The sequence below is a fragment of the Eggerthella lenta DSM 2243 genome (assembly GCF_000024265.1).
Lineage (GTDB): Bacteria > Actinomycetota > Coriobacteriia > Coriobacteriales > Eggerthellaceae > Eggerthella > Eggerthella lenta.
On sequence record NC_013204.1, the window covers coordinates 1,609,795 to 1,666,950 of the forward strand.

Annotated in this window: 53 protein-coding genes (2 of these 53 cut by a window edge); 42 read left to right on the forward strand and 11 right to left on the reverse strand. The window is 64.8% G+C overall.

Going from position 1 to position 57,156, the window contains the following annotated elements; translation table 11 throughout:
• The 3 genes in view from ELEN_RS06715 to ELEN_RS06725 are tightly spaced (at most 4 nt apart) and all read right to left on the reverse strand, a layout consistent with a single transcriptional unit that may run on beyond the window.
• Nucleotides 1-1,087, reverse strand: partial view of a hybrid sensor histidine kinase/response regulator gene (locus ELEN_RS06715; RefSeq protein ID WP_015760538.1) — the 5' portion only. It extends 1,055 nt beyond the left edge of the window; the window shows 1,087 of its 2,142 coding nt (coding positions 1-1,087); the start codon lies at nt 1,085-1,087; the stop codon falls past the left edge of the window.
• Complete coding sequence (locus tag ELEN_RS06720; RefSeq protein WP_015760539.1) at nt 1,084-3,189, reverse strand: GGDEF/HDGYP domain-containing response regulator; 2,106 nt, start codon at nt 3,187-3,189, stop codon at nt 1,084-1,086. Before ELEN_RS06720 ends, ELEN_RS06715 begins: the two co-directional genes overlap by 4 nt.
• A 4-nt stretch (nt 3,190-3,193) precedes the next feature.
• Nucleotides 3,194-3,535: an Hpt domain-containing protein gene (locus tag ELEN_RS06725; RefSeq protein ID WP_227110112.1), complete on the reverse strand. Its 342-nt coding sequence runs from the start codon at nt 3,533-3,535 to the stop codon at nt 3,194-3,196.
• A gap of 234 nt (nt 3,536-3,769) precedes the next feature.
• On the opposite strand from ELEN_RS06725, the gene rpe reads away from it, so the two are divergent.
• Genes rpe through ELEN_RS06750 form a run of 5 tightly spaced genes read left to right on the forward strand, consistent with a single transcriptional unit; the run spans nt 3,770 to nt 8,275 of the window.
• On the forward strand, nt 3,770-4,477 hold the full coding sequence (rpe, locus tag ELEN_RS06730) for a ribulose-phosphate 3-epimerase (protein WP_009304525.1): 708 nt from the start codon (nt 3,770-3,772) through the stop codon (nt 4,475-4,477).
• Nucleotides 4,478-4,482: 5 nt separating this feature from the next.
• A complete protein-coding gene (locus tag ELEN_RS06735; RefSeq protein WP_009304524.1) occupies nt 4,483-5,688 on the forward strand; it encodes a cysteine desulfurase family protein in 1,206 nt (401 codons plus the stop codon).
• Between the two features lie 56 nt (nt 5,689-5,744).
• Complete coding sequence (locus ELEN_RS06740) at nt 5,745-6,554, forward strand: histidinol-phosphatase HisJ family protein (RefSeq protein WP_009304523.1); 810 nt, start codon at nt 5,745-5,747, stop codon at nt 6,552-6,554.
• A 46-nt stretch (nt 6,555-6,600) separates the two neighbouring features.
• Complete coding sequence (locus ELEN_RS06745) at nt 6,601-7,506, forward strand: Nif3-like dinuclear metal center hexameric protein (RefSeq protein WP_009304522.1); 906 nt, start codon at nt 6,601-6,603, stop codon at nt 7,504-7,506.
• A gap of 49 nt (nt 7,507-7,555) precedes the next feature.
• Nucleotides 7,556-8,275 carry a zinc ribbon domain-containing protein gene (locus ELEN_RS06750; RefSeq protein ID WP_009608302.1) on the forward strand — a complete coding sequence of 240 codons (720 nt, stop codon included), beginning with the start codon at nt 7,556-7,558 and terminating at the stop codon, nt 8,273-8,275.
• A gap of 110 nt (nt 8,276-8,385) precedes the next feature.
• Here ELEN_RS06750 and rpmB read toward each other — a convergent pair whose 3' ends face one another.
• Nucleotides 8,386-8,577: a 50S ribosomal protein L28 gene (gene rpmB, locus ELEN_RS06755; RefSeq protein WP_009304520.1), complete on the reverse strand. Its 192-nt coding sequence runs from the start codon at nt 8,575-8,577 to the stop codon at nt 8,386-8,388.
• Nucleotides 8,578-8,798: 221 nt separating this feature from the next.
• Here rpmB and ELEN_RS06760 point away from each other — a divergent pair, with 221 nt between their 5' ends.
• The 16 genes from ELEN_RS06760 (at nt 8,799) to smc (ending at nt 27,154) form a co-directional block, all read left to right on the forward strand.
• Nucleotides 8,799-9,146, forward strand: a complete 348-nt coding sequence (locus ELEN_RS06760) for an Asp23/Gls24 family envelope stress response protein (RefSeq protein ID WP_009304519.1) — start codon at nt 8,799-8,801, stop codon at nt 9,144-9,146.
• 90 nt (nt 9,147-9,236) lie between these two features.
• Complete coding sequence (locus ELEN_RS06765) at nt 9,237-10,871, forward strand: DAK2 domain-containing protein (protein WP_009304518.1); 1,635 nt, start codon at nt 9,237-9,239, stop codon at nt 10,869-10,871.
• Nucleotides 10,864-13,068 carry an ATP-dependent DNA helicase RecG gene (locus tag ELEN_RS06770; protein WP_009304517.1) on the forward strand — a complete coding sequence of 735 codons (2,205 nt, stop codon included), beginning with the start codon at nt 10,864-10,866 and terminating at the stop codon, nt 13,066-13,068. Before ELEN_RS06765 ends, ELEN_RS06770 begins: the two co-directional genes overlap by 8 nt.
• A 6-nt stretch (nt 13,069-13,074) precedes the next feature.
• A complete protein-coding gene (gene rsmD / locus ELEN_RS06775; protein ID WP_009608378.1) occupies nt 13,075-13,668 on the forward strand; it encodes a 16S rRNA (guanine(966)-N(2))-methyltransferase RsmD in 594 nt (197 codons plus the stop codon).
• Nucleotides 13,669-13,694: 26 nt separating this feature from the next.
• On the forward strand, nt 13,695-14,177 hold the full coding sequence (gene coaD, locus ELEN_RS06780) for a pantetheine-phosphate adenylyltransferase (RefSeq protein ID WP_009304514.1): 483 nt from the start codon (nt 13,695-13,697) through the stop codon (nt 14,175-14,177).
• Between the two features lie 186 nt (nt 14,178-14,363).
• A complete protein-coding gene (locus ELEN_RS06785) occupies nt 14,364-14,837 on the forward strand; it encodes an ATP synthase subunit B family protein (RefSeq protein WP_009304513.1) in 474 nt (157 codons plus the stop codon).
• Nucleotides 14,838-15,395: a YceD family protein gene (locus tag ELEN_RS06790; protein WP_015760540.1), complete on the forward strand. Its 558-nt coding sequence runs from the start codon at nt 14,838-14,840 to the stop codon at nt 15,393-15,395.
• Nucleotides 15,396-15,527: 132 nt separating this feature from the next.
• Nucleotides 15,528-15,899, forward strand: coding sequence for a GntR family transcriptional regulator (locus tag ELEN_RS06795; RefSeq protein WP_009304511.1), 372 nt, complete (start codon nt 15,528-15,530; stop codon nt 15,897-15,899).
• A complete protein-coding gene (locus ELEN_RS06800) occupies nt 15,892-16,755 on the forward strand; it encodes an ATP-binding cassette domain-containing protein (RefSeq protein WP_009304510.1) in 864 nt (287 codons plus the stop codon). Before ELEN_RS06795 ends, ELEN_RS06800 begins: the two co-directional genes overlap by 8 nt.
• Nucleotides 16,752-17,459, forward strand: a complete 708-nt coding sequence (locus ELEN_RS06805) for a hypothetical protein (protein WP_009304509.1) — start codon at nt 16,752-16,754, stop codon at nt 17,457-17,459. Before ELEN_RS06800 ends, ELEN_RS06805 begins: the two co-directional genes overlap by 4 nt.
• A gap of 363 nt (nt 17,460-17,822) precedes the next feature.
• Nucleotides 17,823-19,004 carry a chloride channel protein gene (locus ELEN_RS06810; RefSeq protein ID WP_009608393.1) on the forward strand — a complete coding sequence of 394 codons (1,182 nt, stop codon included), beginning with the start codon at nt 17,823-17,825 and terminating at the stop codon, nt 19,002-19,004.
• A gap of 116 nt (nt 19,005-19,120) precedes the next feature.
• Nucleotides 19,121-21,031, forward strand: a complete 1,911-nt coding sequence (locus ELEN_RS06815; RefSeq protein ID WP_015760541.1) for an ABC transporter ATP-binding protein — start codon at nt 19,121-19,123, stop codon at nt 21,029-21,031.
• 140 nt (nt 21,032-21,171) lie between these two features.
• Nucleotides 21,172-21,351 (forward strand): 50S ribosomal protein L32, encoded by a 180-nt coding sequence (rpmF, locus tag ELEN_RS06820; protein WP_009304505.1) that lies wholly within the window; start codon nt 21,172-21,174, stop codon nt 21,349-21,351.
• 294 nt (nt 21,352-21,645) lie between these two features.
• Nucleotides 21,646-22,668, forward strand: coding sequence for a phosphate acyltransferase PlsX (gene plsX, locus ELEN_RS06825; RefSeq protein ID WP_009608356.1), 1,023 nt, complete (start codon nt 21,646-21,648; stop codon nt 22,666-22,668).
• 72 nt (nt 22,669-22,740) lie between these two features.
• Complete coding sequence (rnc, locus tag ELEN_RS06830; RefSeq protein WP_009304503.1) at nt 22,741-23,586, forward strand: ribonuclease III; 846 nt, start codon at nt 22,741-22,743, stop codon at nt 23,584-23,586.
• Nucleotides 23,587-23,593: 7 nt separating this feature from the next.
• A complete protein-coding gene (gene smc / locus ELEN_RS06835) occupies nt 23,594-27,154 on the forward strand; it encodes a chromosome segregation protein SMC (RefSeq protein ID WP_015760542.1) in 3,561 nt (1,186 codons plus the stop codon).
• A gap of 240 nt (nt 27,155-27,394) precedes the next feature.
• On the opposite strand, the gene ELEN_RS06840 is transcribed toward smc, so the two are convergent.
• Nucleotides 27,395-27,748, reverse strand: coding sequence for a hypothetical protein (locus tag ELEN_RS06840; RefSeq protein ID WP_009609139.1), 354 nt, complete (start codon nt 27,746-27,748; stop codon nt 27,395-27,397).
• 111 nt (nt 27,749-27,859) lie between these two features.
• Between ELEN_RS06840 and ELEN_RS06845 the strand changes: the two genes are divergently transcribed.
• The 5 genes from ELEN_RS06845 to ELEN_RS06865 all read left to right on the forward strand — a co-directional run bounded on the left by ELEN_RS06845 (nt 27,860) and on the right by ELEN_RS06865 (nt 31,946).
• The gene (locus ELEN_RS06845) at nt 27,860-28,201 is read left to right on the forward strand and encodes a PadR family transcriptional regulator (RefSeq protein ID WP_009304499.1); all 342 of its coding nucleotides are present in this window, start codon (nt 27,860-27,862) and stop codon (nt 28,199-28,201) included.
• A complete protein-coding gene (locus tag ELEN_RS06850; RefSeq protein WP_009304498.1) occupies nt 28,194-28,745 on the forward strand; it encodes a DUF2812 domain-containing protein in 552 nt (183 codons plus the stop codon). The genes ELEN_RS06845 and ELEN_RS06850 overlap by 8 nt, the downstream gene beginning before the upstream one ends.
• Nucleotides 28,746-28,798: 53 nt before the next feature.
• Nucleotides 28,799-29,719: a signal recognition particle-docking protein FtsY gene (gene ftsY / locus ELEN_RS06855; protein WP_009304497.1), complete on the forward strand. Its 921-nt coding sequence runs from the start codon at nt 28,799-28,801 to the stop codon at nt 29,717-29,719.
• 1 nt (nt 29,720) lies between these two features.
• Nucleotides 29,721-30,707 carry an MBL fold metallo-hydrolase gene (locus ELEN_RS06860; protein ID WP_009304496.1) on the forward strand — a complete coding sequence of 329 codons (987 nt, stop codon included), beginning with the start codon at nt 29,721-29,723 and terminating at the stop codon, nt 30,705-30,707.
• A gap of 93 nt (nt 30,708-30,800) precedes the next feature.
• Entirely contained in the window at nt 30,801-31,946 is a 1,146-nt protein-coding gene (locus ELEN_RS06865) for a HipA family kinase (protein ID WP_009304495.1), read from the forward strand.
• Between the two features lie 56 nt (nt 31,947-32,002).
• Here the strand turns inward: ELEN_RS06865 and ELEN_RS06870 are convergent, their stop codons facing one another.
• The gene (locus ELEN_RS06870; RefSeq protein WP_009304494.1) at nt 32,003-32,218 is read right to left on the reverse strand and encodes a helix-turn-helix domain-containing protein; all 216 of its coding nucleotides are present in this window, start codon (nt 32,216-32,218) and stop codon (nt 32,003-32,005) included.
• A 142-nt stretch (nt 32,219-32,360) separates the two neighbouring features.
• On the opposite strand from ELEN_RS06870, the gene ELEN_RS15910 reads away from it, so the two are divergent.
• The 13 genes from ELEN_RS15910 (at nt 32,361) to ppdK (ending at nt 46,473) form a co-directional block, all read left to right on the forward strand.
• Complete coding sequence (locus ELEN_RS15910) at nt 32,361-33,230, forward strand: hypothetical protein (protein ID WP_157011139.1); 870 nt, start codon at nt 32,361-32,363, stop codon at nt 33,228-33,230.
• 1,054 nt (nt 33,231-34,284) lie between these two features.
• On the forward strand, nt 34,285-35,703 hold the full coding sequence (gene ffh / locus ELEN_RS06880; protein ID WP_009304492.1) for a signal recognition particle protein: 1,419 nt from the start codon (nt 34,285-34,287) through the stop codon (nt 35,701-35,703).
• 80 nt (nt 35,704-35,783) lie between these two features.
• Nucleotides 35,784-36,290 (forward strand): GNAT family N-acetyltransferase, encoded by a 507-nt coding sequence (locus tag ELEN_RS06885; protein ID WP_009304491.1) that lies wholly within the window; start codon nt 35,784-35,786, stop codon nt 36,288-36,290.
• 318 nt (nt 36,291-36,608) lie between these two features.
• Nucleotides 36,609-36,854 (forward strand): 30S ribosomal protein S16, encoded by a 246-nt coding sequence (gene rpsP, locus ELEN_RS06890; RefSeq protein ID WP_009304490.1) that lies wholly within the window; start codon nt 36,609-36,611, stop codon nt 36,852-36,854.
• 5 nt (nt 36,855-36,859) lie between these two features.
• Nucleotides 36,860-37,114, forward strand: coding sequence for a KH domain-containing protein (locus ELEN_RS06895; RefSeq protein ID WP_009304489.1), 255 nt, complete (start codon nt 36,860-36,862; stop codon nt 37,112-37,114).
• A 45-nt stretch (nt 37,115-37,159) separates the two neighbouring features.
• A complete protein-coding gene (locus ELEN_RS06900; RefSeq protein WP_227100872.1) occupies nt 37,160-37,636 on the forward strand; it encodes a ribosome maturation factor RimM in 477 nt (158 codons plus the stop codon).
• A gap of 40 nt (nt 37,637-37,676) precedes the next feature.
• Entirely contained in the window at nt 37,677-38,399 is a 723-nt protein-coding gene (trmD, locus tag ELEN_RS06905; RefSeq protein WP_009304487.1) for a tRNA (guanosine(37)-N1)-methyltransferase TrmD, read from the forward strand.
• Nucleotides 38,396-38,962, forward strand: a complete 567-nt coding sequence (gene lepB, locus ELEN_RS06910; protein ID WP_009304486.1) for a signal peptidase I — start codon at nt 38,396-38,398, stop codon at nt 38,960-38,962. The genes trmD and lepB (ELEN_RS06910) overlap by 4 nt, the downstream gene beginning before the upstream one ends.
• Before the next feature lie 157 nt (nt 38,963-39,119).
• Entirely contained in the window at nt 39,120-39,686 is a 567-nt protein-coding gene (gene lepB, locus ELEN_RS06915) for a signal peptidase I (protein ID WP_009304485.1), read from the forward strand.
• A 45-nt stretch (nt 39,687-39,731) separates the two neighbouring features.
• Nucleotides 39,732-40,694, forward strand: coding sequence for a glycine--tRNA ligase subunit alpha (locus ELEN_RS06920; protein WP_009304484.1), 963 nt, complete (start codon nt 39,732-39,734; stop codon nt 40,692-40,694).
• Nucleotides 40,691-42,781, forward strand: coding sequence for a glycine--tRNA ligase subunit beta (gene glyS / locus ELEN_RS06925; protein ID WP_009304483.1), 2,091 nt, complete (start codon nt 40,691-40,693; stop codon nt 42,779-42,781). The genes ELEN_RS06920 and glyS overlap by 4 nt, the downstream gene beginning before the upstream one ends.
• Before the next feature lie 3 nt (nt 42,782-42,784).
• The gene (locus ELEN_RS06930) at nt 42,785-43,675 is read left to right on the forward strand and encodes a pyruvate, water dikinase regulatory protein (RefSeq protein WP_009304482.1); all 891 of its coding nucleotides are present in this window, start codon (nt 42,785-42,787) and stop codon (nt 43,673-43,675) included.
• A gap of 59 nt (nt 43,676-43,734) precedes the next feature.
• The gene (ppdK, locus tag ELEN_RS06935; protein WP_009609124.1) at nt 43,735-46,473 is read left to right on the forward strand and encodes a pyruvate, phosphate dikinase; all 2,739 of its coding nucleotides are present in this window, start codon (nt 43,735-43,737) and stop codon (nt 46,471-46,473) included.
• Between the two features lie 226 nt (nt 46,474-46,699).
• Here ppdK and ELEN_RS06940 read toward each other — a convergent pair whose 3' ends face one another.
• The 5 genes from ELEN_RS06940 to ELEN_RS06960 all read right to left on the reverse strand — a co-directional run bounded on the left by ELEN_RS06940 (nt 46,700) and on the right by ELEN_RS06960 (nt 54,456).
• Complete coding sequence (locus tag ELEN_RS06940; RefSeq protein ID WP_009304480.1) at nt 46,700-48,511, reverse strand: FAD-dependent oxidoreductase; 1,812 nt, start codon at nt 48,509-48,511, stop codon at nt 46,700-46,702.
• 258 nt (nt 48,512-48,769) lie between these two features.
• Entirely contained in the window at nt 48,770-50,266 is a 1,497-nt protein-coding gene (locus tag ELEN_RS06945) for a response regulator transcription factor (protein ID WP_227111331.1), read from the reverse strand.
• Nucleotides 50,263-52,611 carry a cation:proton antiporter gene (locus ELEN_RS06950; RefSeq protein ID WP_009304478.1) on the reverse strand — a complete coding sequence of 783 codons (2,349 nt, stop codon included), beginning with the start codon at nt 52,609-52,611 and terminating at the stop codon, nt 50,263-50,265. Before ELEN_RS06950 ends, ELEN_RS06945 begins: the two co-directional genes overlap by 4 nt.
• 121 nt (nt 52,612-52,732) lie before the next feature.
• Nucleotides 52,733-53,731: a DUF5692 family protein gene (locus tag ELEN_RS06955; protein WP_009304477.1), complete on the reverse strand. Its 999-nt coding sequence runs from the start codon at nt 53,729-53,731 to the stop codon at nt 52,733-52,735.
• Between the two features lie 107 nt (nt 53,732-53,838).
• Nucleotides 53,839-54,456 carry a TetR/AcrR family transcriptional regulator gene (locus ELEN_RS06960; RefSeq protein WP_009304476.1) on the reverse strand — a complete coding sequence of 206 codons (618 nt, stop codon included), beginning with the start codon at nt 54,454-54,456 and terminating at the stop codon, nt 53,839-53,841.
• Nucleotides 54,457-54,859: 403 nt separating this feature from the next.
• On the opposite strand from ELEN_RS06960, the gene ELEN_RS06965 reads away from it, so the two are divergent.
• The 3 genes in view from ELEN_RS06965 to ELEN_RS06975 are tightly spaced (at most 21 nt apart) and all read left to right on the forward strand, a layout consistent with a single transcriptional unit that may run on beyond the window.
• Nucleotides 54,860-55,420, forward strand: a complete 561-nt coding sequence (locus tag ELEN_RS06965; RefSeq protein ID WP_009609114.1) for a cytochrome c3 family protein — start codon at nt 54,860-54,862, stop codon at nt 55,418-55,420.
• A 21-nt stretch (nt 55,421-55,441) separates the two neighbouring features.
• Nucleotides 55,442-55,939 carry an FMN-binding protein gene (locus tag ELEN_RS06970; protein WP_009609146.1) on the forward strand — a complete coding sequence of 166 codons (498 nt, stop codon included), beginning with the start codon at nt 55,442-55,444 and terminating at the stop codon, nt 55,937-55,939.
• Nucleotides 55,936-57,156, forward strand: the 5' portion of a protein-coding gene (locus ELEN_RS06975) for an FAD-binding protein (protein WP_009609150.1). 639 nt of this gene lie beyond the right edge of the window; 1,221 of the gene's 1,860 nt are visible here — the first part of the coding sequence; its start codon is at nt 55,936-55,938; its stop codon lies beyond the right edge, outside the window. The genes ELEN_RS06970 and ELEN_RS06975 overlap by 4 nt, the downstream gene beginning before the upstream one ends.

The following is a 57,156-nucleotide window of genomic DNA, read 5'->3' on the forward strand; positions in this document are numbered from 1 at the left end:
CGTCTATGGAACGCAGGGCCAATTCGTTGGATCCCATGATGGCGTTGAGCGGCGTGCGTATGTCATGCGACATCTTGGTCAAGAAGTCGCTCTTCAGGTTCACGCGCGCGCTCTCTATCTTGACTTTCTGGTTCCTGCTTACGAAGTAGTACATCCAGCTGATCGAAAGCATCGCGACTATCAGCACGATGACCGCAACCAGCCCGATGACGCTCTGCATGCCCTCGAAGGTCTTTTGAGCGGTTCTCGAAACGGGGATGGCCATGACGATGTTGCGGCCCTCGCCGTCGGGGAAGCTTTGCAGAAGCCACGTGTCGCCTTGGAAGCTCATGAGGAATTGAGCTTCCGTGCAGTTTTTCAGGGAAGATCTCAGCGTGTCCACCACAGCTTGATCAACGTGCTCCTTTTCGAGGATCTGCACGATGTTGTGGCTTTCGAAGCTCTTGTTGGCTTGGGAATCCGAAGGCCTCAGCAGGATCACGCCGTTCTCGTCCACGACATACGATGCGCCCTGGCCGTTGAAGATGGGGAGGATGGCCACGTCGGCGTATTGCTGGGCATCCACCACCTTGAGAAGGCCTGCGATGGGCATGCCGTCGACGACGACGCCTTCGACGGGTGCCGCGAACACCCAGAAATCGCCTTTGCTTTGCACGGTGCAGAACTCGGATTTCACGTCTTCCCAGGTATGGATGTTCTCGGTGAGCATGGTGCTCGATATGACGATGGCCTGCCCTTCAAGCGACAAGCACCTCCCGTCCTCGGCAAGCAGGTACGTCTCGTTCGAGTCGCCGAGGAGGCTCTTCACCTCCTCCATGGTGATCGCGCCGGAGTGCGTGAGGAAACGCGCCGACATTTCGGCGTCCTCCTCGTGACCTTGCTTGAGCAGCTTGAGCTTCTTCGAGATCAGGCTGCCGATCTGCTGCACGGACTCGACGCGCTCCTCGTTGATCGACTGGTTGAGGTTGCTGTACGTTCCCGCGAAGGCGAAAACCGAGACCAGCAGCATCGCCAAGAGCAGCCCGCTTACCGCTTTGAGCCAGACGGGGGCCTCCGCCAGAGACGACCCATCTATGCGCTTCGTCATCTGCGGGATCCTTCAAGGTTTTCCGGCTCCGGTTCCGGCTCCTGATCCTGGCGGCAGATCTCCGAAAGCACGGACAGGAGCCCGGCCATCGAGTCCTCGTAGAAGCAGCAGCGGTCCCGTCCGAGCTGCTTGGCCGCGTAGAGCGCCTGGTCCGCGCGGTGGAACAAGTCGTCGTAGCAGGTCGCGTGCGCGGGGAACAGGGCGACGCCCATGCTGACGGTCATGGGGTATTCGTCGCTCGAGCTTGCAAGCGATTCGAAAACCCGCTTGCAAGCCGCGCAGGGGTCGTCCTCGTATTCGATGAAGACGAGGAACTCGTCTCCGCCGATGCGGGCGGTGACGTCCGATTCGCGGACGCTGCGCTGCACGCGCAGAGCCATCTGCTTCAGGATTTTGTCGCCGAACAGGTGACCGTAGCTGTCGTTAGCCGTCTTGAACTGATCCAAGTCGAACAGCATGAGCGCGAATCGCTTTTCGTCGTGCTCATGCCGTTCGAGCTGCGGCAGGATGGCCTGCCGGGCGGCTTCCCGATGGAACATGCCCGTGAGCGGGTCGGTGCTCGCTTGGCGCACAAGGCGGTCGAGCTTCAGCTGCTCTTCATGCACGTCCACGCATTTGCCGATGAAGCCGGTCAGGGCCTCTTCGTCGTTTCCCAGCCAAAGAGGGCGCGCGAGGATCTTATGCCAACGCTTTTGGTTGTTGACGTGGAGCAGGTAGCTCGAGCTCACGTTGGGGTTGTCGGGGGTCGCGGAAAGGATGAGGTCGCGCAAGCTGAGCAAATCTTCCCGCATGATGATCTGGTGAAGGCGCACGTGCCCGAGCGGGTTCGGGACGATGCTGGACAGCCCCAACATTTCCGCACCCCATTCGGACAGCATCAATAGGTCGGTTTTCACGTTGTATTCGAACTGAATTTCCTGAGACAAATGGGCGAAGAACTGGTATTTTGTTCGCTCTTGTTCCAAAAGGGCCAGCGTTCGGTTGGAGACGTCGCCTGTTTGCATCATGCTGCGCGTGATGTCGAGCATGTCCTCCTTCGTGATGCGGCCGAGCGATTTCATATCCATTTCGCTCTTCAGCTGAGGGGCGATGTCCACCAAGCACTGCAAAAGCAGCGGATTGAACGCCCCGCATTCGCCGTAGAGGATCATGCGCATCGATTCTTCGTGCGAGATGGCTTCTTTGTACACCCGCTTGTGGGTCAAGGCGTCGTACACGTCCGCCAGCGCAACCACCTGGGCCTCGATAGGGATCTGCTCTCCTACCAGAGCGTCGGGGTATCCGCCTCCGTCGTAGCGCTCGTGGTGCCATCGGCAAATGTCGCGCGCCACCCGCACCAGCTCCTCGTCTGGGTAGTAGCGGGTGCTCTCCAAGATGTTGGCGCCTGCCATGCTGTGGGCCTTCATGACGACCCACTCGTCGGCCGAGAGGGAACCGGGATTGTTCAGGATATGCTCGGGCACCGAGATCTTGCCGATGTCGTGCAAGGAGGAGGCGTTGGCGATCAGCGATATCTTCGATCGGATGGATGCGTAGCGGTCGGACGTGCGGCACAGCTGGGTGAGCAGCATCTTGGTGATGGAGCGGATGTTGAGCACGTGCATGCCGCTTTCGCCGTTGCGGAACTCGACGATATGGCTCAGCAGCTCCACCATGATAAGGTTGCTCTTCTCCTTATCGAGCATCTGCTCGGTCACCATGTTCTCCAGCATGTTCTGCTTGGAGTACAGCATCACGGTGTTCGACGCGCGCCGTTGCACGGTCTTGGGGTCGAAGGGTCGGCTGATGAATTCGGTGGCGCCTAGGTCGTAGGCGTTGTCTATGTACGAGGAAGAGCTTTCCGCGGAGATGATGATGACGGGGACGCGTTCGATCCACTTGTTCTTGCTCATGATGGCGAGCACTTCGAAGCCATCCATTTCGGGCATCACGATGTCGAGCAGCACGAGGGAGATATCGAACTGGTGCTTTTCAAACTGCGAGATGGCCTCCAGTCCGTTTTCGGCTTCTATGATGTCGTACTCGTCGGACAGGATGTCGGCCAGCATGGAGCGGTTCAGTTCGGAATCGTCCACGATCAGAGCAAGGTTGCGGTCCTTCATGGCCCTATCTTTCCTCGGCGTCGTCCGGCAGGGCGTCGATGCGGGCGATCGCCTCTTGATAAACTTGCTTGGTTTCCTTGAACAAAGGCGCGATAGCTTCGTTGGGCTCCTGCGAGCGCAAGGCTTCCGTGAGTTTGGACGAGCAGTCTGCAAGCTTTGTCAGCCCTAAGTTGAGCGATGCCCCTTTGATGGCGTGCGCCGCGCGAAAGGCGGCTTGGTAGTCTTGGTTTTCGACGGCTTCGCACAGATCGTCGAAAGAAGGGTCCCGTCTCATGATGCGCAGGTATTTCACCATGCGCTCGTTCCCGCCGATCCTGCGAAGCGCTTCGGAGTAGTCGGCGTCCATGTGAGCGTAAAGGCTTTCCGACGTCATTTCGCTCGCTCGCCCCGCCTTCGTATTGATTGGATAACGTGCTGATTATTTTACTGTAAAACAAAACGGGCTTCATCTGAAATCTTGAGTGGATTGGATTCAAATACCTTTAAATACGTTGTTTTCCTCCATCGCTCGGGGCAACGTCGCGGCGGGAGCGGACCTTGCGCTAGAATGGGCGCAACGACGATGAGGAAGGACACGAGCATGTTCGAACCGGTGAAAATAGCGCCATCCATTCTGTCGGCCGATTTCATGCATCTCGGTCGCGACATCGAGCTGATCGAGAAAGCGGGCGCAGGATACGTCCACGTCGACGTCATGGACGGCCATTTCGTGCCGAACCTCACGATGGGCGTGCCCGTCGTCAAGCAGCTGAAGAAGGCCACGAGCCTGCCGCTCGACGTGCATCTCATGATAGCGAACCCGCTGGAGCAGCTGCCTTGGTTCCTCGATGCAGGAGCGGACTCGGTGACCGTGCATGCCGAGGCGCTCGACGCCGACGGGCTGGCGCGCGCCGTCGCGGCCATTCATGCGGCGGGGGCGAAGGCGGCCGTCAGCGTCAAGCCCCGCACGGCGGTCGGCGCGCTGGCGCCGGTGCTTGCCGATCTGGACATGGTGCTGGTCATGAGCGTAGAGCCGGGATTCTCCGGGCAGAGCTACATCGAGGGCAGCGAGGCTAAGGTGACGCGCATCACCGAGATGGCGCGTGCGGTGGGCGCCTCTCCGCTCATCCAGGTGGACGGCGGCATCGGGGAGGTCACGGCTCCTATCGTGGCCGCAGCCGGAGCCGACGTGCTCGTGTGCGGAAACGCCGTTTTCGCGGCCGAGGATCCTGCCGCCGCGCTCGCGGCGGTGCAGGCGGCGGCCGAGGAGGCGCGCCTGGCGGCGCTGGCCGTGTCGAAGGAGGCGTAAGCGCAATGGCGTCCGTGCCGAACGACTACGTGTACCTCGACTACGCCGCGACGGCGCCCTTATGCGAGGAGGCCGCCGAGGCCATGGCCCCTTATCAGGTGCCCGGCCGCGCGAACCTCGCGGTCGGCGGCAACGCGAATTCGCTCCACGGGCCCGGCCGTGCCGCGTTCGCCGCGCTCGAGGAAGCGCGCCGATCCATCGCGCGCGACCTCGGCGCGCGTCGTCCCGACGAGATCGTGTTCACCAGCGGCGCCACCGAGGCCGACGACGCGGCCCTGCTGGGCATCGCGCAGGCCGCCGCGGACGAGCGCCGTCGGCGCGGAGCAGGGGATTTCGTCCCGCACGTCGTGGTCACCGCGGTCGAGCACGACGCTGTGCTGGCGCCCGCGAAGCGTCTGGAATCGCAGGGTTTCCGCGTCACGCGGCTCGCCCCGAACCGTCAGGGCTTCATCGAGGAGCGCGCGTTGGAGGCGGCGCTCGACGCCGATACGGTGCTCGTGTCGGTGCAGGCCGCCAACAGCGAAGTCGGCAGCATCCAGCCCATCGCCGATCTCGCCCGTGTCGCGCACGATCATGCCGCGCTGTTCCACACCGATGCCGTGCAGGCGCTGGGGAAAGCTCGCGTGAACCTGCAGGAGCTCGACGTGGACGCCGCGTCCTTCTCGGCTCATAAGGTGGGCGGCCCCAAAGGCGCCGGCGCGCTGTATCTGCGCGCCCGCACGCCGTTTCATGCCTACGCTATTGGCGGCGGCCAGGAAGGAGGCCGGCGCAGCGGCACGCAGAACGTGGCCGGCATCGTCGGGTTCGCGGCAGCCGTGCATGCGGCGACCGCGATGCAGGAGGCGGAGGCGGCTCGCCTGCGGGTTCTGCGCGACAGGCTGTACGAGCGGCTGGGCGCCATCGACGCGGTGGAGGCCACCGTGGACGTTGCGCCGGGCAGCGAGGATTTCCTTCCGAACATCGTGCATGTGCTGGTGGACGGTTTGGAAAGCGAAACGCTCATCCTTCGCTTCGACATGCAGGGCTTCGGCGTGTCGGGCGGGTCTGCCTGCTCGTCGCACTCGCTGGAACCCAGCCACGTGCTGCGTTCCCTCGGCATCGACGCCGACCGCGCGCACGGCGCCCTGCGCATCTCGATGGGGCGCTACACCGACGAAGCCGATGTCGAAGCCTTCGCGGTCGCCATGGAGAAGAGCCTGAACTGGAACTGAGGATCGAGGACGCGCGAGCTTGGTCGCGTCGATGAGCGTCGAGGAGCGCTGAGCCTATGGAATTGATCACCACGCACACCCACACCTGCTTCACCAACCACGGTGAGGGCACGGTGGAAGAGCTCGTGTCCGCCGCCGTCGCGGCGGGCGTCTCCACCATCGCGGTCACCGAGCACTATCCGATGACCGCGACGTTCGACCCCGACCGCTACCTGTCGATGCCGGCCGAGCGGATGGGGGAGTACCTGGCCGCCGTCGAGGCCGCGCGCGAGGCGCATCCCGAGATCGAGGTGCTGGTCGGCTGCGAGATGGACTGGCTGGGAGACGACGAGGACCGCGTCATCACGGCGGAGGACGTCGCGCCGTTCCAGCTGATCTTGGGCTCGGTGCATCTCGTCGACCGCTGGCCTTTCGACGACCCCGCCCAGCGCGGCCGCTGGGACGAGGTGGGCGCCGATCTTATCTGGCGGCGCTACTTCGAAGTGTGGTGCGAGGCCGTGTCCTCCGACGCGCCCTTCCACGTGATGTCGCATCCCGATCTGGCGAAGAAGTTCGGGTTCTACCCCAGCTTCGACCCGCAGCCGTTGTACGAGCAGGCTGCCGAGGCGTGCGCCGCGGCCGGACGCATGGTGGAGGTGAACACGTCGGGATCCTACTACGCCTGCAAGGAGATGTTCCCCGCGCCGGCGCTGCTGGCCGCGTTCTGCCGCGCCGGCGTGCCCTGCACGGTGGGCACCGACGCGCACGTGCCCGCCAACGTCGCGCGCGACATCGAGAAAGCCTATCGCCTTATGTACGAGGCGGGTTATAGAACGGTAACGGTCCCGACAGCCGACGGCGACCGTCGGGCCATCGCTATCGAGTAACGTGGGATCGAAAGTCTAGTTCGAACACGAGCGAAGGAGCCGCGCCATGGTTGCAGCGAAGAAGAACCAGAAGGATTCCAAGGGTCGGGAAGGTTTGGCGCGCCGTGCGTCGGGGTTGCTTTCCAAGCCTGTCACGGCGGTCACCACCGGCGCGCTCGAGCGCGCGCTGCTGGCCGAGTTTCCGGCTGCCGACGCCGAGCCGTGGGATCGCACCGGCATGTCGGTGGGCGATCCGGCGCGCCTGATCACGGGTGTGGCCGTCGCGCTCGACCCGACGGTCGAAGCTATCGAGGCGGCTGCGAACATGGGTGCGAACGTGCTGGTCACTCATCATCCGGCGTTCCTCGCGCCGCCCGCCTCCTTCATGCCGGCCTCCTCGGTGGCGGCCAATCCGGGCGCGGGCGTGTGGCGCGCGGTCGAGCGCGGCGTATCCATCCTGTCGTACCATACGGCGCTCGACGTGAGCGTGCGGGCGCAACGCGTGCTGCCCGGCATGCTGAGCCTGACGTTTCAGCAGGTGCTCGATCCCATTCCCGGGTCGCGCGAGAAGGGCTACGGTCAGCTGTGCACCCTCGGCGAGGACGACGGGCTCACGCTGGGACAGCTGGCCGCGCGCTGCACCTCGGTGTTCGGCCGGGCGCCGCGCGTATGGGGCGACTTCCCTCGCGAGCTCGACCGCGTGGTCACCTGCACGGGGTCGGCCGGCGATCTGGGCCGCGCGTGTCTGCGGGCGCAGGTGGACTGCCTCGTGTGCGGCGAGATCAAGTACCATGATGCGCTCGAGCTCTCCCAGGCGGGCTTGGCCGTCGTCGATCTCGGTCATGACACCAGCGAGCTGCCGCTCGCAGCCGTGCTGGCTGCTGCGGTGGAAAACGCAGGAATTCCCGGTGATCTGGTGACGGTGCTCGATCAGGGAGATAACTGGTCGTACCCTGAAACGGTACGGGTATAATGCTAAGGAGCGTCGCAGCGGCGGCGCTCCGTTCGAACAAAGGATGCGCATGCACGTAGACACCGACGATCTTGCCACGCTGCTGAAGATGCAGCATCTCGACCTGGAAGCCATGCGCGACAAGAAGAAGCTCGAAGAGCTTCCCCAGCGCGCCGTCATCCTGGAAGCGCGCTCGAAGAAGAAGGCGATCGAGCAGAAGCGAGCCCAGCTCGACGCGCTCCATGCGAAAGCCGACGCGCAGCTTTCGCGTATCGACGACGAGGATCGCTCGCTTTCCGAGAAGCAGCGTCAGGTGCAGAGCGAGATCGACGCGGTGCGCGGCGACTACCGCGGCGTGGAGGCGCGCACGAAGGAGCTCAACGGCTTCGCGAAGCGCCGCAACACGCTGGAAGCCGACCTGACCGCCGTCGGCGACGAGCTGGCGAAGATCGAAGGCGTGCAGGCGCAGGTGGCATCGGCGTTAGAGAGCTTGGAGCGCCAGGAGGCCGAGGCCACGGCGGCGTTCGTGAAGGAAGGCGGCGCGCTCAAAGACGCGCTCGCGCGCATCGAGGCCGAACGAGCGATGCTGGCGTCCTCGTTGCCCGCCGACCTGCTTGACGCCTATAAGAAAACGGCCGCGCGCACGGGCGGCGTGGCCGTGGGACGCTTGCAAGGCTCGAATTGCGGCGTGTGCCGCATGGCCATCGAGGGCGGCCGCCTCATCGACATGAAGGGCCAGGGCAACGTGGCTCCGTGCCCTCAGTGCGGAAGGCTGCTCATCCTGGAGTAGGGGATACGGCGCGGGCCCTGCTCGCGCCCATCGAGAGAACGACAAAAAGCCCGCGCGAGCGGGCTTTTCAATGTCGGCTTGTTGGCCGGCCTCATCGGCCGGCGGACGTGCTATGCGCGCTCGACCTTGCCGGCCTTCATGCACTTCGTGCAGACGTTGGCCTTGCGGACGTGACCCTCTTTGTCCTTGATGGTCACGCGCTGAATGTTCGGACGGAACCAGCGGTTCGTCACGCGGTGCGAGTGGCTGACGTTGCGTCCTGCGCTCGGCGCCTTACCGCAAACTTCACAAATCTTCGACATCGTTCATCACTCCATGTACGTTGGGTACTCATCGGCAAAAACCGTTGATGACAAAAAAGCCCTCACACTATAGCACATAAACGAAAAGGGTTACAAGAATTTTTCGTGTAGTATACTTTCGCCTGCTACCAGGCGCGCCGCACAGCGGCAAGCCCTTGCGCTATACTGCGTTAGCAGGTTTTTTGTCGTGCGCGGCACCCCCGCGCCGTGAAAGGAATGCCATGAACGATACGATAGCGGGCAACCTCCACGTTGCCAATGACGTACTGGCCGACATGGTCGGCAATGCAGCGCTCGAGTGCTACGGCGTCGTGGGCATGGCCGCCCCGAACGCCGCCGACGGCATCGCGAAGATCCTCCCCGCGTCCCGCCTGCGCCGCGGCGTGGTGGTCACCACTACGGAGGTCGGCGTGCACGTGGAGCTGTACGTCGTCATCGAGTACGGCACGAACATCAACACGGTGTCGCAGAACCTCGTCGACCAAGTGACGTTCGCGTTGAGCGAGTACGCTCGCGTTCCGCTCGACGGCGTCGAGGTGCACGTGCAGGGCGTGAAGGTGCGCAAGTAGCGCGTCCTCCCTGCCATGATGAGCCGCTGCCCGCCCGGAGAGAGGGGCGAAGGCGCTCTGCGGCATAACGTTTAAGGAGAATAGATCAGCATGCCAGAACCCTATACCGCGAACGACCTGCTCAACGCCATCGCCGTCGCGAGCAAGACCCTGAGCGAGCGCAAGGACGAGATCAACCGTCTGAACGTGTTCCCGGTGCCCGACGGCGACACGGGCACGAACATGTCGCTGACGCTGGAGACGGTCGTCGAGAACCTGGCCAACCTGCCCATCGGGGCGGCCGGCGCGGAAATTCGCAAGGCGATCACGACCGGCGCGCTCATGGGCGCACGCGGAAACTCCGGTGTCATTACCTCGCAAATTTTGCGCGGCCTGTGCGAGGGCAGCGTAGGCCATGACGAGCTGAACGCCGACAGCATCGACGCGGCGTTCGCGAAATCGCAGGAAGTGGCGTTCCAGGCCGTCCGCAAGCCGGTCGAGGGCACCATCCTCACCGTGCTGCGCGACAGCGCCGCCGCCGCGAAGCACGCCCGTAAGAAGAAGATGGGCTGCGACGAGGCGCTGGCCTACGTGGTGGAGGAGGCCTACGCCTCCGTGCAGCGCACGCCCGACCTGCTGCCCGTGCTCAAGGAGAATGGCGTGGTGGACGCGGGCGGCTTCGGCCTGGCCATCTTCTTCGACGCGTTCGTCTCAGCGCTGCTGGGCAAGGAAGGCCCCATGGTGGACGAGCTGGCGTTCGCGCGCGGCACGGCGCCGAAGGTGGAGATCGAGCAGATCAACGACTGGGAGGGGTCGGCGTACCGCTACTGCACCGAGTTCCTCGTGCATTCCGACACGGTGGACGTGGACGCGGCCAAGGACTTCCTGCCCACGATGGGCGACTGCGACCTCATGGTGGGCATGCACCCCAACTTCAAGGTGCACGTGCACTCGAACCGCCCCGACCAGGTGCTGGGCTGGTTCCTCACGCACGATGCGCAGATCTCCGAGGTGCACATCCACAACATGCAGCAGCAGAGCGCCGCGCGCACCGACGCGCTGGCCGCCGAGCAGGGGGAGGCGCCCAAGCCGCTCGGATTCGTGGCCGTGGCCGCGGGCGAGGGCAACGCGAAGATCCTCAAGAGCCTGGGCGTGGACGTGGTGGTGTCCGGCGGGCAGACCATGAACCCGTCCACGAAGGACCTGCTTGATGCGGCGGGTCAGGTGAACGCCGACGCCGTCATCATCCTGCCCAACAACAAGAACATCATCATGGCCGCCCAGAGCGCCTGCGAGCTGGCCGAGACGCCGTGCGCCGTGGTTCCCACGAGAAGCGTGCCCGAGGCGTTCGCCGCCCTGTTCGGTTTCGACGAGGGCGCCAGCCTCGAAGAGAACGTCGAGTCGATGACCGAGGCCTACGCCGACGTGAAGACCGGCGAGGTGACCGTGGCAATCAAGGATTCCAAGGACGCGCACGACAACCCCATCAAGGAGGGCGACGTCATCGGCATCGCCGACGGGGCCATCGAGGCCGTGGGCTCCACGACCGAGGACGTGGTCATGGCGCTGCTCGGCACGATGGAGGCCGAAGACGCCGACACGCTCACCATCCTGGCGGGCGAGGATATGGGGGATGACGCCTTCGACGCGCTGATCGCGCGCATCGAGGATGCCTACGACGACCTCGAGATCGACGCCCACCGCGGCGACCAGCCCTTGTACCCGGTGGTCATGTCCGTTGAATAACGACCGGCCCGACAGACTTGCAGCAACGCTCGCGCTCGACGAATCGGTCGGGCGCGTTCGTTTGGTGAGCCCGGCGCGCGCTCGCGCGCTCGACGGGCTCGGCATCCGCACGGTGCGCGACCTGGCCACGCACTTCCCGCGGCGCTACATCGACCTCTCGCGCAAGGCAACCGTGGCCGCTGGGGTCATCGGCGAGCAGTGCACCGTCGAAGGCGCGGTGCACGAGATCAAGCTCAAGAAGCCCAAGCCGCGCCTCACGCTCGTTGAGCTGTCGCTCGTGGACGGCACGGGCGTGCTCATGGTGACGTGCTTTCGTCAGCCATGGCTCATGGACCAGGTGAAGCCCGGCATGCGCATCGCGGTGGCGGGCAAGCTGGAATTCAACTACGGCTTCAAGCGCATGACGAACCCGTATCTGGAAGTCCTCGACGGCGAAGGGGCGGCCGAGGGCATGATCATCCCCGTGCATCCCGCTTGCGAGAAGATATCCGCTGCGTGGATGCGACGGCTCGTGGGAAACGCGTTGGAGGCCGTATGCGGGCTGCATGATCCGCTGCCGCTCGAGCTGCGTGCGAAGTACCGCCTGATGAGCCGCGGCGCGGCGCTGTCGTGCATCCACTTCCCGCATGCGATGGACGAAGTGGCCGAGGCGCGCCGCCGCCTCGTGTACGAGGAGCTGCTGCTGCTCGAGCTGATGCTCATGCGCGAGTCGCGCGAGCGCACGGACGGGTGCGAACCGGTCGTCCACGCGGTGGACGGGCCGCGCATGGCGGCGCTCGCCGAGGCGGTGCCCTTCCGGCTTACCGACGAGCAGGAGGAGGCCAAGCGCGACATCCTCGCCGCCCTCGCTGCGCCGCAAACGGCGAACCACCTGCTGCTGGGCGACGTGGGCACCGGCAAGACCGTCGTCGCCGCCTTCGCGCTCGCGGCGGCCGCGGACACGGGTGCGCAGGCTCTGCTCATGGCTCCCACCGAGGTGCTCGCGCGCCAGCACGGCAAGAGTCTGGGGCCGCTGTTCGATGCCGCCGGCATCTCCTGGGCGGTGCTGACCGGCTCCACGCCCTCGGCCGAACGCGAGGCCGTCCTCGCGCGCGTGGCGGAGGGCTCGGTGGACGTGCTCATCGGCACGCACGCGCTGCTCGAGGACGATGTGGCGCCCAGGCGGCTCAGCCTCGTGGTCATCGACGAGCAGCAGCGCTTCGGCGTGGAGCAGCGCGCCAAGCTGCTGGCGAAGGGCGATGCGCCCGACGCGCTGTACCTCACGGCCACGCCCATCCCGCGCTCGCTGGCGCTGGCGCTGTTCGGCAACCTGACCTTGTCCTACCTCAAGCACCGACCGCACGACGCGGCGCAGCGCGCCACGTTCGTGCATCAGAAGGCCGACCGCGGCCATGCCTACGACGCCGCCCGCGCGGCGCTCGCGCGCGGCGAGCAGGTGTACGTGGTGTGCCCCCTCATCGGCCAGGATAGCGGCGAGCGCGACGCGAAGGCGGCGGACGGCGGAAGCGGCGGACGGCGGCGCGAGGCGGACGAGGAGGCCTACGAGTACGCCGCCATCAGCATCGAGACCGATGACGACCTGGAGGGCGACGACGTGGCGGCCGCCGCGAAAGAGGCGTCCTACTTGCAGGGAACCGTGTTCGCCGATTATCGGGTCGAGCTTTTGCACGGGCGCATGCCCGCTTCCGAGAAGCAGGCCGTCATGCAGCGCTTCCGCGACAACGAGACGCAAGTGCTCGTGGCCACGACGGTTATCGAGGTGGGTGTGGACGTGCCCAACGCCACGGTCATGATCGTTGAAGACGCCGACCGCTTCGGATTGTCGCAGCTGCACCAGCTGCGCGGCCGCGTCGGCCGCGGCGAGAAAGCCGCCGAGGTGCATCTCGTGTCGGCCTCGAAGTCCGACGCCGCCCTTACGCGCCTGTCCGCGATGGTCGACACCGACGACGGCTTCGAGCTGGCCAGCTACGACTTGTCGCTGCGCCGCGAGGGCGATATCCTGGGCAACCGGCAGCACGGCGCGTCGGGCCTCAAGCTGGTGAACGTCATGCGCGACGGCGCGGTGATCGAGGCCGCGCACGCCGACGCGGCGGCCATCCTGGAAGAGGATCCGAACCTGGAACTGCCCGCGCACCGCGCGCTTGCGCGCGAGGTGCGCATCGTGTACGCCAACGACCACGTGGCGCAAGGAGGCTGATACGCAATGAGGATCATCGCAGGCGAGTTTCGCGGGCGCACGCTCAAGGCGCCGAAGGGGGAGGGCACCCGCCCCACCACCGACCGCGTGCGCGAGGCCATGATGAGCACGGTGCACAGCGCGCGCGGCGGATTCGACGACGCGGTGGTGCTCGACGCGTTCGCAGGGTCGGGCGCGCTCGGCCTGGAGGCGCTCAGCCGCGGGGCGCGCAGCGTCCAGTTCTGCGAGCGCGGGGGCGAGGCGCTGCGGGCGCTCAACGCGAACGTGAGGCTGCTCGGGCTCGACGCGCGCCGCGCGCGCGTGCGCAAGGGCGACGTGCTGAAGGACGTGCCCTACGCGCGTCCACCGTTCGACCTCGTGTTCCTCGACCCGCCGTACGCATGCGCCGCCGCCGAGGTGCTCGGGCTCGTCGTCGCGTTGCGCACGCGCGCGGCGCTGTCCGACGATGCCATCGTGGTGTACGAGCATGCCTCGGCGGCGAACGACGAGGTGGAGGAAGCGGCAAAAGCGCGCGATTTGTCTATTGCGCAGCGCAAGAAGTACGGGGATACTGTCGTGGACGTGCTGCGCGCTACAGCGCTGCACGATGCGATCGACTGAAACCAAGAAGGAACGGAAAGCCTTACATGAAACGTGCACTGACGCCCGGAACGTTCGATCCTATCACGAGCGGACACCTCGATGTCATCACCCGAGCAGCGCAGCTGGTGGACGAGGTCGTCGTCGCCGTGGCGGCCTCGCCGAAGAAGAAGCCCCTGTTCTCCCTCGAAGAACGTGCCGAGCTGGTACGTCGGGCGACGAGCCATCTGCCCAACGTCCGCGTCGAACCGTTCGACGAGCTGCTCGTCGACCTTGCGGCGAAGCTCGACGCCACCGTGGTCATCAAGGGCCTGCGCGCAATCACCGACTTCGAGTACGAGTTTCAAATGACCGCGCTCAACTACCAGCTGAACCAGGAGCTGGAGACGTTGTTCATCATGTCGCCGCCGCAGTACATGTATCTGTCGTCGTCTATCGTGCGCGAGATCGCGAGCCTGCACGGCGACGTGGCGCAGTTCGTTCCCGCATGCGTGAACGAGGCGTTGCTGAAGAAGTTCGGCGACGCGTAGAAACTGCCCGTTAGCAGGTCACGGTTTCGCGTCGGCGCGGTTCCGACCGGGTAAAATGTGCGCGCTTTGTGCATTGGAGGTTGGCTTTCCCAACAGACATGCTAGAATATTGCGACGCATGCACGCGAGGATACCCGTGCGCGCCAATGCAGATGAAACGCAGCACGCCTGGGTGGAAGGACAATCATGGACGAAACAGGAGTCTTGGGGCTGTTGGAAGAGCTCTCGATTCTGCTTGAGGACTCTAAGCCGGTTTTCGGCAAGGGCAACATGCGCCAGGTCGACATCGCCGCGGCGTTCGAGATCATGGATGAGATCCGCGACACGTTCCCCAGCGAGTTCGCTCAGGCCCGTCAGATCGTTCGCGAGCGCCAGAGCTTGCTCGACGATGCCGAGGCCGAGGCCAACCGCATGATCGAGGATGCACGCAGCCAGGCCATGACCATCGCCAGCGAGCAGGAGATCGTCCGCATCTCCCAGCAGCAGGCCGACCAGGTGCTCTCCGACGCCCGCGAGCTGGAGCGCCAGACCCGTGCCGGCGCCGAGGACTACGCCGACGAGGTGTTCGGCCATGTCGAGCAGAGCCTCGATACGCTGCTCAACAACGTGCGGCGCTGCCGTGATCGCTTGAACGCCAATTCTTTGGCCTCGGGGCGCTAAATGGACGCGCTCCGCATCCAGGTACCCCACGAGCTCTTCGCTCCGGCGGAGAGTTCTCATTTTGAAGGCTCGATCGCCATCCCCGTTATGAAGGCCGGCCCGGATCTGTACGATTTCGCGGGGCCGCTTGCCTGGCAAGCGGACATCTCCAACACCGGCGACGCGCTCCTGGTCACCGGCACGGTTGAAGGCGAGGCCAAAACGGCTTGCGCGCGCTGCCTCGACGAGGTTTCGTTCCCGGTGACGGGCGAGATCGAAGGCTATTTTCTGCTCGACGAGACGAAGGCTGCGCCCGAGGATATGGACGAGGACGAGTTCGACGTGCTGCCCGCCGACAAAGTCATTGACCTGGAACCGCTCATCACCGCGGCGCTGCTGCTGGAGTTTCCTCTGATCCCGTTGTGCGACGAGGAGTGCAAGGGCCTCTGCCCCCAGTGCGGCGCGAACCTGAACGAGGGTCCCTGCGGCTGCGAGCCCGCCGCAGACGACGATGACGACATGCCGCCGAACCCCTTCGCCGCGCTCAAGGACTTTCCCTTCGACGAGCCGCAGAACTAGCTTCGCACGACCGAACGCCCGCCCTTCACGGCGGGCGTTCTTTTTTTTTCTCTCCTTGACAACCCGTCGTGCGCTCTCTAGAATGCTAGTTAGTTACTCAAGTAACTAACTAGCAGAGAGGAGGCGCGCCGCATGAACATCGACCCGGGAAGCGACGTCCCCTTGTTCGTCCAGATCGCCGAGGGTATCGAGGAGGATATCTTCACCGGCTCGTACGCCGAGGGAGACCGCATCCCGTCGACCAACGAGCTGTCCGCGCTTTTGGGCATCAATCCGCACACCGTCCTCAAAGGCATGAACATCCTCGTGGACGAGGGCATCATCTACAAGAGAAGGGGGATGGGCATGTACGTGCAGACGGGAGCCGGCGAGAAGGTGCGCGCCAAGCGCCGAAACGCGTTCGACGAGCGGTTCGTGCAAGCGCTTGTCGCCGAGGCGAAGAAGCTCGGCCTGACGAAACAGCAGGTCGTCGACCTGGTGGAGAAAGGATACGACCATGCGTGAGATACGCGTCGACCATGTGTCGAAGTCGTTCGGCAAGGCGAAGGCGCTCGACGACGTGTCGCTGTCCTTCGAGCACGGGAAGATCCATGCGCTGCTCGGACGCAACGGGGCGGGAAAGTCGACGCTGCTCGGCCTCATCGCGAACCGCCTGGTTCCCACGAGCGGCCGCATCTTCGTGGACGGCGAGCCCGCCGCCGACAACGCGCGAGCCTTGGCCAAGCTGTACTGCATGAACGACAAGAAGATGTATCCCGAGAACCTGCGCCTCGACAACCTGTTCAAGGAGATGGGGCGCTTCTACGAGGGATTCGACCGGACGGCCGCTGCGGGCTTTGCCGAGGCGTTCGGGCTGGACCTGCGCAAGAAGATCGGATCGCTGTCCACGGGCTACCGCTCCATCTACCAGCTGGTCGTCGGGCTGTCGCTGGACGTGGACTACCTGCTGCTCGACGAGCCGGTGCTGGGCTTGGACGCCAATCATCGCGAGCTGTTCTACAAGCTGCTGCTGGACGATTACCTGGAGAAGCAGCGCACGGTGATCATCGCCACGCACCTCATCGAGGAGGTGGCGAACCTCGTGGAGCAGGTGACCATCGTCGACCGCGGACGGGTGCTGCTGGCCTCGTCGGCCGAGGAGCTGCGCGCGAGCGGCTACAGCGTGTCGGGGCGCACGGCGGACGTGGCCGCCTACTGCGCGGGGATGGAGGTGCTCGACGTGGAGGAGCTGGGCGGCTTGAGCGTGGCGTACGTGCAGGGCAAGCCCGACGCGGCGCGCCTGAACGAGCGGCTGGACGTCGCGCCGCTCAACCTGCAGAAGCTGTTCGTGAAACTGACCGAGAAGGAGGAAGCGCGATGAGGAAGTTCAAGGCGATCGTCCGCTATCAGATGGCCGACATCCTGTTCTCGATGAGCGTGTTCTTCATCGTGTTCGCGGTCTGCTTCGGGCTCGGGTGGGCGATCATCGCATTCGCCGGCGAAGGGGGCACGCCGTTCAAGGGCATGTACCTGTGGATGTGCGTGTTTCTGGGTCTGTGCGGCGGCATATCGTATTCCATCGACTTCAAGTTCGCGCTGCAATGCGGCGTGACCCGCGCCCAGGCGTATCTGAGCACCGCGCTGTCGTTCGGCGTGGTGGCGCTCGTCTTCGCCCTGGTCGACCAGCTGCTTTTGGCGGTGCTGCCCCTGTGGGGCGAGCAGTCGATAGTCGCGCTGTACGGCGAGGGCTACGGGCCGGGGCTTCTCGGCTTCGCCTGGACGCTCGCGTTCAACCTGGCCATCGTGTTTCTGTCCTACGCGCTGGTGGTGCTGCACGGACGCGTGGGGAAGGCTCCGTTCTTGCTGGGGCTTCTGGCGTTCGGCCTCCTGGCGTTCGTGCTGGTGCCCACCGTCTTCCAGGTGGTGCCGGGCGCGGCCGACGCTGCAGGGGCGGTTCTTCTCCCTGCGCTCGGGTTCACGGCTCAGGGGATCGTCCTGGCGAACCCCATCGTGCTGTTCGCCGTCGTCGCCGTGCTGTCGGCGCTCGCCGCCTACCTGCTGACGCGCCGCGCGGAAGTGCGCTGACGCCTGCTTCCGACGCTCCCGATAACGCATCTTCGCTCCGAAAACACGCTCCAGACGCTGAGGCGTGTTTTTCGGGCGAAGATGCGCTTCCCGACCCGCCGCGGCGCGCCGGCAACGCAGCGGCTAACGGAGCGCGACGGTGCGGCAACCTCCTCCCGCCGCGCCCGTCCTTCCACACGACGGCTCCGTACCATGGAGCGGATGTGCAAGCATTCGGAGCATGACGGGAGGCGAGGCGCGCGTGGATGCACGCAACGATCGGCGGGAGGGACCTTCGCGCGACGGCCGTACGGCCCTCGGGCGGCTCTCGCGGCGCGCGTCGTTCGTCCTCGTTGCGGGCGCAGCGGGCGCCCCTCGTCCATCGTGCTCACTCTGTCCACGGGGTTCGCGCAAAGCCTTCCGGCCCGTTTTCCCTGGCTGCTGCTGGCGCTGCCGGTCCTCGGCGCGCTGTCCGTGGGGCTGTATCGTCTGCTGCGCCTGCCCGCGGCCCTGACCACCGAAGGCGTCGTCGACGAGCTGCGCGCGGGCCGTCGCGTCCCGGGAAGCCTTACGGTCGGGATACTGGGCGGCAGCTGCCTTACGCTGCTGGGCGGCGGCTCGGTCGGCATGGAGGCGGGCGCGCTGCAGATGGGCGCGTCGACGGGCTCCGTGCTGGGCCGCGCGTTCAAGCTGCCGCCCGCGCGCGGCCGCGACGGCGCTTCCGACGGCTATCCGGGCGCCATCGGCATGGCCGCGGCGTTCAGCGCCCTGTTCTTCGCCCCGTTGGGGTCGTGCATGTTCGTGCTGGAGCTCGTGCGCTTCGACCGCGCGGTGCTGCGGCATGCGCCCGCCATGCTGGCAGCCGCCCTCGTCGCCTACGCCATCGCCCGCGCCGTCGGCATCGGCGACCATATCCCGCGGGTGGCGCTGCCCGGCCTTTCGTGGGCCGTCGCCGCGCACTGCCTGCTGGTGGGCCTGTGCTGCGCCGTGGGCGGCGCGCTGTTCGCCGCCTGTCTGCGCGCGCTGCGCCGCGCGTGGCGCCGCCGGGCAAAGGCTCGTCCGTTCGCGCTGGTGGCCGTGGGCGGCCTTGCGTTCGCGGGTATCGTGCTGGCATGCGGCTGGCAGGCGTTCCAGGGCACGGGCATGGGCCTTCTGCGCGGGGCGCTTGCGGGAAGCGCCGCTCCGGCCGACTTCGCCGTGAAGGCGGGGCTCACCGTGCTCGTGCTCGGCTTCGGCTTCAAGGGCGGCGAGATCATGCCCATGTTCTCCATCGGAGCGCTGCTGGGCTGCTCGCTGGGGCTGGCCACGGGCGCGCCGGCGGGATTCTCGGCCGCGCTCGGCATGGCGGCGTTCTTCGCGGCCGCCGGCCGCTGCCCGCTGACGGCGCTGCTCATGGGCGCCGAGATATTCGGCTGGGCGTCGCTTCCGTTTCTGCTGATAGCGGTGGCTGCGGCGTACGCCGGCAGCTACGACGTGGGCGTGTTCGGCCGCGGCGCGGCAAGCGAGCTCGCGCGCGTGCGCCGGCGTGCGCGGCGCGACGAGCCGTCGCTCGAGGAGGATCGATGAGGATGCGCGAGAACGAGCGGCAACCGCGGCGCCGCGTTTACGCGAAGCCCGTGAAGCGCCGGGCCCCGCGCCGATTCGAGGCGCTCGGGGCTCGAAGGAGCGGTACAATGTGGGGCATGGAAACCCTGAAAAAGCTCAAGCAGAAGGCGGGCTCGCGCGAAACCGAGCCGTCCGCCGGCGCGGCGCCTGCGCAAGGCGCCGCGTCCTCGACCGCCCCGGACGCGAGCCCGGTCTCGGCGCGTCAGGTGCTCGCGAAGTTCGCGAGCTATTATAGACCCTATACCTTCCTGTTCGTGTTCGATCTCGTGTGCGCGACGGTGCTGGCCTGCGTCGACTTGGCGTTCCCCCAGTTCCTGAGCTTCTTCACGAAGGACTTCTTCCAAAGTTCGCCTGAGGCTATCATCGGCTCGCTTTGGTGGATCGCGCTCTTGTTCGTCGTGCTGTACGGCGTGCGCACGGCCTGCCAGTACTTCATCACCAGCTGGGGTCACATCATGGGCGCGCGCATGGAGGCCGACATGCGTATGGACCTGTTCAAGCAGTACCAGCGCCTGAGCTTCTCCTATTACGATCGCAACAACACCGGCGAGATGATGAGCAAGCTGGTCACCGACCTGTTCGACATCTCGGAGCTGGCCCATCACGGGCCGGAGAACCTGTTCATCTGCATCCTCAAGATCGTGGGCTCGTTCGCGCTGCTGTTCCTGATCAACGTGCCGCTGACCGCCATCATGCTGGTGGCGACGCTGCTTCTGGCCGCGTACTCGTTCTGGCGCAACTACCAGAAGCGCGTCATCTTCACCGAGAACCGCAAGAAGATGGCCGACATCAACGCGCGCCTGCAGGACTCGCTCGGCGGCATCCGCGTGGTGAAGTCGTTCGGCAACGAGCCGGTGGAGATCAAGAAGTTCGACCGCACGAACGCCCGCTTCGTGGCCACGAAGGAGAGCTCGTACAGGTTCATGGGGTCGTTTCATGCGGTGAACTCGCTGTTCATCGGCGTGCTGTACACGGTTACCATCGTGGGCGGCGGCTACTTCGTGGCCACGGGCGGCCTTGCGGTGTCGGATCTGGCCATCTACGCGCTGTACATCGGCATCTTCATCTCGCCCATCGAGCAGCTCATCAACTTCGTCGAGACGTTCCAGAAGGGCTACGCCGGGTTCCGCCGCTTCATGGAGGTGCTGGCCGTGCGACCCGACATCGCCGACGCGCCCGACGCGGTGGACCTGGGCGCCGCCGAGCGCGCCCGCTGCGGCGGCCCGGATGGGCACGTGGCCGGCGAGGTGCGCTACCGCGACGTGCATTTCAGCTACGACGGCGTCCACGAGGTGCTGCGCGGGCTGGACCTGGCCATCCCGGCGGGCGCGACGGTGGCGCTCGTGGGGCCGTCGGGAGGCGGCAAGACCACCACGTGCTCGCTCTTGCCCCGCTTCTACGATCCGGAGCGCGGCTCGGTGGAGATCGACGGCATCGATATCCGCGCCGTCACCGTGGAGTCGCTGCGCGACGCCATCGGCATCGTGCAGCAGGACGTGTACCTGTTCGGCGGCACCATCCGCGACAACATCGCCTACGGGCGCCCCGACGCCACGACGGCCGAGATCGTGGAGGCGGCGAAGCGCGCCAACATCGACGCATTCGTGCGCGGGCTGTCCGACGGCTACGACACCTACGTGGGCGAGCGCGGGGCTCGCCTGTCCGGCGGGCAGAAGCAGCGCATCGCCATCGCGCGCGTGTTCCTGAAGGACCCGCGCATCCTCATCCTCGACGAGGCCACGAGCGCGCTGGACAACGAGAGCGAGCGGGCCATCCAGAAGTCGCTCGAGGAGCTGTCCGCCGGGCGCACGACGCTCGTCATCGCGCACCGCCTGTCCACCATACGCGGCGCCGACCTCATCGCGGTGGTGGAGGACGGGCGCGTGGCCGAGCGCGGCACGCACGAGCAACTGTTGGCCCTCGGCGGCACCTACGCCCACTATTATGAAATGCAGTTCGGCCCGGTGGAGCAGGGCGCGGTTTTGTGAAACCTGGGTGCGGATTGGATTTTGCGGGTGATCGGGGCTTGCGGCGCGGGTTCTCGTTTGGTACTATACCGTTTCGCGTGTTTACTTAAGCGAGAACGAGCGATCGTGATCGCTCGGCTTAAAGAAGGAGATAGAGAATCATGGCAGTACCTAAGCGCAAAATGGGCCGTGCCCGCACCCACGCCCGTCGCAGCACCAACGACAAGATCGCGGCGCCCTCGCGTTCCGTGTGCCCGCAGTGCGGCGAGGTCAAGCTTCCGCATCGCGTGTGCCCGAACTGCGGCTTCTACAAGAACCGCGAAGTTATCGAGACGGAGTAGCGTACCGCTCATGCGCGCGCGTTCTGCCGCCGCGCATTGACAAGCCTCCTCGCACATCGCGCTTCGCGTGCGATGCGCCGGGAGGCTTTTCTTGCATTCCGCCGTTCTGCGAACGGTGGAACCGCTCGACACTGCGAGGCTTTGATGCACCTGATCTTGCCCTTGCGCGTTTCCTCTTCGCGTATCGAAGCATGCTTCCTCGAAGGGGTCGGCGCTGCGCCGCGTCTGCGCTGGCGCAATATCAGGTACCTCAAAGCCTCTCGCTGACCGATACGCGAGAGTGAGGTTTTCGATATGTCTGACGAAAAGGTCGTTGTTGCCGTCGATGCCATGGGGGGCGACGATGCTCCCGGCGTGGTGCTCGACGGCGTCGCCCAGGCGCTTGCCTCCGACCCTGCCCTCGAGATCGTCCTGTGCGGGCCTGCCGACGTGGTGGAGCCGTTCGCCGCCGCCCACGAGCGCTGCACGCCGCAGGCATGCAGCGAGGTCATCGCCATGGCGGAGCATCCGGCGAACGCCGTGCGCAAGAAGAAGGACTCGTCCATCGTCGTGGGCTGCCGCCTCGTGAAGGAGGGCGCGGCGCAAGGCTTCTTCTCTGCCGGGTCAACCGGTGCCTGCCTGGCCGCAGGCACGTTGGTGATGGGTCGCATCAAGGGCGTCGCCCGCCCTGCGCTGGCCACGGTCATCCCGTCGCCCGTGCGACCCGTCGTCATGTGCGACATCGGGGCGAACGCCGACTGCAAACCCGAGTACCTCGTACAGTTCGGCCAGATGGCGTCGATCTACGCGGAGAAGGTTATCGGCATCGAGCATCCTCGCGCCGCGCTGCTCAACATCGGCGAGGAGGACACGAAGGGCTCGCAGTTCGCGCAAGAAGCGCACGGCCTGCTGAGGGAGCGGCTGTCGAACTTCGCAGGCAACGCGGAGGGCTCCGATATCCTTCCTGCGAACTTCGACGTCATCATCACCGACGGCTTCACGGGCAACGTATGCCTGAAGACCATCGAGGGCACGTCGAAGACCCTGTTCAAGACGCTCAAGAGCATCATGATGTCCACGCCGCTCACGAAGCTGGGCGCTCTGGCCATAAAAGGAGGCTTGAAGCAGCTCATGGCGCAGGTGAGCCCCGATACGTACGGCGGCGCCCCTCTTCTGGGCGTGAAGGGCGCGCTTCTGGTGGGGCACGGCTCGTCCAACGCGCTGGCGGTGAAGAACGGCGTGCTGACCACGGCTCGCATCGCGCGAACCGGCGTATCTGATATAATCGCGCAAACAGTGGCAACGCCCTGCGCCGCCGAAGCGACGGAGGGCGAGTAGGCCATGCCCGATCAATCGTGGAGCCCTTCCCCTGCACCTCGTCAGCAGCCTGAACGAAAGCCCGAGCATGCCATGACCTTCACCGATGAACAGCAGAGAAAACTGGCGGTAGCGCAGGAGATCCTCGGCTACCGTTTCGCGGACGAGCAGCTGCTGCTTTCGGCTATCACGCATCCTTCCGCCACCGAGGGCAAATCGGTCAAGTACTCCTATGAACGCCTCGAGTTCCTGGGCGACAGCATTCTGGGCGCCATCGTGGCCACCATCGCGTTCGATCGGTTCCATGATCTGGACGAAGGCGGCCTGACTCGCATCAAGGTTGCGCTCGTGTCGGGCGCGAGCCTCTCCGACGTCGCCGAGCGACTGGGCTTCGCCGACGTCATCGTGTTCGGCTCTTCCGAGACGGGCACGGGGCGGCGCGGGCTGCATTCCGCGCTGGAGAACGTGTACGAGGCCGTGGTGGCCGCGTTGTTCTTGGACGGCGGCATCGAGGCTGCGGAGGGTTTCGTGCGCGCCACGTTGATCCCCCGCATGTCGGCCGACATGGCGCGCGAGCCCGAGAATCCCAAGAGCGCCCTGCAGGAGAAGCTGCAGGAAGACGGCATCACGCCCACGTACAAACTGGTGGAGACCCAAGGCCCGCCGCACGACCGCACGTTCGTCGCTCAGGTGTTCGCCGGCAGCCAGGGGCTTGCCCGCGGCACGGGCCGTACGAAGAAGGAAGCCGAGAGCCAGGCTGCCAAGAGCACGCTCGCCCGTCTGGGCGAATTCTTCGGCCTAGGAGTGGACGGCGAGGCCCGCGCCGAGAAGGCCGAGGCCGCCAAGCAGGCCAAGGCGGAGAAGGCTGCCGCGCGCGCCGAGGAGAAGGCCCGCAAGAAGTCCGAGCGCGAGCGCGCGAAGCAGCGCAAGCAGGGGTAGCCGTTCCATGTATCTGAAATCGCTGGTCCTCAAGGGTTTCAAATCGTTCGCCGATCGCAGCGTGCTGGCGCTCGAGCCGGGCATCATCGCCGTGGTGGGGCCGAACGGCTCGGGCAAGTCGAACATCTCGGACGCCGTGCTGTGGGTGCTGGGCGAACGCAACGCGAAGCACCTGCGCGGCCAGGCGATGGAGGACGTCATCTTCGCCGGATCGTCTGCGCGCAAGAGCGTGGGCATCGCGGAGGTGGATCTCGTGCTGGACAACTCGGACGGCACGCTGCCGGTGGACTTCGACGAGGTGGCCGTCACCAGGCGCATGTACCGCTCGGGCGAGAGCGAGTACTTGATCAACGGCGTGGTGGCGCGCCGCATGGACGTGCTCGACATCCTGCACGACTCGGGGCTGGGCACGGGGACGCACTCTATCATCTCGCAGGGCAGCTTGGACTCCATCCTGCAGTCGAAGCCGGAGGACCGCCGGGCTCTTATCGAGGAGGCCGCCGGCGTGCTGAAGCACAAGCAGCGCAAGGCGAAAAGCGAGCGCAAGCTGGCGGCCATGGACGCGCACCTGGCCCGCGTGAAGGACGTGGCCGCCGAGGTGGAGCGTCAGCTGGGGCCGCTGGAGCGCAAGGCGAAGCGCGCCCGCACCTACCAGGGGCTGGCCGACGAGCTGGCGGATCTGAGCCTGTCCCTCGCAGTGGACGACCTGCGCACGCTGCGCCGCGGGTGGGACGACGCGCTCGCGCGCGAGCGGGCGCTGGAAGCGGAGCTGGAGGAGAAGCGCGCCGCCATCGCCCAGGCCGAGGCCGCGGCCGAGGAGCTGCAGGAGAAGATCCGCCGCGAGAGCGTGGACGCGGGAGAGCTGGCCCGCCGGCACCGCCGCGCCTCTTCGGCCGTCGAGCGTTTCGACGGTGCGACGCTGCTGCTGCACGAGAAGCGCCGTGCCGCCCAGAGCTACGAGGCCGAGCTGCGCGTGACGCTTGAGGCCAATGCTGCGAAGCGCGCGCAGGCCGAAGCCGATCGCGCGCAGGCCGTCGAGCAGCTGGCCGAGGTGCAGCGCGACCGCGAGCAGGCCGATGCGAACGTGGCGCGCCTGGCCTCCGAGCAGTCCGAAAACGCGCAGAAGCGCCGCTCGCTCGAGCGCGAGGCCGAGGAGCTGGAGCGCGCGAAGCGCGACGGCGAGCGTGCGCAGGAGCAGGCGCGCCGCGAGCTGGCCGAAACGCAGGAGGCGCTGACCAGCGGCCTTGCGCATGTGAAGCTGATCGAGGGTCATGGCAAGGAGCTGGAGCTGCAGCTGGAGCGCGCGAAGACGGAGGCCGTGTCGCTCGCGGAGGCCGCGACGCAGGCCGGGCAGGCGCTCGAGGCGCTCGTCGAGGCCGAGGGCGCCGCGCGCGCCCGCGTGGGCGAGGCGCTGGGCGCGCGCGAGACGGCGCGCGGCGCGCTGGACGAGGCGCGCGACGCGGCATCGCTTCTGGCATCCGAGATCAAGGGGCTCGAAGAGATCGAGCGCGCGAGCGCGGCCGCGGGCCCGGCGCGCGCTTGGCTTATGGATCATGCCGTCGACCTGGACGTGAACCTTGCTCCCATCGCGCACGTCGTGCGCGCCTCGGCGGGCTTCGAGGCGCTCGTGGAGCGGCTGCTGGGGGCGGACGTGTCGGCGCTGTTGGTGGACGACGCCGCGCGGGCGAACGCCGTGGCGGCGGCGCTGGCGGCGCGCGACGAGCAGGGCGAGGTGGTGCTCGTGCCGCGCGCGGGCGAGGCGCGCCGCGCGTGCCCTGCGCGCGAGGCGGCCGCTGCCGGCCTCGGGCGCGCGCTCGTCGACGAGCTGGCGTACGCGGACGAGGACGCCGCGGCGGTGGAAGCGCTGCTGGGAGACGTGGCGGTATGCGACGACGTCGACGCGGCGTTCGCCGCGCATGCGCGCGGGGCGGAAGGCGTGCGTTTCGTGACGCGCGGCGGATGCGTCGTGTGGCCGAACGGCAAGGTGACCTTGGGCGCCGCGGCGGTTGACGACGAGGAAGGCGTGCTCGCGCGCGCTCGCCGCCTGGAGGAGCTGCGCGCGCAGCTGCGCGCCGCGGAGAGCGAGCGGGCGAGCGCGGAGGAGCGTGCGGCGGCAGCCGAGGAGGCCCTGCGCGCAGCGCAAGGCGAGAGCCTGCGCCTGTCGCAGGAGCTGGCCGAGCTGCGCGGCAAGACCGATTCGGCTCGCGCCGAGGCGCGTCGCGCCGAAGAGAAGCTGGCGGCCGTGCGCCGCGAGTTCGAGGACATCGAGCGCCAGCGCGGCGAGGCCGAGCGCACCGTGGCTCAAGCGCGCCCCTCGGTGGAGGCGCTCGAGCAGAAGCTGGCCGCTCTCAAGCAGGAGTTGGAGTCGGCAGCCGCGCGCTACGAGAAAGCGCAGGAGGCGGTGGTGCCGCTTCGCAAGGAGGCCGCGCGCCTGCGCGACGCGCTGTCCGAAGCCAAGCTCAAGGCCGCCACGCTTTCCGAGCGGCAGACGTACACGAGCCGCGTGGTGGACGCGCGCACGCGCGATTTGGAGGCCGTGGCGTCGAGCGACGCCGAGGCGCGCGAGAGCCTCGTGAAGAAGCAGGTGGCGCAGCGGCGCATCGAGCCCTTGCTCGCGCTGTTCGAAGAGCTCGTGGCCAGCGCCCGTCGCTGGACGCGCGACCTCGAGGAGGCGGCCACCGCTGCGCAAGATTCCTCGACGGGTCTGCACAACGCCGTGAACGAGGCGCGCGCCCGAGCGCGAGCCGCCCATGACGCCTTCGACGACGCCAACGCGCGCCTGTCCGCCGCGCGCGTGGACAAGGGACGCTTGGAAGTGCAGGTGGACGCGGCGGTGAACGCCATCGTCCACGACTGCAAGGTTCCGCTCGACCGCGCGCTCGAGACTCCGGAGTTGGAGGATCGCGGCGCCACCGAGGACGCGGCGTTCAAGCTGCGACGCCGCATCGCGAACATGGGCACCATCAACCCGGACGCCGCCGAGGAGTACGAGCAGCTCAAGACGCGCTACGACTACCTGGCCGCGCAGCTTTCGGACCTGGACGGCGCGCGCCGCTCGCTCGCCAAGATCGTCCGCGTCATCGACGCGCGCATGAAGGACGACTTCGTACGCACTTTCGAAGCGGTGAACAAGAACTTCAGCGAGATATTCGCCGTGCTGTTCCCGGGCGGCTCGGCCGAGCTCACGCTCGTGGATCCCGACGATTTGGAGAATACGGGCGTTGAGGTGACGGCGCAGCCTCGCGGCAAGCGCATCACGAAGATGATGCTCATGTCGGGCGGCGAGAAGTCGCTCACGGCGCTCGCGCTCCTGTTCGCGGTGTACCGCATCCGCACGACGCCGTTCTACATCCTCGACGAGGTGGAGGCCGCGCTCGACGACTCGAACCTGCGCCGTCTCACGATGTACCTCGACACGCTTCGCGACACCACGCAGCTCATCATGATCACGCACCAGCGGCGCACCATGGAGATGGCCGATATGCTGTTCGGCGTGTCCATGCAGGCGGACGGCGTGACGAAGGTAGTCAGCCAGAAGCTCGAGAACGCGCTGCGGCACGCGGAATAGCTTTTGACCTGCGTGTTGCGAAGGCCGGCGGGCATGCCGTGCTCAAACAGTCCTGAGCTCGCACGAAACGCCCGCTGGGCGTTTCGGCTCGTGCGGAACTGCGCGCGGCACGCCCGCCGGCCTTCCTTCATGTAGAACGCGTTCCGAACCGGTGACGTTTCGAGCTTCTGGCTGCGAGAGGAGGAGATGAGGATGAGACGGAGGGGCGGGGTAAGTGTCTCATCCTCCGGTTGCGGATCGCTACTTCACTAGCACGTGGACGATGGTGGCGGCTGCCCAGAGGAACAGCAGCACGCAGTTGGTCTTCGCTAGCACGTCGAGCACCTTGTTAGACAGCTTCTCGCCTTTGATCAGCACGTCCGCGTTCAACAGCGAGAACATGAGTATCACGAGCGAATAGCTGGACATGTTGCCCTCGTTGCCCGTGAAAAGGGAGTGGAAGAACCCGATCCACAGAAGGGGCAGGGCGATCAGCGTGATGATCCGGAACGCCCGGTTGCCGCGCTCCTTGCCCCAAGGGGAGCTTTCTCCTGATGCGAAATTTCCTGCTGCCTGCTCGCTTGCAGCCGACGCTTCCAAACGCTCTTCAGCCATGATGGGACGCTCCATTTCCAGATAGAGTATAGTGGGAAGATCGAAGATTGTTCGCTTGCAAGCAGGCTCATTGTAGCATAGTATCCATCATGGATATACGAGAGGAACGAAATGGCGAAGAAGAGCCCGTACGAGACGGGGGAGCTGTCCGACAGCATCTTCCTGATCCTGCTGGCTACGCTCGAGCCGGTGCACGGCTACCGGATCATGCAGGGCGTCGAGGAGTCCACGGACGGCGCGGTGAAGATCGGGCCGGCCACCATGTACACGACGCTCAAGAAGCTCAAGGCGGCGGGGTGGATCGTCGAGATCGCCGAGGACGAGAGCCGCATCCTGTACGCGGCCACCGACGAGGGGCGCGCGGTGCTCGAGCGCGATTTCGTTCGGCGCAAGCGGCTGGTCGCCTTCGCGGAGGCGCAGCTGGGAGAGGCGGGCGAGGAGAACCATGGCTAGATACCGGTTGTGCGGCGGGTTGGCCATTATGCCGGAGCACGACATGGCGATGCTCGCGGACATGAGCGCGCGGGGATGGCATCTGAGCGGGTTCTCGTGCGGGATCCTGTACCGCTTCGAGGCGGGCGAGCCCCATGCTTACGACTACGCGGTGGACTTCCAGCGCGACTTCTCGGCGGAGGCGCAGGAGCTGTACCGCATCGGCGGCTGGCAGAGCGTGGCGCTGGGGTCGTCGTGGCAGATCGTGCGCGCCGAGGCCGGCGCCGTCCCGCTGTACACCGACGACGACGCGCAGGCCGAGACGATCGGCGCGAGCCGGGCGGGCTTGGGCTGGGCGGCGCTCGTCTGCGCGCTGGCGGCGGCGCTGCTCTTCGCGTTGCAGGCGCGGCTCTCCGCCCAAGGCAACGTGCCGGGGTCGTGGGCGTGCCTCGCGGCCTGCGCGGTGTTCGCCGCCGGGTTCGTGTTCTCGTTCTTCCCCTTCGTCGGCTATACGCGCTCGTTGCGCAAGATGCGCAGGGAGCAGGAGGAGGATCCGCGCCGCTGACGCGCGGCCCTATTTGGGATACACTGTTCAGGCGACCAAGAAAGGAGCCCGACATGGGATTTTTCGATAGGATCAGCGAGGGGCTTACCCGCTCGCGCGACAAGTTCAAGGAGCAGATGAACGTCCTGCTCGACCGCGGCCCCGATCTCGACGAGGAGTTCTGGGACGGCCTCGAGGAGACGCTCATCCTGGCCGACGTCGGGGGCGCCGCGGCCGCCGAGATCGTGGAGGGTCTGCGCGATCAGGCCACGCGCAAGGCGCTGCCCGACGCCTACGCCGTGCTCGACCTGCTGAACGACCAGATCGCCTCCACGTTCACGGAAGGCGGCGAGGACGTGCTGGGCGGTCAGCCCGCGCTCGTGCTGTTCGTGGGCATCAACGGTACCGGCAAGACCACCACGGTGGGCAAGCTGGCGAAGGAGGCGACCGACGCAGGCCGCACGGTCATCCTCGGCAGCGCCGACACGTTCCGCGCGGCGGCCATCGAGCAGCTGGAGGTGTGGGCGGAGCGCGCGAACGTCGAGGTGGTCACCCGCGAGCGCGGCAGCGATCCGGCCAGCGTGTGCTACGACACCATCGAGCGCGCCGAGAGCCGCGGCGCCGACCTCGTGCTCATCGACACGGCGGGGCGCCTTCACACGTCGGCCGACCTCATGCGCGAGCTGGAGAAAGTGGTGAACGTGGTGCGCAAGCGTTCGCAGCTGCCTGTGTACACCGTGCTGGTCACCGATGCCACCACCGGCCAGAACGGCCTTTCTCAGGCGCGCGAGTTCGACCGCGCGCTCGATTTGGACGGCGTCATCGTCACGAAGCTCGACGGCACCGCCAAGGGCGGCATCGCGCTGGCCGTGTCCCACGAACTGGGGCTTCCCGTGCTCAAGATCGGCGTGGGCGAGGGATTGGACGACCTGCGCGACTTCGACGCGCACGATTTCGCCCGCGCGCTCGTAGGCGAGTTCGACGAGCGGGCGTAGCATGGCGTTCGTCCAGGTCCATCATGACCCCGACGTGCTCGAGGTGCGCGTGCCGTTTCAGAACATCTCCACGAACGACACGAACTGTTACATCGTGAAGGACGGCGACGAGACGCTCGTCATCGACACCGGAGCGCCGTCGGACGAGGGCTTCGCTATCCTCGATGCTGCGTTGACCGAGCTCGATGTCGACCGCACGCGGATGCGCTTCTTCCTCACGCACCTGCATCTCGACCATGCGGGGCTGGTCGACCGCTTGGCGCTGCCCGGCGCGAAGCTGTACGTGAGCCCCGTGGACTTCGAGTCGGTGCGCGCGTCGCGCGCGGCTTCATCCTATGATGCGGCGCGGCGCGCGTTCACGGCCGAGGGCGTGCCGCCGTCCGACGCGTCGGGGTACGCGCGCTACGCCGTGGAGCCGCGCCTGTTCGACGCCTCGCGACTGGAGCTCGTGGCGTCGTGCGACGGCGATGCCATCGAGGTGGGGCGCTACCGGTTTCGCGTGGTGGAGACGCCCGGACACACGCCCGGGCACTTGGCGCTCTACGAGCCCGAATCGCGCATCCTGTTCGGCGGCGACCACGTGCTGTTCGTCATATCGCCCAGCATCGCGCTGTTCCCCGACGGAGCGGACGGGTTGCAGGCCTACCTCGACAGCCTGGACAAGGTGCGGGCGCTGCGCTGCGAGAAACTGTTCGTCGCGCACGGCGAGCCGCGCGACGATTTCGACGAGCGCATCGGCTGGCTGCGCGATCACCACCTGGAGCGCCTGGAGGAGACGTGCGGCATCGTGCGCGACCGGCCGGGGCTGGCCGGCGAGGAGGTCATCCGCGCCATCAAGTGGAACGTCCCGTATCCCACCTGGGAGGAGATATCCTTTGTGCAGCGCTGGTGCATCGTCACCGAGGGCGTCGTCATCCTCAACCACCTGGTCGGCAGCGGCGCCATCCGCCGCGAGAAGGACGAATCGGGGATCAATCGGTATTTCTAAAGGGCGGCGTATCCGAGCGCGAGACGCCTTTCGGCGCCGTACGTTGGAAAAGCGTTCCGAACGCGCTTCGCGGCGCGATGGTAGAATGAGCGCATGGAGGAAACGCGGACATACCTGCTGAAGCTCTACGACGACGACCTCGCGTCGTTCACCTTGGTGCGCGACGCGAGCGGCGCCGTGCGTTGCGCGAGCGCGGAATGCGACGAGTCGGAGCGCGGGCTGCTGCCGTTTCGCGTGACGGGCGACGCGGCTTCGTTCGAGCGGTGGATCGAATCGCGCACCCTTTCGAAGAACCGGACGTTCGCCTCCCGTATCGTGCGCCAGTACGGCATACGGTTCGACGACGCGATGCAGATGCTCGACGCGTGCAACGGCCTTTCGCTCAACGATGCGTATTGGGTCGTTCCCGACGGGTCGAAGGCGATGTTCGCGGAGAAGAACCTGTACGAGAATCCGTTCGACGAGCTCGTCGCCACGGCGGCGTTCTCGGGCGTGATCGACACGTCGAGGGTGCCGGAGGGACTGTCGGGCGAGCTGACCACGAGCGGCCAGTTTCCGAAAGCCTGGCGCGTCGTCGACGGCGAGCGCTATCTGTACAAGGCCGGCGCTCCCAACTCGAACGGGCTCGAGCCCCATGCCGAGTACTATGCGGCGCAGCTGGCCGAAGCCCTGGGCTTTTCCCATGCGTCCTACGATCTGGCGCGATGGCATGGCGAGTTGTGCAGCGCCAGCCCCTTGTTCACGAGTCGCGACACCGGCTTCGCGACGTTCTCCAGCATGTTCGGCACGCTGTCGTTCGACGAGGTGGCGGCGGTCTACGTCGAACAGGGGACGGAGGCGTTCGAGCGTTTCTCGGAAATGACGGTCTTCGACGCGCTGATCGCCAACGACGATCGTCATCTTGGGAACTTCGGATTCCTGTTCGACAACCGGACGCGCTCGCTCGTTTCCGCTGCGCCCATCTTCGACAACAACCTGTCGCTGTTCATCCGCGACATCGACGCGGGTTTGACGGCTTCCGACCTGGATCGATCAGCCGCGTGGTACAAGAGCCCGTCGAACGTGCTGCTGGATTATCAGGCGAAACGCGTGATGACGGACGACCTGCGCGATCGTCTCGCGACGCTGCGCGGCTTCGAGTTTGCTCCGCACTCCGACTTCCCGCTCGACGAGCGGTATACGGAGCTTTTGAACGGCTACATCCGCTTGCGGTTGGAAGCGTTGTTGGGACTGTCCTGATCTTGCGTTCCTGAAGATTATGGCGTGGTTGAATCGGCTGTCTGCAAAGCTGGTTTTTAGAAATCTATGAGATCTTTGACCTTGATATCGAGTCCATCGGCAATCCTGCACAAGAGATCGATCCCGACGCTCACCTGGCCGCACTCGATTTGCCATAAGTGAGTTTGGTTCGTACCCACCATAAGAGCGAAACGACGTTGGGAAAGGTGTTGCTCCTCGCGCAGCATCTTTATTGTCTTGCCCAGTATTATTCTACGGCCGTCGCTTTTCATGGTTTCAGAGTATGTGCTACACTTCCTTTGATGACTTGCTATAACAAGTCATCAAAGGAAGTGTACAAGGCTCGGATTAATTCGATTAGAGCGACTAGTGGAAAGCAGTTGCGCTTTGTTAAGGAGGGGCGGAGTGAAAACGATGAGGGGTCTAACGACTGCTTTTAGCTTGATCGCTGTACTTTGCTTGTTCGGATGTTCGGGCAACGGAGTCCATGATGCAGGTGATGAAGAGCAAGAAGATGCTAATTTGCAACCTGCGTTCGTGTTAAAAAGCATCGATGCTCACGCTACAATTCATGATGGTAGTGCGGTCAACGTGGTTCAGAATATAGCAACCATGGAACTCGACGATAGAGGAAATGTTATCCGAGCGGTTTATCGCAACCAGGACAGCGGCTCCGATATCGTGGTCGTCGAGTCGGAGTTCGATGAGAGGGGTTTTCCAGTCGGACGAATCGTTGAGAAGAAGTTGTCAGACGAAACTGCAGGTACCGTCGTAACTTCGACGAGGTTCCAATGCACTCCGGACGGCGAAGGGCGACTATTAAGTGCTGAGTGGGAATCTGAAGTGAGCTTTGGCTCCGATAAAGTTACTCGTGCTTCTGGCGTGGATCGCTACTCGTATAGTCCAGAAGGTGGTTTGGCGGAAATATCAAGCGAATCGAAAACGGAAAATGGGGAAAGCTATGCGAGATCGTCGTGTTATGACGAAACCGGGTTTCTTATCGGCGTGAGCGGCAACTACGAAGATGATAGCTACTCGAAGTCATGCGAATACGATGAGTCTGGTAGATTGGTCGCTGTTTCTGTATCTCAAGAAGGTCTTGGAGTGATTGAGGAGCGCGCTTTCGCTTATGATGACTACGGAAATCTCAAATCCATTTCGATAGCTAATGCATATGCTTCAGCTTACTCTTTTGAGTATGAATACCAAAAAGTAGAAAATCCTTCAACAATGGCTTCGATTCTGTCGCGTGCAGGACAGACGATGTTTGGCCAATTGACGTAGAATGCGCTACCGCATAAGTTTTTCGTATCCAACGCTCTTGTGAAAGTGCATCTGAAAAATGAATAGAGGAACGGCTTTGAAGATCTTTTACTTTTTCGAAAGGGATGTCGATCGAGGTTCGGGTAGCTTTGCTGCGGGATGCTTGTTGGCAGTGTTGTCCATAGTCTTTATGATAGGCGTTCCTGCGCTTTTGCCCGCGTATTTCATGTCCTACAGCATAGAAGAAGCTGAGAAGGTCGCTATGGCTTTCGTGTTAGGGAGTGGTTTGCTGACCCTTGTGATTGCTGCGACTGCCTTGACTTTATGTTGTAAGACGAGCAGAAGCTTTTCAGACCTTTTCATATCTTGTTTCTGTCCGACCGCAGTCGTTTCAAGCATCGTCTATTGTGCTGGCTATTGGACTGCCGAAGGGCATACGAGTGATGCTGATATTGTCCCTATGATATTCTCGAGTTTGATCATGTGCTTGCCGATGTTCGCGATACCGGCAGGTATTGCCGCGTCGATAGTATTCTTGATTATTCGCAGGAAAGCTCATGTATGTTAAAACGGTGGGGCAGAAATGAGAGCCTGTCGTCATTTTCCTTCCGCTGCGTTCTGTCGAAGGGTTCGCGCGCGTTTGCTCTGACGGTCGTGGACAGGTGACATTTTGCGACGAGTACTATGGTGATACGTTCTGCGGAAGCATTTCTTTTGGGTACGATGCAAGAGGAAATCTGGAACGCATGGAATACGAAAACGGATCGTGCGTTACGTTTGAGTACGAAGAAGAAAACGAGCTCCATCCTTTCGATCTTGCGATTTCCAGGGTGATTCCGATGAAGAGCTTATAACCGTCCGAACGCGTTGGTTTGCTCGATGGCAATAAAGTATTCCGAATGCGGAATACTTTATTGTTTCCTGTTTGAAAAAGTATTCCGCAACGGATGCCTCCGCGGCGGATGGTTCTGACGAGCGCTCGGATTGCTTGTGTGTTTGTGGCTCGGCGGGTCTTGCTGGCGTATAATTCCATGCATTACGCTCAATCGACGCATACGACGAGGAGTCATCTACCATGCTCGAGAACCTATCGACGCGCCTGCAGGGCATATTCAGCGGTCTGCGCGGCAAGGGTCGCCTGACCGAGGACGATATCAACGACGCCATGCGCGAGATCCGCATGGCGCTTCTGGAAGCGGACGTCAACTTCAAGGTGGTGAAGTCGTTCGTCGCCCGCACGAAGGAGCGCTGCCTCGACGCCGAGGTGCTCGATTCGCTCACGCCGGCGCAGAACGTCATCAAGATCGTGCTCGACGAGCTGACCGAGCTGTTGGGCCGCACCGACAGCAAGCTCGTCCTGAGCAGCCGCATCCCCAACGTCATCATGCTGGTAGGCCTGCAGGGCTCCGGCAAGACGACGGCTGCCGCGAAGCTGGCCTACCGCCTGAAGCAGGAGAACCATTCGCCCCTGCTCGTGGCCTGCGACGTGTACCGCCCCGCCGCGGCCGACCAGCTGGAAACCCTCGGCGGCGAGATCGGCGTGCGCGTGTACCGCGGCGACGGCCAGGATCCGGTGAAGATCGCGCAGGAGGGCATCCAGGACGCCATCGACAACCTGCGCGACGTGGTCATCGTGGACACGGCGGGCCGTCTGCACGTGGACGACGAGATGATGGACGAGGCCGAGAACATCAAGCGCGCCGTGAAGCCCGACCAGATCCTCATGGTGGTGGACGCCATGACCGGCCAGGACGTGGTGAACGTGGCCAGCGCGTTCTCCCAGCGCGTCGACTTCGACGGCGTCATCATGTCGAAGATGGACGGCGACGCCCGCGGCGGCGGCGCGCTTTCCATCAAGCAGGTCACCGGCAAGCCTATCAAGTTCATCTCGTCCGGCGAGAAGCCGGACTCGCTCGAAGAGTTCCACCCCGACCGCATGGCGAAGCGCATCCTGGGGATGGGCGACGTGGTCAGCCTCATCGAGAGCGCCGTCAAGGTGCAGCAGGAGGAAGTGGAGCAGGAGCAAGCCGAGCGCATGATGCGCGCGAACCTCACGCTCAACGACTTCATCGATATGAACCGACAGATCCGCAAGATGGGCGGCGTGTCGAAGCTGCTGTCGGCCTTGCCGGGCGGCGACAAGGCCATGGCCGCCGGCCAGGTGGACGAGAATGCGTTCGACCACATGGAGGTCATCATCAACTCCATGTCGAAGGCCGAGCGCGAGAAGCCCGAGCTGTTGAACGGCTCGCGCCGCGCGCGCATCGCGGCCGGTGCAGGCGTGAGCGTCTCGGACGTGAACCAGCTCATGAAGAAGTTCAACGAGACGAAGAAGATGATGAAGAAGATGATGCCTGCCGTGGAGGAGATGCAGGGCGGCAAGAAGGGGAAGAAGGGGAAGAAAGGCCGCAGGCGCCGCATGGGACTGCCCGGCGGCATGGGCGGCATGAACATGGCCGACCTCAAGAAGCTCCAGGACATGCTGGGCGAGTAGCGGTTCGTCCTCGTAGGATCGATCGGGCGCGAGGTTCCGCAAGGGTTCTTCTCGCGCACACGCAACGAAAGGAGGCGCATATGGCGTTGGAGATACGGCCGTACCGCGAGGAGGATCTCGCGGGCATGATCAAGGTATGGAACGAAGTAGTGGAGGCGGGGGAGGCGTTCCCGCAAGTCGAGCCCCTCACCATGGAGACGGCGCGCGCGTTCTTCGCCGAGCAGACGCTGACCACGGTGGCTGCGATCGACGACAAGCTGTTCGGCCTGTACATCCTGCATCCGAACAACGTGGGGCGCTGCGTGCACGTGGCCAACGCCAGCTACGCCGTGGCGTCCAGCGCGCGCGGCTTGGGGCTGGGCCGCGAGCTCGTGAAGGACTCGCTTGCGCAGGCCGCCCGCAAGGGCTTCCGCGGCTTGCAGTTCAACGCCGTGGTGGCTTCGAACGAGGCCGCCATCCACCTGTACGAGGACCTCGGATTCACGCGCGTGGGCACCATACCCGGCGGCTTCTGCAGCATACTGGGCAATTTCGAGGACATGCACATCTATTACAAGGATTGCTTCGGCGCGGCGCTTCCCAGCTGAGGTTAGCCACGCGCCCGGTCCGAGCGCGCCTTGTCGCCGCATGCGCATCTTCGCTCCGAAAACACGCCTCAGCGCGTGGAGCGTGTTTTCGGAGCGAAGATGCATGCGTTGCATGCCTCGCTGCCCGCCAAACGTGGGATTTTCGAGGATGCGGGAGGTCGGGGATGCGCTCGTAAGTCCGGCGCGTTACAATTCTGCTTGGTAATCGCTTGTCAAACAGCAGATTACGCCGTATCATAAGCAATTGCTGTTTTCGCTGCACCGCATACGCGCTGCACGCATCGAATCGAATGTAAGAAGCAAAAGGAGTTCATCTTCATGGCAGTCAAAATTCGCCTGGCCCGTCACGGCGCCAAGAAGCGCCCGTACTACCGCATCGTCGTTGCCGATTCCCGCTGCCCGCGCGACGGCAAGTTCATCGAGGAAGTGGGTCGCTACAACCCCTGCACCGAGCCTGCCATGGTGCAGTTCGACCTGGAGAAGGTCGACCAGTGGATCAAGAACGGCGCCCAGCCGACCGATACGGTTGCCAGCCTGCTGAAGCGCGCTCGCGAGAACGCGTAAGCATCATGGCCGAGCAGACGGAAGACATCGTCGGTCTCGTCGAGTCCGTCGTGCGCCCGCTCGTCGAGTTTCCCGACGATCTGGAGATCACGTCGAGCGATGCCGAGGACGGTTCTATTCTCGTCGAAGTTCGCGTGAACGAAGAAGATGCCGGCAAGGTCATCGGTCGCCAGGGGCGGGTCATCAAGGCCATCCGCACGTTGGCGCGTGCCGCTGCATCGCGTACGAACACCCATGTCGAAGTGGAGCTTCTCGACTAAATGCGTACGTGGGCGAACGTTGCCGAGCTATCTAAAACGAAGACCTTGACAGGAGGGCTCGTCGCGCGCTGCGCGCCGGGTCTTCCTTTTTTGCTGGAAGAGGGCATGGAGGTGGCCTTCGTGCCGCCTCGGCACGATGCGCCGCGCCGTGCGCGCGTGCTGTCCGTGCAGGACGCGGGCAGAGACGCCTTCCTCGTGACGTTCGAAGGCGTCGACTCCATCGACATCGCCGAGTTGTTGGTGGGGTGCAGCTGCCTCGTACGCCGCGCCGATCTGCCCGAAAGCGCGCTGGCCGCCGAGGCCGACGGCTTGGAAGGCTTTGAAGTGCACGACGCGCGCGCGGGCTTCGTGGGCGTCGTGGAGTCGGTGGTGGAGAATCCCGGGCAGTTCCTGCTGAGCGTCGCGCCCGCCGACGGGGGCAGGCGCGTGCTCGTGCCGCTTGTGGACGCGCTGGTCGTCGGTTTGGACGAGGACGCGCGCCGCATCGACGTCGACTTGCCGGACGGCCTGCTGGACCTGTAGCGGGCCGCGCCCTCGCCCCCGCGCCCGAAAGGACCCGCCCGTGATCATCGAAACGTTGTCGACGTTCCCCGACATGTACGCCTCCGTCATGGGCTCCTCCATGATGCGCATCGCCCAGGAGAAGGGCATCCTCGAGTTCAAGGCGCACGATCTGCGCGACTGGACCCACGATCGCCACCGCACCACCGACGACGACCCGTACGGGGGCGGCGACGGCCTGGTGATGAAGTGCGAGCCCATCTTCGAGGCCTACGACGACATCGCGGGCGCGGGCCCGCGCCCGACCACCGTGTTCCTGTCGCCGTGCGGTGAGCCGTTCACGGACGCCGTGGCATGCGAGCTGTCGCGCGAGGAGCGCCTGCTGTTCGTGTGCGGCCACTACGAAGGCATCGACGAGCGCGCCTACGCGCTGGCCGATCGCGTGATCTCGCTGGGCGACTACGTTCTGACCAGCGGGGAGCTGGCCTCCATGGTGGTCATCGACGCCGCCGTGCGCAAGCTGCCCGGCGTGCTGGGCGCCGAGACGGGCGCCCTGGGCGAGAGCTTCGCCGACGGCTTGTTGGAATATCCCCAGTACACGCGTCCGGCGACGTTTCGCGGCATGGGCGTGCCGCCGGTGCTGCTGTCGGGCAACCACGCGGCCGTAGCCGACTGGCGCCGCAAGCAGAGCCTCGAGCGCACCGCGCGCCTGCGACCCGATCTGCTCGAGGACGTCGATCTGAGCGCGGCCGATCGCGCCTATCTTAAGGATCTGGGCCTGTGAATTCCGGAGAGCACGCTGCGTACCAGAAGCCCGGCATCCTGCGCCGCTTCTTCGGCCTGCTCGCTTGGACGGGCTTCGTTGCGCTGCTGTCGTGGCTGACGTTCGTGTACGTGGGGCACGCTTATGCTGTTCCCACCGGCTCGATGGAAAAGACCATCATGACCGGCGACCGCGTGCTTGCTGAGAAGGTGAGCTACTACCTGCGTGACCCGGAGCCCGGCGACATCGTTATGTTCGAAGACCCCGATATCCCCGGCCGCCTGCTGCTCAAGCGCTGCATCGCCGTGGGCGGGCAGACCGTGGACATCAACGACGAGGACGGCCTCGTGTACGTGGACGGCGTCGCGCTGCGCGAGCCCTACACCGACGGCCTGCCCACGTACACGCTTGCCAGCGACGTCTCCTACCCCTACACGGTGCCCGAAGGCATGATGTGGATGATGGGCGACAACCGAACGAACTCGCAAGATTCGCGTTACTTCGGCGCCGTGTCCGTCGCGTCGGCGGAGGCGCGCAGCGTGGCGGTGCTCTGGCCCTTGGGCGACGTGGGCCTGCTGGGATAGCCTCCCGCCTCTCGCGTCGCGAGGGTTTCGCCCGGTGATCGGGAATTTCTGCAAACTTTGTCGAACGCGCCGGACGAATTGCGCCGACGCGCTATCATATACGCTCGTGATCTTGTTCGGGCGCCGAGCGCCCGCTTCGAAAGGATAGACAGACTACATGGATTCCGGACAGCACGCCGACCGCCAGAGCCCGGGCATACTCAGAACCTTCCTCAGCCTGCTGGTCATGGTGGCCTTCGTATTCGGGCTGTCGTGGGTGCTGCGCACGTACGTGTTCCAGGCTTACGAGATCCCCTCGGGCTCCATGGAGGAGACCATCATGGTGGGGGACATGGTGTTCTCCGAGAAGGTGAGCTACTACTTCCGCGACCCCGAGCCGGGCGATATCGTGACGTTCCAGGATCCCGAGATCCCCGGGCGCGTGCTCATCAAGCGCTGCATCGCCGTGGGCGGGCAGACCGTGGACATCAACGACGAGGACGGCCTCGTGTACGTGGACGGCGTGGCGCTGTCCGAACCGTACACCCGCGGTTTGCCCTCCTACACGCTGGCCAGCGACGTCTCCTATCCCTACACGGTGCCCGAGGGCTATCTGTGGATGATGGGGGACAACCGCACGAATTCGCAGGATTCTCGATTCTTCGGAGCCATACCCGTCTCCTCGGTGACGGGAAGGGGCGCTTTGGTGTACTGGCCGCTCAATGATTTCAGCCTACTCGACTAGCGCACGCGGCCGAGGGGTACGGGTTTGATCGAGACAAGGAGAACCATGTCAACCGAACATGCATCCGCCGCTGCGGAGCAGGGGGCTGCAGCGCAGCTCCCTCCGACGTTCCAGGACGTCATCATGAACCTCCAGCGATACTGGGGGGACCAGGGCTGCGTCGTCTTGCAGCCCTACGACAACGAGGTGGGCGCCGGCACCAACGCCCCGGCCACCACGCTGCGCTCGCTTGGCCCCGACACGTGGCGCACCTGCTACGTGCAGGGCAGCCGCCGTCCGACGGACGGCCGCTACGGCGAGAACCCGAACCGCACCCAGCACTACTTCCAGTTCCAGGTGCTCATGAAGCCCTCGCCCGACAACATCCAGGAGCTGTACCTGGGGTCGTTGCGCGCCATCGGCATCGACGTGGACGCGCACGACGTGCGCTTCGTCGAGGACGACTGGGAAAGCCCCACGCTGGGCGCCTGGGGGCTGGGCTGGGAAGTGTGGATCGACGGCATGGAAGTGACGCAGTTCACCTACTTCCAGCAGGTGGGCGGCTTCGAGTGCAACCCCGTGCCGGTGGAGATCGCCTACGGCCTGGAGCGCCTGACGATGTACATCCAGGGCGTGGACAGCATGTTCGACATCGTGTGGAGCCGCGGCGCCGACGGCGTGAACTTCACCTACGGCGACGTGTACCTGGAGAACGAGCGCCAGTACTCGCGCTACAACTTCGAGGTGGCCGACACCGATTTCCTGTTCCAGGAGTTCAACGACCGCGAGGCCGAGTGCCTGCGCACGCTGGAGGCGGGCCTGCCGCTGCCGGCCTACGACAGCGTGCTGAAGTGCTGCCACGCGTTCAACCTGCTGGACGCGCGCGGCGTGATATCGGCCACCGAGCGCATGGCCTACATCCTGCGCGTGCGCACCATCGCCAAGGCGGTGTGCGCCTCGTACATGGAGCACGTGGTGGGCATCAAGCCCGCCGAGGACGACGAAGCAGGGAAGGAGGCCGGACGATGAGCAGCCTGCATACGCTTGCGTTCGAGATCGGCACCGAGGAGATTCCGGCGTTCGACCTGCACCGCGCGACCCTCCAGCTGGAGAAGCTGGTGCCCGAGGCCCTGGACGCGGTGCGCATCCCGCACGGCGATGTGGCCGTCTACACCACGCCGCGCCGGCTCATCGCCATCGTGGCCGATGTAGCCGACGAGACCGAGGCGCTCGAAGAGGTGTTCCGCGGCCCGTCCGTCAAGATCGCCTTCGACGCCGACGGCAACCCGACGAAGGCCGCCACGGGCTTCGCGCGCGGCAAGGGCGTGGGCGTGGACGCGCTCGAACGCCGCGAGGAGAACGGCGTGGAGTACGTGTTCGCCACGAAGAGCATCGCCGCCCGCGACGTGGCCGAGCTGCTGCCCGGCGTGCTGGAAGGCGTGATCACGGGCACCTCGTGGCCGAAGTCGTGCCGCTGGGGCACTACGAGCGAGTACTTCTCGCGGCCGGTGCGCTGGCTCGTGGCGTTGTTGGACGAGCGCGTGATCCCCGTGCGGTTCGCGGGCCTTACGGCCGGCAACCTCACGCGCGGCCATCGCTTCCTAGCCCCCGGGCCGCACGAGGTGGCCACGGCCGCCGATCTGCTAGGCGTCGTCGAGGCCGCGCACGTGGTGTCGAGCGAGCAGGCGCGCGAGGCGGTCATCCGCGAGGGCGTGGCGCAGGCCGAGCAGCGCACGGGCGCCCGCGCCGAGCTTCCCGAGAAGACGCTTCTGGAGGTTGTGAACCTCTGCGAGCAGCCCACGGTGCTGGTGGGCACGTTCGACGAGGAGTTTCTGCGCGTCCCCGAGGAGATCATCGTCGACGCCATGCTCATGCACCAGCGTTACTTCCCGCTGTACGACGCGGACGGCAAGCTGACCAACAACTTCATCGTCGTGTCGAACGGCGACCCGGCGCACGCCGACACCATCACGGGCGGCAACGAGCGCGTGGTGCGCGCCCGCCTGTCCGACGCGAAGTTCTTCTACGAGGAGGATCTCAAGCATCCGCTGGAGACGTACGTCGACCGCCTGGACGAGGTGGTGTTCCAGGAGACGCTGGGCACCATGAAGGAGAAGGCCGACCGCATCGTGGCCCTGGCGAAGCATCTGGCCGCCGACGCGCAGCTGAGCGAGGCGGACGCCGCCGACGCCGAGCGCGCCGCGTACCTGGCGAAGGCCGACCTCGTGACGAACGCCGTGGTGGAGTTCACCAGCGTGCAGGGCGTCATGGGCTCCTACTACGCCGCCGCCTGCGGCGAGAGCGACCAGGTGGCCCGCGCCATCGCCGACCATTATCGCCCGCGCTTCTCCGGCGACGAGCCTCCCGCGTCGGACGTGGGACGGATCGTGGCCATGGCCGACAAGCTGGACACCGTCTGCGGCCTGTTCGCCGTGGGCCAGGGTCCCACCGGCTCGTCCGATCCGTTCGCGTTGCGCCGCAGCGCCATCGGCATCGTGGCCATGTTGGAAGCGGGCCTGCCCGTGTCGTTGGCCGCCGCCATCGATGCGGCGCTCGGCACCTACCAGGATGCCGGAATCGACTTCGACCGCGATGCGATCCGCGCCGAGGTGGCCGACTTCTTCGTGACGCGCACGAAGGTCATGCTGCGCGACGGCGGCTGCTCTCATGACACTATGGACGCCGTGTTGGCAACCGGCGTGGAGGAGCCTGCGCAGATCATCGCCCGCACTTATGTGCTTGAGGCGGAGCGTTTGGGTGCTCCCGAAGCGTTCGACGATTTGGCCACGGCCTACGCCCGTGCGAACAACCTGCGCGACGCCGATCTGGGCGTCGAGGTAGACGAAGCGCTGCTATCCGACGCCGAGCGCGCGCTTCTGGCCGCCACCGACGAGGCTGCTGCTTGCGTGAAGGAGGCTCTCGCTGTCGATCATTTCGGTGCCGCCCTCGCCGCCCTCGCGGCGCTGCGCGCGCCCATCGACGCGTTCTTCGAGGACGTGCTCATCATGGACGACGACCTCGCCCTGCGCGAGAACCGCCTGCGCCTGCTCAACCGTTTCGTCGCCGTGTTCGCCCATGTGGCCGACTTCGGCAAGATGGCCAAGGGCGCGAAGTAGCCCATGGACGAATTCATCGCCTACGGAAGCTCCACCGAGTTGCCCACGATCCACGTGATCAGCGACTCGGTGGGTCTGACGGCCCAGGCGGTGGCCCGTGCGGCCGCCGCCCAGTTCGGCGTCACGAACCCCGTCATCGAGGTGCTGCCGAAGGTGCGCACGTTCGAGGAGATCAAGGAGTTCATCGACGAGCACAGCGCCGTGCACAAGCGCAACACCGGCGATGGGCGCATGCTCGTGTTCTACACGCTCGTCGACCGCGACCTCTCGCGCCAACTGGCCGAATACGCCGGCGGTCGCGATGACATCGTGGCGGTCGACCTCGTGACGGACGCCATCGGCGCCATCGCGCACATGACGGGCAAGCAGCCGTCCACGAAGCCGGGCGGCCTGCACGTTGCCGACCAGTACTACTTCCGGCGCATCGAGGCCATCGAGTTCACCATCGCCCACGACGACGGCCGCAACCCGCAGGAGCTCCACCAGGCCGACATCGTGCTTCTGGGCGTGTCGCGCTCGTCGAAGACGCCCACGTCCATCTACCTGTCGCAGCAGGGCTACAAAGTGGCGAACATCCCCCTCGATCCCACCACCGAGCCTCCGGCGGAGCTCGAGCAGGTCGACCGCACGCGGCTGTTCGGATTGATGACGACGCCCGAGGTGCTCATCGGCATTCGGCAGCGCCGTTTGGGGCGCGCGAGTGCCGTCGCTTCGCGCTATGCCGATCCCGAATACGTGTACCGGGACTTGGAGGACGCCCGCGCGCTCATGCGCAAACTGGGCTGTATTGTCATCCACACCGAAAATCGTGCCGTTGAGGAAACGGCGCAGGAAATTTTGCGCTACTATGAGCGAGCCCATCCTCCATCAGCTGATATGATAGGGTCAGCCTGAGACTAGGGTTCCCAATGTATAGGTAGGTAAAGTCGGTACGTCGGGTTAAGGAGAAAAAGGTGACTGAAGAAGTCAAGCGAGTGTATGCGTTCGGCAAGGACGCGCAGGGCAACAACGTAACTGAGGGCAACACCAGCATGAAGGCGATCCTCGGCGGCAAGGGCGCGAACCTCGCCGAGATGGCCAACATCGGGCTGCCCGTGCCTCCCGGATTCACCATCACGTGCCAGACCTGCATGGAGTACGCCAATGCGGGCAACGCGTGGCCCGAAGGCGCGCTCGGCACCATCCAGGAGTATCGCGAGGATCTCGAAGCCCGCATGGGCAAGAAGATCGGCGATGCGGAGGACCCGCTGCTCGTGTCCGTGCGTTCCGGCGCCCCCATGTCCATGCCGGGCATGATGGACACCGTCCTCAACCTCGGCCTGAACGATCAGTCCATCAACGGGTTGATCAAGCAGACCGATAACCCGCGCTTCGCCTGGGATTCCTACCGTCGCTTCATCCAGATGTTCTCCAACGTGGTCATGAACCTCGACGGCGACCTGTTCGAGAACGCCATCACGGCTATGAAGCACGCTCGCGGCGCGGCGTCCGACACCGATCTCACCGCCGAGGACCTGCAGGAGCTCGTGGCCGAGTTCAAGCAGATCTTCGCCGAGAACGTGGATGCAGCGGCGTATCCGAGCCTCGTCGTGGACGGTGCCGTGCAGTTCCCGCAGGATCCCAGCGTGCAGCTGCAGCTGGCCATCGAGGCCGTCTTCGGCAGCTGGAACAACCCGCGCGCCACGCTGTACCGCAAGCAGAACAAGATCGCCGACGATCTGGGCACCGCCGTCAACGTGCAGTCCATGGTGTTCGGCAACAAGGGCAACACCTCTGCCACGGGCGTCGCGTTCACGCGCAACCCCGCCAACGGCGAGAAGGAGTTCTACGGCGACTACCTGGTGAACGCCCAGGGCGAGGACGTCGTGGCCGGCATCCGCAACACCTCGCCGATCGCCGAGCTCAAGGACGTGGACGGTCTGGAAGAGGCCGGCCGCGAGCTCGAAGAGGTGTTCGTCACCCTCGAGAACCACTTCCGCGACATGTGCGACATCGAGTTCACCATCGAGCAGGGCAAGCTGTGGATGCTGCAGACCCGCGTGGGCAAGCGTACCGCCGCCGCCGCGCTGCACATCGCCATCGAGATGGAGAAGGAGGGCCTCATCTCGAAGGAGGAGGCCGTCATGCGCGTCGATCCCGAGCAGCTCGACCAGCTGTTGCACCCGCAGTTCGACAAGAACGCCTCCTACGACGTTGTCGCCAAGGGCCTGAACGCCTCCCCCGGCGCCGCCGTGGGCGAAGCCGTGTTCTCCGCCGCCGACGCGGTGGCCGTGGCCGAGGCGGGCCGCAAGTGCGTGCTCGTGCGCTGGGAGACGAACCCCGACGACCTCGCCGGCATGATCGCCGCCGAGGGCATCCTCACCTCGCACGGCGGCAAGACGTCGCACGCGGCCGTCATCGCCCGCGGCATGGGCGCCCCGTGCGTCTGCGGCGTGGAGGCGCTGCGCATCGACGCCGAGAAGAAGCAGGCCAGCGTCGTGGGCACCGACATCGTCATCAAGGAAGGCGACATGATCTCCATCGACGGCACCACCGGCTCCGTGGTGCTGGGCGCGGTCGAGCTCGTGCTGCCCGAGATGACGGGCGACCTCGACACCATCCTCGAGTGGGCCGACGAGTTCCGCACGCTGGGCGTGCGCGCCAACGCCGACAACCCCGAGGACGCCGAGCTGTCCCGCGGCTTCGGCGCCGAGGGCATCGGACTGTGCCGCACCGAGCACATGTTCCTGGGCGACCGCAAGCAGATCATCCAGACCTTCATCCTCAACGAGGATCCGGCCGTGCGCGAGAAGGCCGTGGGCGAGCTCTTGGCTGCCCAGACGGGCGACTTCCTGGGCATGTTCCGCGCCATGGACGGGCTGCCGGTCATCGTGCGCCTGCTCGACCCGCCGCTGCACGAGTTCCTGGAGAGCCCCCGCGCGCTCGACGTGGAGATCGCCAAGCTCGAGGCCGCGGGCGGCGATAAGGCGCTCATCGCCGAGAAGCGCATGCTCATGGAGCAGATCGACGGCATGAGCGAGGCGAACCCGATGCTGGGCCTGCGCGGCTGCCGCCTGGGCATCGTGTACCCCATCCTGCCGGTCATGCAGGTGCGCGCCATCGCCACCGCCTGCGCCGAGCTGCAGAAAGAGGGCTTGAACCCGAAGCCCGAGATCATGATCCCGCTCGTGTCCGTGGTGGCCGAGCTCGAGAAGCTGCGCAAGGTCGCCGAGGACACTATCGCCGAAGTCGCCGCCGAGCAGGGCGTCGAGCTTGACATCCCCGTGGGCACGATGATCGAGCTGCCGCGCGCTGCCGTCACGGCCGACGAAATCGGCGCGGTTGCCGACTTCTTCAGCTTCGGCACGAACGACCTGACCCAGACGACGTTTGGCTTCAGCCGCGACGACGTGGAGGCCGAGTTCGTCCCGCAGTACCTGGCCGAGCGCCTGCTGCCCTACAACCCCTTCGCCACCATCGATCCGGGCGTGGCGAAGCTCGTGGAGATGGGCGTCGAGCTGGGCCACAAGGGCAACCCCGACCTCGTCTGCGGCGTGTGCGGCGAGCACGGCGGCGATCCCGATTCCGTGAAGACGTTCCACACGATCGGCCTCGACTACGTCAGCTGCTCCCCGTACCGCGTGCCGCTGGCCCGTCTGGCCGCCGGTCAGGCCGCCCTGGCCGAGAAGATGGGCGACGGCCGCGACAAGTAGCCTCCGTCCGAGACCTCGCATGATCGAAGGGCCCGCAGCATCGCGCTGCGGGCCCTTTCGCGTTCGGCGTCGAGTTGCGAGTGCGACGGGACGCGAAACCTTCAGTGAGAGGGTGCGAAAAGGGCTCCATCTTGTTGACGGAGCCCTTTTTGAAAGCTTGGACAGCTTGTTTCAAACTGTATGCTGCAAAACAGGTCGCGCGATGTGCCGGCTCTGTTGGGAGCAGCTAGACCGTCTCAAGGTACTTGGCAACGCTCTTGCCCGCTTCGCGGCCCAACACGATGGCCATGCCGAGGCTTACGCCGGGCGTGGGGGTGATGTATTCCACGCCGAAACGACGACCGCAATCGTTGCCGGAAACGTACAGGCCGGGAATCGGCTCGAAGTTGGCATCGAGGGCGTTCTGCTCTGCGTTGGTGATGATTCCGCCGCAGGTGCTCATGATCTCGCCAAGTCCCGGATTGCCCGCGAGCGCGTAGAACGGACCATCCTTGACGGGGAAGAGCACTTCCGCGTAGCGACCGAAATCCTCGTCGATGCCGTATTCGCAGAACTTGTTGTACTTCTCGATTTCCGCGACGAACGTCTCGACAGCATCGCCTTCGAGCCCGAGCTGCTTCGCCAGGCCCTCCAGCGTGTCGTCCGCGATGAATTCCGGTGCTGCGAACATCGCTCCAGCCTGGTTGTCCTCCTTGGAGGATTCGGGCTCGACCCAGGTTCCCTTGAACTTCTGATAAGCCTTGTCCATGCCTGTTTTTAGCTCTTCGATCGCGGACGTTGTCGGGCTGAACATGCCGTGTTGCGGCACGGTGTACTGGCGGTACTCGGGGAAGTTCGAATCGAACACGCAGGAGATGGGCTCTCGGGGCAGATACACGTTCGGCACGCCGCGCTGCTCGACAACGGGGTAGAACTCGTTCATGAAGCGCTTGCCATCGGAGCGGACCCATACAGCTTGAGGGAAGTTGTTCATAGAAGTGGGTGCTTGGATGTGCTTGGCGTTCATGCCGGGGATGATGCTCTCCAAATGAGCTCCCGCCCAATGAGCCATCTTGATGCCGTCGCCTTGATACTGCCAATTCGAGGCGTCCCCGACGAACCTTTCATTGCCGAAGGCATCTTTCCAAGCTTCTCCCTCGATCATGTTGTTCTTGATGTCGGGCATCAGGTCGTTGAGCATTTCCTCGTTGTAGGCGAAGCCGCCCGTGGCCACCACCACGGCCTTGCAGCTGAACTTGAGGTACGACCCGTCGGCCCGGTTCTCGGCGATGACGCCGGACACCTTGCCATTGTCCTGCAGGATCTGCAGTCCCCGCGTGTTGAAGAAGAACTCCGCTCCTGCGGCTTTCGCCTTTTCGCGGTTGTATCCCTGGATCTTGGTCTGATTACACTCTTCCGCATATGCGGATATGACGCCGGGGTAGAACTTGATGGGTCCGATATTGGGCAGCAGGTGCGGCCATGTTTCGCCTGCTGCGGGGGATCCGCTATGGCTCAAGGTGGCGATGTCCGAATCGGTCAGGCTGTCGTAGTACCAATCGATGTTATCGCCCATGTTCTGGCAGTACCTCATGATGAGCCCGGGGTTGCCCTGGTTGCCGATCATGGTCATCCAATTCTGGTAGTACTCGACCGGGTCGACATCATGGTACTGGTTGCCTTCGGTGATCTTGTTGACAAGGTTCGAGTTGACGCCACAGCTCTCGTTGCCCGTTGCCATGTACGTTTCTTCGGGTTGGAACTCGAGAAGGGCGACCCGGTAACCCTGCTCGGACAGCTCTCGGCACGAGGTTACGCCCGCGTACCCATGGCCCACCACGACCGCATCGTAATCACCGGCTTCGCTTGCTTGCGCGGAGTAATCTTGCGGCGTCCGCCAAGAGATTGCGCCCTCCGTCGCGCTGCCGTCGGATACGTTCTTCTCATCGGACTTGTCGCTGTCCGTTTTTCCGTTCGGCGAGCACGCCGCCAAGAAACCCGCTCCTACGGTTCCTACGCCAGCAAGCGCTGCGCCTTTGATGAAACTACGCCTATCCATCCCTCTCTCCGTTCATCTCAACAGCTAACACGAAAGATGCTGCCGGTCGGTTTGCCTTCAAGCCGGGCAGCAAGGCAAAGACTACGCAAACCGCTTCTTTTTCGGAATCGCGATATTGAGGGAATTGGGAAAAGAGTCCTTGCAAAGCGCCTGGAAAGCATCGCGGTTTTTGGGGAATTACGCAAAACACGAGGTGAAACGCTTATGGCGTTCGCCGGTTCGCCGGAGCGAAGCTGCTTGGGCGACGAGTCTCCGGTTTTAGAAATCCGTCATCGAAGACGGCTCGTTCTCGTTTTCTATAAGCTGCAGAAGGTCCTCGCGCGAGTGGATGTCCAGCTTTTTGTAGATGCTCTTGATATGGGAGCGGACGGTGGAGTCGGACAAGAACATCTTCTTTGCGACGTAGGCGGGGGAGTAGCCGCGCCCTAGGAACAAGAGCACCTCTCTCTCGCGTTTCGACAGGCCGCCCTTGTCGGCAACCCGATTGCAGCATGTTTCCAAGTCCGACAGCAGGTTCGGCTTGTTCGCCTGCTGCGAAGGGAGGTACATTGTTTTCCACGAGCGTATATTGGGCACCAGAACCAACGAGATGAAGTACAGGGTGGAAAGCGCAAGCAATACTGCTTCCTCGTTCCCGCTGATGCCCGCAAGATCGCCGAAATGCAAGCCGATGATCGAAACCAAGCAAAAAGCGGAGATCGAGCTACCGAAGATCAGAGGCACCGAGAACTCTTGCGCGTGCGCGATCGCGCAGAACGAGGCCAGCGCAAGCACCCCTATAGCGCCGAAGAACACGTAAATGCCGATCATGCCGATGCTGTGCACCGCATGACCTGTGGGGAAGCTGCTGAGAAACAACAATATGGCGGCGAAGATGGGCAGGTATATTTGGAACACGAACGGCAAAAGAGGCTTGTCCGACTTCCTAAGCCATAAAGGCAGAACCGAGACGACGGCGAGGATCGTGCCGATGCTTTCGGCGTACATGTTGCCGAAAACCGCGATCTTGCGTACCGCCATCGTCAAGGCGAACAGCAAAAAACCCACGAACGGACCGAGGGCGACCGAGAAGAAGGAGTGGAACACGGTGGAATCTTGGCTTTTCGCATCGCGTTGCACGTTCAGCAGGCGAACGAACTCGCCGTGCGTAGAGCGGATCAGCAGGGGCACGAGTCCGAGAATGCTGAGCAGAAGAAAGCTCGCGACCCCGGTTTCGGGACCCATGTAAACGAATCCCGTATTGATGAGCGCGCAGATGGCCAGCAGGACGCTCAGGCGAATGAGGGCTTCCCGGAACGTGAGGGTGGAGAATACGCTTCCCCAAGCGATGCAAAGGAGCAAGGTCGTCGTTCCGCAGAGCGTTCCTCCGAGCAAGGAGCACAATTCGACCGGAACTCCGGGGAGAAGAAGGGAAGCGAAGAGCAGGAAAAGCCCCGTCAGGTAGAGAAGCGCGACGATCGTCATTCGAAGAGGAGTTAGGAATGTTATCCGACTTGGTTCTTTCGCGCACAGCGCGATGCACGCGGCTGCCATGCCGGCGACCATGGCGCTCGCCAACGTGGAGTGGACGAAATACGGCATGGCCAAGTCGAAGCCTGCCAAGTCGGGGCTGAATATCATGTTCGGGGAGTAGAGTGGCAAGGTTGCGAAAAAGGCTACGAAACAAACTTGTTCGAATGCGGATGGCTGGCTCATGTCGAATCCTTCTCGCTTGTACCTATCTGCCAAGTGCATGGATCTTCGCGCTCCGGTCATGCGGCACCGTCTTTTTCCGGTAGCGCTTGGGCGGCCGCCGTTTCGCCCACGAGCCAGATGCGGTCATCGGGGAACAGGCGCGTGTTGCGGCTCGGCTTCATCTTGAGCAGCTTCTCATGCTCGTGTGCGACGACGAGGCAGCCGAAGGAGCCCTTGAAATCGACGGCGCCGATGGTCTTGCCGGCGAAGGGCGAGCCCGCTTCCACGGAAAGCGACACGCATGCGAGATCCAACTTGTCGGGGTGCGCGGCCGCGTACTCGTCGAACGATGCGCTGACGGCATCGGCCTCGTCGATGGAGTCCTCCTTGAGCAGGGTTTGCAGGTAGGCGTCCACCTCGTTCTCGGTGCCGAGGAACGTCAGCACGTCGCCCTCGCGTATGCCCAGCGGGTCGGCCGGGTCGTTGATGCGCCGCACAAGCTCCTCCTTGGTCAGTCGCGCGAGCGCTTGCGATCCCATGCGCACGCCCTCGCGCTCGATGGCCATGAGATCCAGGTTGTGCGCTATGCCGAACAGGAAGTCGCTCGACCGCTCGGCGCCCAATCGGCGCAGCGTGCGCGACGCTTCGACCTCCACCACGTACAGGCGCTCCTCCACCCACCCGGCGCGTTCCTCCTCGTCGGATTCCGCCAGGCGCTCGGCCAGGATGGACTCGTTGAGGTTGCCGACGAAGCTCGTCTCCAGCTTGAGGAACCACGAATGCAGCGTGCGCGAGCGCGCGAGCAACAGCGAGCACGTCGCCGCCAGAACGAACATCCACACCGATTGGCGCGCGCCGGCCGCATGCACGATGTAGGCCACCACGCCGCAGGACGCCGCGCCGCCCGCCAGCATCAGGACGGCCAACGGCACATGGTTTCGACGGCTCTTCATCCACAGCACGCCGAACTCGTTCTTTCGTCCCGTGTAGAACAGGTTCGACAGGAACAGTCCCGTCACGAAGATGCCCACCGCGGCAAGCAACGGGTTGAGAACGGCCTCCGGCACGAAACCCGACAGCAAAGGAAGGGCCGTGTTCATGAGCACCTCCACCGATGCGATGCCGGCCAGCACCACGAGCCCCAGCTTGAGCGTCCAGCGTTTGAGGTAGTCCACCCATAAGTTCGGTTCGCCGTCCTCTTCCTGCGCGCGCTCCAGATGCTCATGGCGCAGTGCGAACAGGCTTTCGGGCAAGACGCGCACGAGGAGGTGGTAGATGCGTTCGGAATTCTTCACCAGAAGAGGCGAGGCGAGCGTCGTCGCCACCGACACGGTGACGATGACGGGGTAGAGGAAGTCGGGAGTCACGCCCGTCGCCGATCCTAGCGCGGCGATGATGAACGAGAACTCGCCGATCTGCGCCAGGCTGAGCCCGCTCATCACCGAGGTTTTCAGCGTTGCCCCCGACAACAGAGCGCCCAACCCGCAGAACAGCGAGCGTCCGATGATGGCCACCAAGGCGATGACGACGATGGCTCCCAGGTTCTCCGTCACGGCCGCGGGTGTGACCAGCATGCCCACCGATACGAAGAACACGGCTCCGAACAGATCCTTGATGGGCTTGAACAGCGCGTCGACGCGCTTTGCCTGCACGGTGCCGGCCAGGATGGATCCGGCGAGGAACGCGCCCAGCGCCGAAGAGAACCCGATGGCGTCGGCCAGAACCACCATCCCCAAGCACAGCGCGATGGACGCGATGAGCAGGATCTCGTCGTTGAGCTCGGAACGCAGGCGCTTGAGGGCGCTCGGCACGAGGATGACGCTGAGCGCGAACCATACCACGAGGTACAGCGCCATGCGTCCGATACGCACGGCCACCGCACCGCCGTCCACCGACGCGCTGACCGCCACCGTGGACAGCACCACGAGCAGGAACACGCCTGCGATGTCCTCGATGACCAGCACGCCGAACACGAGCTGGGCGAAGGCCTTGGTGCGCAGGCCCAGCTCGCCGAACGTCTTCACGATGATGCTGGACGACGAGATGGCCAGCATGCCGCCGAGGAACAGGCTGGTTGACGGCGACCAGCCAAGCAGCGTGCCGCAGGCGAACCCTGCCGCTATCATGAGCGACATCTCCACGACGGCCGTGACGAGCGCCGGACGGCCCACGGTGGTCAGCTTCACCACGCTGAACTGCAGTCCCAGGCCGAACATGAGGAAGATGACGCCGATCTGCGACCAGGTGGACACGTCGGCCGTCTCCACGATGTTGGGGATCCAGCCGATAGCGGGGCTCACGAGGAATCCGGCCACCACGTACCCCAGCACGAGCGGCTGTTTGAAACGCCGGCAGACGATGGTGGCCACCGCCGCCACGGCGAGCAGCAAGGCGAGGTCGTTGACGAGCTGGGGTATGGACTGCATAGGTTCCTCTTCGCGCACTGTACGGTCGAAACCTCATTGTAGCAAGCCGAGACGCGTCGGCGGACGAAAAAGAAGCGGCCCTTGCGGGCCGCTTCCCAAACATGGATCGGTTTCTGGTTTCTTACGATTCCGCCAGCTCCGCGGGGGTGGCGCGGCGCGCCATGGCCTTGTCGTAGTCTTTCGTGCCGGCGAACACCTCGTTCATGTACGGGTTCACCTTGAGCTTCTTGGCGCGGTACATGATGTAGGCGAACGCGGCGATGTTGGCCAGAAGCGCGATGACGGACACGGCCAGGTTCACGTTCGGGTTGTTCACCGACTGCACGCTGAACACGCTGTAGTCCTGGAACGCCGGCACGCACTGGGCGAACATGCACCAGATGGCCAGTGTGAACGCGCGGTTCTGGATCCAGCCGCCTTTGTTCCAGAAGAACGCCGCCACGGTGGGGGCCAGCAGCAGGGCCAGGCCGCAGTACCAGGAGTGCGTGGGCAGGCAGTTGTAGGTGTAGCAGAAGTTCCACAGGTCGTAGGCGATGATGAACACCCAGGTCATGTCCGGCCACAGCATGTCCTGGCGCTTCTTGGAAATGTAGATGCCGAACCAGCCGGTCATGCAGGCGATGTTGATGATGCCCGCCACGCCGTTGAACACGTTGTGCCAACCGCCGTACAGCGTGACGCCCTCGGAGGACACCCAGGTGGTGCCCCAGGCGCGGATGGCGCTCTCGAAGTCGCTGACCACGGCGATGAGGATGTTGATGGCCACGATGACGAACGGGAAGCACTTGAACCAGTGCGCCTTGCCGATAGCGCCCCACGAGTACTTGATGGCCATGAAGCCGATGCACCCGATGGTGGCCGCGTAGAGCTTCGCGTAGTGGAACCAGCTGTTCATGTGCACGTGCGTGGGGTTGTCGAGCGCCCACTGCTGGCCGATGCCGGCGCCGATGGAAATGGCGACGAAGTACGCCGTCAACGCGACGGGCAGCACGATGAAGCAGAACACGCCGCCCGCCTTCGTGCGGCGCGCCACTTCGTTGATGAGGATCAACCCGATGAACACGATGGCCCAGCCGAGCCATTGGTACAGGGCGTTCTCCCCGTAGACTTGGAACAACATGACACCCTCCTTCTTCAGGGTACGCTTCGCACAGGCCGCCTTCCGGCCTGCTGTTTCTTCAGATGAGATTATCGATACCGTTGCATGCGGGTTCGCCTGCGCAGGTTCTATCCGCTTTCGGGTGCGCCGTTCGCGCCGCGGTCCATGTGCAGCGTTTGGGCGATGAGATCCTTCAGCACCTCGTCGTCGACGTCCGGATGCGTTCGCAGGTAGCCGACGATGCCCAAGATGAGCACGTAGAACGTCTCGTAGACGTGCTCGATGCGTATCTCGTGCAGCGCGCCGTAGTCGCGCACCGTGGTGTCCACGATGTACGTGGCCACGCGGTCGGCCACGCGGTTCACGAAGTCGATGTAAAGCGCCGCGTTCTCGTGCGAGGCCAGCGAGCGGCGGAACGCGTCGTGCTCGAACACGCCGAGGCGCATGAGCTTTACGACGCTGGAAAGGGCGCTTTCGATGTCGCCCGGGTGCCGTTGCGCGTTCCAGTAATGAGTGGCCTCGATGAAGTCGGCCACGTAGTCGTCGAGGACGGCCGAGGTGACGGCCTCCTTGTCAGGGAAGTAATGGTAGAACAGCGAGCGCGCCACGCCCATGCGGTTGGTGATGTCCTGCACGGAGGTTTTCGAGAGCCCCTGCTCCTCGTACAGCTCGCGGGCCGCGGCCACGATGTCGGCTCGACGCTCGGCCGATGCCGCGTTGCGCGCCTTCTCGTTCGAGGTTGCCATGCCGCCCTCCTTGCCCCGTTCGCTTGAACGATCCTGCGGTTCGCCGCCATGGCGGCGTGTTTCGTTCGATCCCCTGATGAGCGCAGCATACGCCCCTGGTTGACGGAGCGTCAATAGACAGTTTCAGGGATTCGTCAACGAAGAGGGGGACGTAAGCGGCGAAGCGCGCGCGTCCGCGACGGCAATGACGAAACGCGCGAAGCCGTCAACCGCGGCTTCCTCTTTGCCTGCGAGGATGCTAGCATGCAGGTCATTAAGTTCATTTGTGAAACGAAAAAAGAACGCAGATGAACTAATGAGGGAGCAAGCGGACGCAGGGCCGCATCTCGGCCGAGGCGGCGTCGGGCGATCCGATGCCGAGGGCATCGCGGAGCAGCGGACGCGAAACCGAGAAGGAGGGGTCATGGAGGAGAGCAAGCCGAGCGGAAAGCGGAGAGGGAGGCGCTGGCCTATCGTGGTCGGCGTGATCGCGGCGGTCGTCGTGGCGGCGGGCGCGGGTTTCTGGGTTTGGCACGAGCAGCCGAGCTTCTGCAACGCCGTTTGCCACGATCCGATGGACGTCTACGTGGACGGCTACTTCAACGACGCGACGCTTATGGCGAACGCCCACGAGCGCGCCGACGTTACGTGTTTGAAGTGCCACGAGGCGAAGTTGTCCGATCAGGTCGCCGAAGGGCTGTCGTGGGTGCGCGGCGATTTCGCCACTGACGAGACGGGGCATCTGACTACCCATGGCGTGACGGCCGATAAGAAGATGTGCGCATCGGCCGGCTGCCATGATTGGGAAGACGTGAAGGCCGCCACCGAGGATTGGGGAGGCGAGGCGGGGGTGAACCCGCATGCGTCGCATCAGGGCGAGGCCATCGATTGCAGCAACTGCCACGGCGCGCATGGATCGTCGTATATGTACTGCAACGCGTGTCACGACTACGCGGTTCCCGACGGTTGGGAAAGCCCCCGGTAGGGCGTGCGAAAAGGAGGAGCGATGATGAAGAGGACGGCAGCGGCCGTATGCGGGGCCGCGGTGCTGGCGGCGGGCATGACGGGCTGCGGCGCGGGATTCGAAGGCTCGGGGTCGAAGGACGCGGCCAGCGCCGAGCAGCTGGCCATGCGCCTGGACGATCCGTGGGCTCAGGAGGTTCAGGCCGATCAGGGCGCGAAGGCCGAAGGCGAGCTCGCCGACGGCGTGTACACGGGCACGGGCAAAGGGATGGAGGGCCTCGTGACCGTCAAGCTGCTCGTGCAGGACAACCGCATCTCGTGTTTGGAAACCGCGCAGGAGGGCGAGAGCCAGAGCCGCGGAGGCTACGAGGCCATCCGCGACGGCAGGTTCGCCGCCATGATCGAGGCCGCGCAAGGCGCCGGCATCGACGCGATCAGCGGCGCCACCATCACCACGGCGGGCGTCAGGCAGGCGGTGGAGGACGCGCTCTCGCAGGCAGAAGCCGCCGCCGCGAAGCAGGAACAGGGGGGATTCCGATGACGAAGCAGGTTCACGGGCAGACGGGCGCGCATGCGCCGCTGTCTCGCCGCGATTTCTTGACGAGGGCGGGCTTGACGGTGGGAGCCGCCGCGGCCGCGGCGGCGGTGCCGGGCGCGGCCTATGCGGTGCAGGAGGGCGTGATCGGCGACTGGGCGGCTGATGGGTCGAAGGCCGTCGACGTGCCCGACAGCGCCGTCACCAACGCCTCTTGGTCGGACGGCACGTATCGCGAGCACAACGGCGCGGCGTTCCCGGCGGACGATGCAAGCCCTATCCCTCCGCGCGCGGTGCCCGCGACATGGGATTGCGAGTGCGACATCTGTGTGGTGGGCGCGGGCGGCGGCGGCTTGAACGCGGCGGCGCGCGCGGCCGAGCAGGGCGCGCGGACCATCTGCGTCGAGGCTATGGGCCTGCACGGCGGCAACGCCCAGGAGGCGGGCATGTGCGCCATCCTCGGCGGATCGAAGCTGCAGGAGTCGAAGCGTTTCGCGTTCCCGTCCTACCCCTTCGACGCGCGCAAGCTGGCCGATTGGGCCATCGACGAGTACCATTACGCGTGCGACCCGCTGCTCATCCACCGCATCGCCGAGGCGGGCGGCACGTGCATCGACTGGATGGCCGACTGCGGCGTCCGGTGGCGCTTGGGCGAGGTGCCGGTGTACGTGGCGCCGAAGAACTCGACGCTCGACCACCATGTGCTCAAGATGAAGGACGCCACCGACGCCATGTTCAGCTTTGGTCAGAAGCACGGCGTGCAGTACCTCTTCCAAAGCCCGGCGGAGGCGCTCGTGCAGGACGGCGACGGGAGGATCGTGGGCGTGGTGGTGCGCGAGGATTACGGCGCAGAGAAGTACATCCACGCCGAACGCGCCGTCATCCTCACGGCGGGCGGCTTCTGCAACAACAAAGCCCTGTTGGAGCGCTACATCCCCACGGCGGCCATGGGCTGCGCCTCGAGCTACCTCACGGCGGGCGAGACGGGCGAGTGCTTCCGCATGGGCTTGGGCGTGAACGCCGACGTGTCGGGCTTCAACAGCTCGGCCAGCTTCGACGGCGGCGTCGATTGGGAGGCCGAGGGCGGCCAGTGGGCGCGCTTCCTCTACGACGGCATGACGCAGCTGTCGCGCCAGCCGTGGTTCACCGTCGACCGCTGCGGCAACCGTCTTCGCTACATGGACAGCCGCGTGGGCGAGGACGGCGCGAACGCCATCTACGCG

Coding starts and splice junctions, on each gene's coding strand:
- ELEN_RS06720 (WP_015760539.1), bottom strand. CDS start 3,189: ATGAAGGACCGCAACCTTGCTCTGATCGTGGACGATTCCGAACTGAAC.
- ELEN_RS06725 (WP_227110112.1), bottom strand. CDS start 3,535: ATGGACGCCGACTACTCCGAAGCGCTTCGCAGGATCGGCGGGAACGAG.
- rpe (WP_009304525.1), top strand. CDS start 3,770: ATGTTCGAACCGGTGAAAATAGCGCCATCCATTCTGTCGGCCGATTTC.
- ELEN_RS06735 (WP_009304524.1), top strand. CDS start 4,483: ATGGCGTCCGTGCCGAACGACTACGTGTACCTCGACTACGCCGCGACG.
- ELEN_RS06740 (WP_009304523.1), top strand. CDS start 5,745: ATGGAATTGATCACCACGCACACCCACACCTGCTTCACCAACCACGGT.
- ELEN_RS06745 (WP_009304522.1), top strand. CDS start 6,601: ATGGTTGCAGCGAAGAAGAACCAGAAGGATTCCAAGGGTCGGGAAGGT.
- ELEN_RS06750 (WP_009608302.1), top strand. CDS start 7,556: ATGCACGTAGACACCGACGATCTTGCCACGCTGCTGAAGATGCAGCAT.
- rpmB (WP_009304520.1), bottom strand. CDS start 8,577: ATGTCGAAGATTTGTGAAGTTTGCGGTAAGGCGCCGAGCGCAGGACGC.
- ELEN_RS06760 (WP_009304519.1), top strand. CDS start 8,799: ATGAACGATACGATAGCGGGCAACCTCCACGTTGCCAATGACGTACTG.
- ELEN_RS06765 (WP_009304518.1), top strand. CDS start 9,237: ATGCCAGAACCCTATACCGCGAACGACCTGCTCAACGCCATCGCCGTC.
- rsmD (WP_009608378.1), top strand. CDS start 13,075: ATGAGGATCATCGCAGGCGAGTTTCGCGGGCGCACGCTCAAGGCGCCG.
- coaD (WP_009304514.1), top strand. CDS start 13,695: ATGAAACGTGCACTGACGCCCGGAACGTTCGATCCTATCACGAGCGGA.
- ELEN_RS06785 (WP_009304513.1), top strand. CDS start 14,364: ATGGACGAAACAGGAGTCTTGGGGCTGTTGGAAGAGCTCTCGATTCTG.
- ELEN_RS06790 (WP_015760540.1), top strand. CDS start 14,838: ATGGACGCGCTCCGCATCCAGGTACCCCACGAGCTCTTCGCTCCGGCG.
- ELEN_RS06795 (WP_009304511.1), top strand. CDS start 15,528: ATGAACATCGACCCGGGAAGCGACGTCCCCTTGTTCGTCCAGATCGCC.
- ELEN_RS06800 (WP_009304510.1), top strand. CDS start 15,892: ATGCGTGAGATACGCGTCGACCATGTGTCGAAGTCGTTCGGCAAGGCG.
- ELEN_RS06805 (WP_009304509.1), top strand. CDS start 16,752: ATGAGGAAGTTCAAGGCGATCGTCCGCTATCAGATGGCCGACATCCTG.
- ELEN_RS06815 (WP_015760541.1), top strand. CDS start 19,121: ATGGAAACCCTGAAAAAGCTCAAGCAGAAGGCGGGCTCGCGCGAAACC.
- rpmF (WP_009304505.1), top strand. CDS start 21,172: ATGGCAGTACCTAAGCGCAAAATGGGCCGTGCCCGCACCCACGCCCGT.
- plsX (WP_009608356.1), top strand. CDS start 21,646: ATGTCTGACGAAAAGGTCGTTGTTGCCGTCGATGCCATGGGGGGCGAC.
- rnc (WP_009304503.1), top strand. CDS start 22,741: ATGACCTTCACCGATGAACAGCAGAGAAAACTGGCGGTAGCGCAGGAG.
- smc (WP_015760542.1), top strand. CDS start 23,594: ATGTATCTGAAATCGCTGGTCCTCAAGGGTTTCAAATCGTTCGCCGAT.
- ELEN_RS06840 (WP_009609139.1), bottom strand. CDS start 27,748: ATGGCTGAAGAGCGTTTGGAAGCGTCGGCTGCAAGCGAGCAGGCAGCA.
- ELEN_RS06845 (WP_009304499.1), top strand. CDS start 27,860: ATGGCGAAGAAGAGCCCGTACGAGACGGGGGAGCTGTCCGACAGCATC.
- ELEN_RS06850 (WP_009304498.1), top strand. CDS start 28,194: ATGGCTAGATACCGGTTGTGCGGCGGGTTGGCCATTATGCCGGAGCAC.
- ftsY (WP_009304497.1), top strand. CDS start 28,799: ATGGGATTTTTCGATAGGATCAGCGAGGGGCTTACCCGCTCGCGCGAC.
- ELEN_RS06860 (WP_009304496.1), top strand. CDS start 29,721: ATGGCGTTCGTCCAGGTCCATCATGACCCCGACGTGCTCGAGGTGCGC.
- ELEN_RS06865 (WP_009304495.1), top strand. CDS start 30,801: ATGGAGGAAACGCGGACATACCTGCTGAAGCTCTACGACGACGACCTC.
- ELEN_RS06870 (WP_009304494.1), bottom strand. CDS start 32,218: ATGAAAAGCGACGGCCGTAGAATAATACTGGGCAAGACAATAAAGATG.
- ELEN_RS15910 (WP_157011139.1), top strand. CDS start 32,361: ATGAGGGGTCTAACGACTGCTTTTAGCTTGATCGCTGTACTTTGCTTG.
- ffh (WP_009304492.1), top strand. CDS start 34,285: ATGCTCGAGAACCTATCGACGCGCCTGCAGGGCATATTCAGCGGTCTG.
- ELEN_RS06885 (WP_009304491.1), top strand. CDS start 35,784: ATGGCGTTGGAGATACGGCCGTACCGCGAGGAGGATCTCGCGGGCATG.
- rpsP (WP_009304490.1), top strand. CDS start 36,609: ATGGCAGTCAAAATTCGCCTGGCCCGTCACGGCGCCAAGAAGCGCCCG.
- ELEN_RS06895 (WP_009304489.1), top strand. CDS start 36,860: ATGGCCGAGCAGACGGAAGACATCGTCGGTCTCGTCGAGTCCGTCGTG.
- lepB (WP_009304485.1), top strand. CDS start 39,120: ATGGATTCCGGACAGCACGCCGACCGCCAGAGCCCGGGCATACTCAGA.
- ELEN_RS06920 (WP_009304484.1), top strand. CDS start 39,732: ATGTCAACCGAACATGCATCCGCCGCTGCGGAGCAGGGGGCTGCAGCG.
- glyS (WP_009304483.1), top strand. CDS start 40,691: ATGAGCAGCCTGCATACGCTTGCGTTCGAGATCGGCACCGAGGAGATT.
- ELEN_RS06930 (WP_009304482.1), top strand. CDS start 42,785: ATGGACGAATTCATCGCCTACGGAAGCTCCACCGAGTTGCCCACGATC.
- ELEN_RS06940 (WP_009304480.1), bottom strand. CDS start 48,511: ATGGATAGGCGTAGTTTCATCAAAGGCGCAGCGCTTGCTGGCGTAGGA.
- ELEN_RS06945 (WP_227111331.1), bottom strand. CDS start 50,266: ATGACCGGAGCGCGAAGATCCATGCACTTGGCAGATAGGTACAAGCGA.
- ELEN_RS06950 (WP_009304478.1), bottom strand. CDS start 52,611: ATGCAGTCCATACCCCAGCTCGTCAACGACCTCGCCTTGCTGCTCGCC.
- ELEN_RS06955 (WP_009304477.1), bottom strand. CDS start 53,731: ATGTTGTTCCAAGTCTACGGGGAGAACGCCCTGTACCAATGGCTCGGC.
- ELEN_RS06960 (WP_009304476.1), bottom strand. CDS start 54,456: ATGGCAACCTCGAACGAGAAGGCGCGCAACGCGGCATCGGCCGAGCGT.
- ELEN_RS06965 (WP_009609114.1), top strand. CDS start 54,860: ATGGAGGAGAGCAAGCCGAGCGGAAAGCGGAGAGGGAGGCGCTGGCCT.
- ELEN_RS06970 (WP_009609146.1), top strand. CDS start 55,442: ATGATGAAGAGGACGGCAGCGGCCGTATGCGGGGCCGCGGTGCTGGCG.